The 55,819-nt window shown below is 72.2% G+C and carries 49 protein-coding genes and 4 pseudogenes (1 of these 53 only partly in view); 15 read left to right on the top strand and 38 right to left on the bottom strand.

Annotated features, from left to right (window positions below; genetic code table 11):
- Positions 1-91: 91 nt before the first annotated feature.
- Both ACFYZR_RS20870 and ACFYZR_RS20865 read right to left on the bottom strand, forming a co-directional pair.
- Complete coding sequence (locus tag ACFYZR_RS20870; RefSeq protein ID WP_391912319.1) at positions 92-451, bottom strand: nuclear transport factor 2 family protein; 360 nt, start codon at positions 449-451, stop codon at positions 92-94.
- Positions 452-476: 25 nt separating this feature from the next.
- Positions 477-1,262: an SDR family oxidoreductase gene (locus tag ACFYZR_RS20865; RefSeq protein ID WP_391912317.1), complete on the bottom strand. Its 786-nt coding sequence runs from the start codon at positions 1,260-1,262 to the stop codon at positions 477-479.
- A 99-nt stretch (positions 1,263-1,361) separates the two neighbouring features.
- Here ACFYZR_RS20865 and ACFYZR_RS20860 point away from each other — a divergent pair, with 99 nt between their 5' ends.
- Positions 1,362-1,940, top strand: a complete 579-nt coding sequence (locus tag ACFYZR_RS20860; protein WP_391912315.1) for a winged helix-turn-helix transcriptional regulator — start codon at positions 1,362-1,364, stop codon at positions 1,938-1,940.
- Between the two features lie 69 nt (positions 1,941-2,009).
- Here the strand turns inward: ACFYZR_RS20860 and ACFYZR_RS20855 are convergent, their stop codons facing one another.
- Together ACFYZR_RS20855 and ACFYZR_RS20850 are read right to left on the bottom strand one after the other, a co-directional pair.
- A complete protein-coding gene (locus tag ACFYZR_RS20855; RefSeq protein ID WP_391912313.1) occupies positions 2,010-2,843 on the bottom strand; it encodes an ABC transporter permease in 834 nt (277 codons plus the stop codon).
- Positions 2,840-3,534: pseudogene (locus ACFYZR_RS20850) on the bottom strand (ATP-binding cassette domain-containing protein). The gene ACFYZR_RS20855 and the pseudogene ACFYZR_RS20850 overlap by 4 nt, the downstream one beginning before the upstream one ends.
- On the opposite strand from ACFYZR_RS20850, the pseudogene ACFYZR_RS20845 reads away from it, so the two are divergent.
- Positions 3,535-4,473 (top strand): annotated as a pseudogene (locus ACFYZR_RS20845) (histidine kinase); the annotation flags it as partial. It lies immediately after the preceding pseudogene.
- Here ACFYZR_RS20845 and ACFYZR_RS20840 read toward each other — a convergent pair.
- Positions 4,376-4,759, bottom strand: coding sequence for a hypothetical protein (locus ACFYZR_RS20840; RefSeq protein ID WP_391912387.1), 384 nt, complete (start codon positions 4,757-4,759; stop codon positions 4,376-4,378). The pseudogene ACFYZR_RS20845 and the gene ACFYZR_RS20840 overlap by 98 nt on opposite strands.
- 714 nt (positions 4,760-5,473) lie before the next feature.
- On the opposite strand from ACFYZR_RS20840, the gene ACFYZR_RS20835 reads away from it, so the two are divergent.
- Positions 5,474-5,863 (top strand): hypothetical protein, encoded by a 390-nt coding sequence (locus tag ACFYZR_RS20835; protein WP_391912311.1) that lies wholly within the window; start codon positions 5,474-5,476, stop codon positions 5,861-5,863.
- A gap of 191 nt (positions 5,864-6,054) precedes the next feature.
- Here the strand turns inward: ACFYZR_RS20835 and ACFYZR_RS20830 are convergent, their stop codons facing one another.
- The 4 genes and pseudogenes from ACFYZR_RS20830 to ACFYZR_RS20815 form a co-directional block, all read right to left on the bottom strand.
- The gene (locus tag ACFYZR_RS20830) at positions 6,055-6,474 is read right to left on the bottom strand and encodes a transposase (RefSeq protein ID WP_391912309.1); all 420 of its coding nucleotides are present in this window, start codon (positions 6,472-6,474) and stop codon (positions 6,055-6,057) included.
- A gap of 226 nt (positions 6,475-6,700) precedes the next feature.
- On the bottom strand, positions 6,701-7,576 hold the full coding sequence (locus ACFYZR_RS20825) for a hypothetical protein (RefSeq protein ID WP_391912307.1): 876 nt from the start codon (positions 7,574-7,576) through the stop codon (positions 6,701-6,703).
- 101 nt (positions 7,577-7,677) lie between these two features.
- Positions 7,678-8,355 (bottom strand): N-6 DNA methylase, encoded by a 678-nt coding sequence (locus tag ACFYZR_RS20820; RefSeq protein ID WP_391912305.1) that lies wholly within the window; start codon positions 8,353-8,355, stop codon positions 7,678-7,680.
- Positions 8,318-8,725: pseudogene (locus tag ACFYZR_RS20815) on the bottom strand (class I SAM-dependent DNA methyltransferase). The gene ACFYZR_RS20820 and the pseudogene ACFYZR_RS20815 overlap by 38 nt, the downstream one beginning before the upstream one ends.
- A 526-nt stretch (positions 8,726-9,251) precedes the next feature.
- Here ACFYZR_RS20815 and ACFYZR_RS20810 point away from each other — a divergent pair.
- On the top strand, positions 9,252-10,961 hold the full coding sequence (locus tag ACFYZR_RS20810) for a mycolysin (RefSeq protein WP_391912303.1): 1,710 nt from the start codon (positions 9,252-9,254) through the stop codon (positions 10,959-10,961).
- 254 nt (positions 10,962-11,215) lie between these two features.
- Entirely contained in the window at positions 11,216-11,794 is a 579-nt protein-coding gene (locus ACFYZR_RS20805) for a hypothetical protein (RefSeq protein ID WP_391912301.1), read from the top strand.
- A gap of 238 nt (positions 11,795-12,032) precedes the next feature.
- Here the strand turns inward: ACFYZR_RS20805 and ACFYZR_RS20800 are convergent, their stop codons facing one another.
- Positions 12,033-13,370, bottom strand: coding sequence for a PLP-dependent aminotransferase family protein (locus ACFYZR_RS20800; RefSeq protein WP_391912299.1), 1,338 nt, complete (start codon positions 13,368-13,370; stop codon positions 12,033-12,035).
- Positions 13,371-13,464: 94 nt separating this feature from the next.
- On the opposite strand from ACFYZR_RS20800, the gene ACFYZR_RS20795 reads away from it, so the two are divergent.
- On the top strand, positions 13,465-14,088 hold the full coding sequence (locus ACFYZR_RS20795) for a DJ-1/PfpI family protein (protein ID WP_391912297.1): 624 nt from the start codon (positions 13,465-13,467) through the stop codon (positions 14,086-14,088).
- A 239-nt stretch (positions 14,089-14,327) separates the two neighbouring features.
- Here the strand turns inward: ACFYZR_RS20795 and ACFYZR_RS20790 are convergent, their stop codons facing one another.
- The gene (locus tag ACFYZR_RS20790; RefSeq protein WP_391912295.1) at positions 14,328-15,089 is read right to left on the bottom strand and encodes an SDR family NAD(P)-dependent oxidoreductase; all 762 of its coding nucleotides are present in this window, start codon (positions 15,087-15,089) and stop codon (positions 14,328-14,330) included.
- A 670-nt stretch (positions 15,090-15,759) separates the two neighbouring features.
- Entirely contained in the window at positions 15,760-16,245 is a 486-nt protein-coding gene (locus tag ACFYZR_RS20785; protein WP_391912293.1) for a MarR family winged helix-turn-helix transcriptional regulator, read from the bottom strand.
- 76 nt (positions 16,246-16,321) lie between these two features.
- Here ACFYZR_RS20785 and ACFYZR_RS20780 point away from each other — a divergent pair, with 76 nt between their 5' ends.
- Entirely contained in the window at positions 16,322-17,176 is an 855-nt protein-coding gene (locus tag ACFYZR_RS20780; RefSeq protein WP_391912291.1) for an alpha/beta fold hydrolase, read from the top strand.
- A 148-nt stretch (positions 17,177-17,324) separates the two neighbouring features.
- On the top strand, positions 17,325-17,699 hold the full coding sequence (locus tag ACFYZR_RS20775) for a hypothetical protein (protein WP_391912289.1): 375 nt from the start codon (positions 17,325-17,327) through the stop codon (positions 17,697-17,699).
- 345 nt (positions 17,700-18,044) lie between these two features.
- Here the strand turns inward: ACFYZR_RS20775 and ACFYZR_RS20770 are convergent.
- The 6 genes and pseudogenes from ACFYZR_RS20770 to ACFYZR_RS20745 all read right to left on the bottom strand — a co-directional run.
- A pseudogene (locus ACFYZR_RS20770) lies at positions 18,045-18,320 on the bottom strand (macro domain-containing protein); the annotation flags it as partial.
- 3 nt (positions 18,321-18,323) lie between these two features.
- Positions 18,324-20,186, bottom strand: coding sequence for a peroxidase family protein (locus ACFYZR_RS20765; RefSeq protein WP_391912287.1), 1,863 nt, complete (start codon positions 20,184-20,186; stop codon positions 18,324-18,326).
- Positions 20,183-22,096, bottom strand: a complete 1,914-nt coding sequence (locus tag ACFYZR_RS20760) for a GMC family oxidoreductase (protein ID WP_391912285.1) — start codon at positions 22,094-22,096, stop codon at positions 20,183-20,185. The genes ACFYZR_RS20765 and ACFYZR_RS20760 overlap by 4 nt, the downstream gene beginning before the upstream one ends.
- On the bottom strand, positions 22,093-22,506 hold the full coding sequence (locus tag ACFYZR_RS20755) for a hypothetical protein (RefSeq protein WP_387573685.1): 414 nt from the start codon (positions 22,504-22,506) through the stop codon (positions 22,093-22,095). Before ACFYZR_RS20755 ends, ACFYZR_RS20760 begins: the two co-directional genes overlap by 4 nt.
- A 38-nt stretch (positions 22,507-22,544) precedes the next feature.
- The gene (locus tag ACFYZR_RS20750; protein ID WP_391912282.1) at positions 22,545-25,004 is read right to left on the bottom strand and encodes a hypothetical protein; all 2,460 of its coding nucleotides are present in this window, start codon (positions 25,002-25,004) and stop codon (positions 22,545-22,547) included.
- 155 nt (positions 25,005-25,159) lie between these two features.
- Positions 25,160-25,669 carry an O-acetyl-ADP-ribose deacetylase gene (locus ACFYZR_RS20745; protein ID WP_391912280.1) on the bottom strand — a complete coding sequence of 170 codons (510 nt, stop codon included), beginning with the start codon at positions 25,667-25,669 and terminating at the stop codon, positions 25,160-25,162.
- Between the two features lie 279 nt (positions 25,670-25,948).
- Between ACFYZR_RS20745 and ACFYZR_RS20740 the strand changes: the two genes are divergently transcribed.
- Positions 25,949-27,283, top strand: a complete 1,335-nt coding sequence (locus ACFYZR_RS20740; protein ID WP_391912385.1) for an FtsW/RodA/SpoVE family cell cycle protein — start codon at positions 25,949-25,951, stop codon at positions 27,281-27,283.
- Positions 27,284-27,300: 17 nt separating this feature from the next.
- Here ACFYZR_RS20740 and ACFYZR_RS20735 read toward each other — a convergent pair whose 3' ends face one another.
- The 8 genes from ACFYZR_RS20735 to ACFYZR_RS20700 all read right to left on the bottom strand — a co-directional run bounded on the left by ACFYZR_RS20735 (position 27,301) and on the right by ACFYZR_RS20700 (position 36,093).
- Positions 27,301-27,978 carry a GntR family transcriptional regulator gene (locus tag ACFYZR_RS20735; RefSeq protein WP_391912278.1) on the bottom strand — a complete coding sequence of 226 codons (678 nt, stop codon included), beginning with the start codon at positions 27,976-27,978 and terminating at the stop codon, positions 27,301-27,303.
- Between the two features lie 62 nt (positions 27,979-28,040).
- Entirely contained in the window at positions 28,041-29,417 is a 1,377-nt protein-coding gene (locus ACFYZR_RS20730) for an aldehyde dehydrogenase family protein (protein WP_391912276.1), read from the bottom strand.
- Complete coding sequence (locus ACFYZR_RS20725; RefSeq protein ID WP_391912274.1) at positions 29,414-30,418, bottom strand: proline racemase family protein; 1,005 nt, start codon at positions 30,416-30,418, stop codon at positions 29,414-29,416. Before ACFYZR_RS20725 ends, ACFYZR_RS20730 begins: the two co-directional genes overlap by 4 nt.
- Before the next feature lie 58 nt (positions 30,419-30,476).
- The gene (locus ACFYZR_RS20720) at positions 30,477-31,385 is read right to left on the bottom strand and encodes a dihydrodipicolinate synthase family protein (RefSeq protein ID WP_391912271.1); all 909 of its coding nucleotides are present in this window, start codon (positions 31,383-31,385) and stop codon (positions 30,477-30,479) included.
- Positions 31,382-32,953, bottom strand: a complete 1,572-nt coding sequence (locus ACFYZR_RS20715; RefSeq protein WP_391912269.1) for an FAD-dependent oxidoreductase — start codon at positions 32,951-32,953, stop codon at positions 31,382-31,384. Before ACFYZR_RS20715 ends, ACFYZR_RS20720 begins: the two co-directional genes overlap by 4 nt.
- Complete coding sequence (locus tag ACFYZR_RS20710; RefSeq protein ID WP_391912267.1) at positions 32,934-33,248, bottom strand: (2Fe-2S)-binding protein; 315 nt, start codon at positions 33,246-33,248, stop codon at positions 32,934-32,936. Before ACFYZR_RS20710 ends, ACFYZR_RS20715 begins: the two co-directional genes overlap by 20 nt.
- A 242-nt stretch (positions 33,249-33,490) precedes the next feature.
- Positions 33,491-34,633 carry an NAD(P)/FAD-dependent oxidoreductase gene (locus ACFYZR_RS20705; protein ID WP_391912265.1) on the bottom strand — a complete coding sequence of 381 codons (1,143 nt, stop codon included), beginning with the start codon at positions 34,631-34,633 and terminating at the stop codon, positions 33,491-33,493.
- An 89-nt stretch (positions 34,634-34,722) separates the two neighbouring features.
- Positions 34,723-36,093, bottom strand: a complete 1,371-nt coding sequence (locus tag ACFYZR_RS20700) for an aminopeptidase P family protein (RefSeq protein WP_391912263.1) — start codon at positions 36,091-36,093, stop codon at positions 34,723-34,725.
- Positions 36,094-36,308: 215 nt separating this feature from the next.
- Between ACFYZR_RS20700 and ACFYZR_RS20695 the strand changes: the two genes are divergently transcribed.
- The 3 genes from ACFYZR_RS20695 (at position 36,309) to ACFYZR_RS20685 (ending at position 39,594) form a co-directional block, all read left to right on the top strand.
- Entirely contained in the window at positions 36,309-38,666 is a 2,358-nt protein-coding gene (locus tag ACFYZR_RS20695; RefSeq protein ID WP_391912261.1) for a collagenase, read from the top strand.
- Positions 38,667-38,834: 168 nt separating this feature from the next.
- A complete protein-coding gene (locus tag ACFYZR_RS20690; protein ID WP_391912259.1) occupies positions 38,835-39,281 on the top strand; it encodes a nitroreductase family deazaflavin-dependent oxidoreductase in 447 nt (148 codons plus the stop codon).
- A 97-nt stretch (positions 39,282-39,378) separates the two neighbouring features.
- The gene (locus ACFYZR_RS20685; RefSeq protein ID WP_391912257.1) at positions 39,379-39,594 is read left to right on the top strand and encodes a DUF5133 domain-containing protein; all 216 of its coding nucleotides are present in this window, start codon (positions 39,379-39,381) and stop codon (positions 39,592-39,594) included.
- A 28-nt stretch (positions 39,595-39,622) separates the two neighbouring features.
- On the opposite strand, the gene ACFYZR_RS20680 is transcribed toward ACFYZR_RS20685, so the two are convergent.
- The 7 genes from ACFYZR_RS20680 to ACFYZR_RS20650 form a co-directional block, all read right to left on the bottom strand.
- Positions 39,623-40,204 (bottom strand): hypothetical protein, encoded by a 582-nt coding sequence (locus tag ACFYZR_RS20680; protein ID WP_391912255.1) that lies wholly within the window; start codon positions 40,202-40,204, stop codon positions 39,623-39,625.
- A gap of 176 nt (positions 40,205-40,380) precedes the next feature.
- A complete protein-coding gene (locus ACFYZR_RS20675; RefSeq protein ID WP_391912253.1) occupies positions 40,381-41,304 on the bottom strand; it encodes an NAD-dependent epimerase/dehydratase family protein in 924 nt (307 codons plus the stop codon).
- On the bottom strand, positions 41,301-42,536 hold the full coding sequence (locus ACFYZR_RS20670; RefSeq protein ID WP_391912251.1) for a cytochrome P450: 1,236 nt from the start codon (positions 42,534-42,536) through the stop codon (positions 41,301-41,303). The genes ACFYZR_RS20675 and ACFYZR_RS20670 overlap by 4 nt, the downstream gene beginning before the upstream one ends.
- Before the next feature lie 217 nt (positions 42,537-42,753).
- Positions 42,754-44,289 carry an AMP-binding protein gene (locus ACFYZR_RS20665; protein ID WP_391912249.1) on the bottom strand — a complete coding sequence of 512 codons (1,536 nt, stop codon included), beginning with the start codon at positions 44,287-44,289 and terminating at the stop codon, positions 42,754-42,756.
- Positions 44,289-45,038 (bottom strand): glycosyltransferase family A protein, encoded by a 750-nt coding sequence (locus ACFYZR_RS20660; protein ID WP_391912246.1) that lies wholly within the window; start codon positions 45,036-45,038, stop codon positions 44,289-44,291. The genes ACFYZR_RS20665 and ACFYZR_RS20660 overlap by 1 nt, the downstream gene beginning before the upstream one ends.
- Entirely contained in the window at positions 45,035-46,078 is a 1,044-nt protein-coding gene (locus ACFYZR_RS20655; protein WP_391912244.1) for a 3-oxoacyl-ACP synthase III family protein, read from the bottom strand. The genes ACFYZR_RS20660 and ACFYZR_RS20655 overlap by 4 nt, the downstream gene beginning before the upstream one ends.
- 144 nt (positions 46,079-46,222) lie before the next feature.
- On the bottom strand, positions 46,223-47,044 hold the full coding sequence (locus ACFYZR_RS20650) for a hypothetical protein (protein ID WP_391912242.1): 822 nt from the start codon (positions 47,042-47,044) through the stop codon (positions 46,223-46,225).
- Between the two features lie 225 nt (positions 47,045-47,269).
- Here ACFYZR_RS20650 and ACFYZR_RS20645 point away from each other — a divergent pair, with 225 nt between their 5' ends.
- On the top strand, positions 47,270-48,412 hold the full coding sequence (locus ACFYZR_RS20645) for a ricin-type beta-trefoil lectin domain protein (protein WP_391912240.1): 1,143 nt from the start codon (positions 47,270-47,272) through the stop codon (positions 48,410-48,412).
- A 78-nt stretch (positions 48,413-48,490) separates the two neighbouring features.
- On the opposite strand, the gene ACFYZR_RS20640 is transcribed toward ACFYZR_RS20645, so the two are convergent.
- Both ACFYZR_RS20640 and ACFYZR_RS20635 read right to left on the bottom strand, forming a co-directional pair.
- Complete coding sequence (locus ACFYZR_RS20640; RefSeq protein ID WP_391912238.1) at positions 48,491-49,450, bottom strand: M48 family metalloprotease; 960 nt, start codon at positions 49,448-49,450, stop codon at positions 48,491-48,493.
- A complete protein-coding gene (locus tag ACFYZR_RS20635) occupies positions 49,447-49,830 on the bottom strand; it encodes a BlaI/MecI/CopY family transcriptional regulator (RefSeq protein ID WP_391912236.1) in 384 nt (127 codons plus the stop codon). Before ACFYZR_RS20635 ends, ACFYZR_RS20640 begins: the two co-directional genes overlap by 4 nt.
- 118 nt (positions 49,831-49,948) lie before the next feature.
- Between ACFYZR_RS20635 and ACFYZR_RS20630 the strand changes: the two genes are divergently transcribed.
- On the top strand, positions 49,949-50,617 hold the full coding sequence (locus ACFYZR_RS20630) for a phosphatase PAP2 family protein (protein WP_391912234.1): 669 nt from the start codon (positions 49,949-49,951) through the stop codon (positions 50,615-50,617).
- A gap of 72 nt (positions 50,618-50,689) precedes the next feature.
- Here the strand turns inward: ACFYZR_RS20630 and ACFYZR_RS20625 are convergent, their stop codons facing one another.
- Positions 50,690-51,919: a damage-control phosphatase ARMT1 family protein gene (locus ACFYZR_RS20625; RefSeq protein WP_391912232.1), complete on the bottom strand. Its 1,230-nt coding sequence runs from the start codon at positions 51,917-51,919 to the stop codon at positions 50,690-50,692.
- Positions 51,920-52,008: 89 nt separating this feature from the next.
- Positions 52,009-53,187, bottom strand: coding sequence for an Ig-like domain-containing protein (locus ACFYZR_RS20620; RefSeq protein WP_391912230.1), 1,179 nt, complete (start codon positions 53,185-53,187; stop codon positions 52,009-52,011).
- Between the two features lie 321 nt (positions 53,188-53,508).
- On the opposite strand from ACFYZR_RS20620, the gene ACFYZR_RS20615 reads away from it, so the two are divergent.
- Complete coding sequence (locus ACFYZR_RS20615) at positions 53,509-55,362, top strand: FAD-dependent oxidoreductase (RefSeq protein WP_391912228.1); 1,854 nt, start codon at positions 53,509-53,511, stop codon at positions 55,360-55,362.
- Between the two features lie 51 nt (positions 55,363-55,413).
- Here ACFYZR_RS20615 and ACFYZR_RS20610 read toward each other — a convergent pair whose 3' ends face one another.
- Positions 55,414-55,819, bottom strand: partial view of a PLP-dependent aminotransferase family protein gene (locus ACFYZR_RS20610; protein WP_391912226.1) — the 3' end only. Its footprint extends 698 nt past the window's final position; 406 of the gene's 1,104 nt are visible here — the last part of the coding sequence; the start codon falls outside the window, past its right edge; the stop codon is at positions 55,414-55,416.

The following is a 55,819-nucleotide window of genomic DNA, read 5'->3' as shown; positions in this document are numbered from 1 at the left end:
TCAGGTGATGGAAGGTGGTCAGGTGATGGAAGGCGGTCCGGGGTGGGTGGGGTCTCTCTCGTGGGCGGGAACAGGTGGTGTGGAGGCGGGCTCAGGGCTCGATGGCGAGGTGTTCGATGAGGTCGTCGCGCAGCGTGAACCGATAGCGGAGATCAATGGTGCCGCCGGGGAAGTCGCCTTCGAGGTGGTGTGTGGCGGTGTAGTGGGCCGTGTCGGTCTCCTGAGCGTTCGTGAGATGGATGGTGTAGGTGAATTCGGTGGCGGATCGGTCCAGCCACTGCTCGATCGCGGCTCTGCCCTGGTAGGTGTTGCCGTCGTCGATCACTATGGCGTCGTCGGTGAACGTCGTGACCGCGGTGGAGGTGTCGTGGGCGCGGTGCGCTGTGAGGTAGCGGGTGATCACCTTGGGCAGGTCGTCCGGGGTGATGGTTCGGGGCTGGTTGTCGTGCATGACGCTCCTGATGGTGGTGGCGGGTTCAGACGGTGGGGGTGGTGGCGCCGTCGATGACGTGTTCGGCGCCGACGATGGCCGAGGCGCGGTCGGAAACGAGGAAGGCGACGAGCTCGGCAACTTCCTCGGGCTGGTTGGGACGGCCGAGCGGGATGCCTCCGAGGGAGTCCATGAGCCGGCCCAGCGCCGCTTCCTGGGTGATACCGGCGTCGTGGGCGATCCGGGCGACGAGGTTGTCGGCGGCCGAGGTCTGGACGAAGCCGGGTGAGGCGGTGTTGACGCGGACACCGTGGGGGGCGACCTCGTTGGCCAGTCCTTTGCTGTAGGTCGTGAGGGCGGCTTTGGCAGCGGCGTAGGCCAGGGTGCCGTTCCACAGCGGCATGCGGCGCTGGATCGAGGTGACGTGCACGATCGCGCCCCTGCCTTTGGCGAGCATGTGCGGTAGGAGTGCGCGGTCCAGGCGGACGGCGGCCAGCAGGTTCGTGTTCAGCTCCTTTGCCCAGTCGTCCTCGCCGAGCGCGGCGAATCCTCCTGCCGGTGCCTCGGAGCCGCCGAGGGTGTTGACCAGGATGTCGACGCCTCCCACGCGGGCGTCCACCTCGGAGGCGACGTGGGCGGCGCCTCCGGCGGTGGACAGGTCGGCGGCGATGAAGGTCTTCTCCTCGACGTCGTCGGGGCGGCTGCGGGCGGTGACCAGCACGGTCGCACCGGCCTGGGCCAGGCGTCGGGCGATGGCGGCTCCGGTGCCCTTGGTGCCGCCTGTGACCAGAGCGCGTCGGCCTTCGAGGGATTCGCTGATGGATGTGGTCACGGTGTGCTCCGCTCCCGGGCGCGGAGATACGAGGCGCCGCTCCCGTCTCAACTGCTAAAGTAGAAGCCACTAACTTCGACTCTAGCAGTAACTGAGGGGATGGTCGCCGTGGCAAGCCGGATCAGGCTGGAGGACCGGGAGTGCCCGCTGTCCACGACGGTGGAACACGTCGGCGAGTGGTGGACACTGCTGATCCTCCACGACGCCTTCGACGGCTACACCCGCTTCGACCAGTTCCAGGAGAGCCTGGGCATCTCCTCCAGCATGCTCACCACCCGGCTGAAGACCCTGGTCGCGGACGGTCTGCTGGAGCGCCGGCCGTACCAGACCAGCCCCGTCAGGCACGAGTACGTCCTGACCGAACTCGGGCGCTCCCTGCGCCCGGTGATCGTCGCCCTGGCCGCGTGGGGCAACTCCCGCCTCACGCCGACGGAACGCAGCATGATCCTCGTCGACGCGCACAGCGGCGAGGAAGTCGAGCCCGTGGTCGTCGACGCCAAAACCGGCCGCCGACTCGACGACAGCGCCGCCTACGTCTTCACCGCGGGCCCCGCAGCAAGCGACGCGATGCGCAGCCGCTACGCGGCACGGCCGGCCATTCCCGCGGAAGAGGCGAAAGCAGGCCCGGAAGCTTCTCGTACAGCCTTGAGCAGGGCCGCGAGCACGGGCTGCGCCTGACCAGCCTCGCGGAACGGCTTGTCGCCGACGACGCGGGCGCCCAGTGCTCGCGCAGGTTCGGAGACACGTTCACACGTCGCGGTGCCGTACGACGACCACCGCGAGAGCGACCGCGACCAGCGGCCAGAGGGCGTACGCGATCCAGGAGCCGGGGAGCGTGGCGGTGTAGCCCAGGGATCCGGGATCCGGCTCCCAGGTCTGGACCAGGCGGGTCCAGGCGGCCGAGACCATCGTGTGCTTGATGTCCGCCGACCAGCGGTTGCTCGCCGAGAACATGGTGGGCAGCATCAGCAGGGTGAAGACGCTGGTGAGCATGGTCCCGACGGCATGCCGGAGCAGAACGCCAAAGCCCAGGCCGACCAGGGCACACACCGGGGCCAGCAGCGCGGATGCCACCAGCGGACGGACCACGTCGGCGTGGGTGATCGGAACGTCGGCGCCGTGCCCGTCCAGGATGGCCTGGGAGACCAGGAAGGATCCGATGGAGGCGGCCGTGCCGACTGCGGTCCACAGCACGGCGGTGACGACCGCCTTGGCCAGTACCACCGCACCACGGGAGGGGACGGCCACGGTGGTGGTGCGGATCAGCCCGCTGCTGTACTCGCTCACGACGGTGAGGGCGCCCATGCTGCCGGCGACGAGTATCAGCGTCAGGTAACCGGTCGACGGGTAGGCGTCGTAGACCAGGAACGCGCCGGGTTCGGAGCCTGCGGCTTTGTCCGCCAGTGCGGCCACGGCGCCGGACCCGATGACGAACAGGGTGATGAAGGCGAGGGCCCACGGGGTGGAGCGCAGGGACCGCGTCTTGATCCACTCGGAGGCGATCAGGTCGCGGAACCGGGCGGGCGGCTCGGTGAGAAACGCGGCCGACGTGGTCGCGGGGGCGGATGTCCGTGTGGTCATCGCGGCTGTCCTGCCTGGTATTCGACGCTGTCGGCGGTGAGTTCCGTGAAGGCCGCCTCCAGCGAGGCGGTTCGGGAGGTCAACTCGTTCAACAAGATCCCGTTCGCGAAGGCGAGCGCGGCGATCCGGTCCGTCGCCAGTCCGGTCACGACGAGCTTCTCGGCGCCCGCCGATCCCTCCGGCTCGACCGACGCGCCGGCGGCGGTCAGCACCCCCGTCAGCTCGGCGGCCTGCCGCGTGCCCACCACCACTCCAAGGCCGGCGCTGCGGGCCGCGAAGTCCCGTACCGACTCGGCGGCGATGAGCCGGCCCCGGCCGATGACGATGAGCTGGTCGGCGGTGTTCTCCATCTCCGACATGAGGTGGCTGGAGAGGAAGACCGTGCGGCCCTCGGCCGCGAGGCGCTGGAAGAGGCGGCGCATCCGGTGCGTCCGCCGTGCACCTGGCCCGCGTCCAGGAGGGCGCCGACGTGCCGCAGTCCCCGGGCGTGGCCGCGGAAGGGGGCTCCGCTGACGGTGGCGGTGCCGCCGGTGGGGGCTTCCAGGCCGAGGATCATCCGCAGGGTGGTGGACTTGCCGGCTCCGTTGGGGCCGAGGAAGCCCGTGACCTGGCCTGGCCGCACGGTGAAGGACAGCTGGTCGACGGCGGTCTTGGCGCCGTAGCGCTTGGTGAGTTCGTTGACTTCGATCACATGGACAACCCTGCCGGGATGGCTCCGTCCGGTCATGGGACCGTGGGCGGCAATCACCCCCCGCCGCCTTCGCCCGTGGGCGTAAGCCCACGGGCCGATGCCGCGGAGGCCAGCGGCTGGATAACCTCGCGGGATGATCGACATACCGACCACCCCGTTGCCCGCGCGTGTCGCAGGGCACGACCTTCCTCCTGCGCGGGCACTCCGCCTCCAGAGGGCGCGCCGCCGATGACGAGAACGAAGGTCATGGCATGGGCGGGGGGGGTGCTTTACGTCCTCGCGGTGGGTCTGCTCGTAGGAGGCGCGCCGCGGGCTTCGGGCACGGTCCACGGCATCGGGGCACTGCTGGCGGCGAGCCTCCTCGTCGGGGTCCTGCGACGCAGCCCGGTGCTGGCCCTGACCCTGACGCTCTTGGGGTCCACGGCCGTGGTGGTGGGCCCCCCGAGCTCCGCCGGTGTGGATCTGTCGGCTTCCTACCAGGGCCAGTTCCTGTCGTATCTGGCGGTGGACCTCGTCCTGGGCTTCCTCGTCGCCACCCGCGCGCGGCGGGCTTCGACCGTCGCCGCGGTCATCTCCCTCGTCGTCCAGGTCCTGCTCGTCGGCGGCTTCGCGCACGGCGACAGCCTGATCCTCAACCTCCTGATCGCCCTCCTGGCGATGGCCGCGTCCTGCACGATGGGTCTGCTGAGCCGCGAGCGACGCGAGCACGCGGTGGAGCTGCGCGCGCACGAGGTGGCCGAGGCCGTCGTTACCGAACGGCTGTGGATCGCACGGGAGTTGCACGACATGGTCGCGCACAGCATCGGCATCATCGCCATCCAGGCCGGGGTGGGGAGCCGGGTCATCGGGACACAGCCCGCGCAGGCCCAGGAGGCGCTGCGAGCCATCGAAGCCACCAGCAGAGAGACCTTGTCAGGGCTGCGGCGCACGCTGGTGGCACTGCGCGCAGCAGCCCGGCCGCCCCGGCCATGTCGCCCTCGGCCCGGGCCCGGCCGGCCGCCACGGTCCGTTCCTCCAGCACCTCGACATCCAGGCATCCCTCAGGCAGCTGCAGGACATAGCCGTTGTCCGCCATGGGCAAGACCCTCGGGCGCGCCCGGTCGGTCTCCAGGACGCGCCGCAGCCGCGAGGCATACGTGCGCAGCACCGTCACAGCGCGGGCCGGAGGATCCTCCCACAGGGCGCCGAGGAGCACGTCGATGGAGACGGTCCGGCGCGCGTGCATCGCCAGCATCGCCCACTGCTGAGGTGGCCCGAGATCCAGTTCCCTCTCCCCACTCCAGGCGCGCACAGGACCGAGAACACACAACCGTAGCCGCCTCGCGCCCTCGACGGCTGACGCGCCGAAAGAGCCATTCATACCGGCAATCATCATCCGCGATCATTACCTACCAGTAATCCATCGGACGCCGGACACCATGAAACCCCGCCCTCAACTCCCAGCGCGCCCGGCCCCTGCACCGGCCCGAGGGGACACGAGCGCCGACGAACAACGGCGGGCACCGGACGGGCCGCCTCGGACGCGCCATATCCCAGGCCCGCCACACCAGCTCCACAGCCGCCCCCACGCCGGCGTGAACTGCGTCGCCGCCGGATCCTGCCGGTGATCTCCCGCAAGGGATCTCCGAGCATCAAGAGCCTGGGCAAAGCTCCGATTCGTCGTCGAGCAGACCTTCGCACTACTCCACCGGTTCAAACGCCTCGCCGTCCGCTGGGAACGACGACTCGAACTCCACGACGCCTTCGTCCGTCTCGCTGGCCTGCAGCATGATCTGCTGGCGCCGGCTCAAGAGACAGGTAGCGTGATCACCTGAGGGTTGAGTGAAAATCCAGACCGGATGCGACGGCAAACGCCACCCCGGATCCGATGGACCATGGCGTCCGTCTGGGCGGCACCGGGCCCGACCACATCGGCGGACTATGAGGGAAGGACGCATCTGTGTCGCACGACATGGTGAAAGCGAGTGAGCTGCTGACCCAGGACGAGGTCGAACTGCTGACTCGTGCACTCCTGGAATGGGGCGGACCCGCGCACTGCAGCGATCAACTCGCGGTCGGCATGGGGTTCGGCGGCGCACAGGACCTACTCGACCAGGGCCGTAGGCTCCGGAACGCGCTCCGCGAAGACGCACCCCTCAACGCAGCGGACTGGGCGCGGACACTTCTGGCTACAGAGATCGTCTTCGTCAGCGACCTTGCTGGTTCGGGCGTCGAATGGTCAACGACCACGGGGCGCGATGACGAGGCGACGATCAGGATGCTGCGCGTAATCCAGCGGAAGCTGGCCCGGACGGTCAGCCGCTATTACGGAAAGCGACCGAGCGAGTAGTAGCCCAGAAGATCGCTTCGTCAGCTTGCACCATTCGAAGATCTCTCCCGACCGATTCACCCTGGGCCAACTTAGAAGATCCTTGCTACGAGCTCCAAGGGGGCGTTCACGAGCGACCCGAGCCCTGACGTTGCCCCTGGACGAGGCGGTAGACCTCCCGGGCCACATACCGCTTCAGGCAGCGGATAATCTCACGCCGGGTCTTCCCCTCCGTAACCCGCCTCTCGTAATACGCCGAGCGTCGCGCACGCACGAATGAGAGCTCGGCGATTCAAGCCGGTCAGCTCTTCCCGAAGCGCCGGATCGGCAGTGACCAGGACCGCTTTGAGCTGGTTAGTGGCCTGGGTACAGGATTTGACAGCCGAGTCCCTGGCCACGGTGTACATACGCACGATCCCGATCGGGCCGTTCCCCGACTTCGCCCGCGAGCACGCACGGCCGCTGAGCACGGCATGAGCGGCAGCTTCCGCATCACCCTGGTCGGTTTTACCCCGCCGACGACGAGCCGAACGCCCCGGCCCAGGGGCCTCGATGACGTCGATTCCTTGTGACAGCAGATACCGGGACAGGGCCGCCCCGTCCGGACCAGGTGCAGACCGGCTCAGCTTCACATGACGAGATCACTGCCCTGACAGGTGCCGCCGGTTCTGGCCTACGCCGTGGGCAGTGCCGCGGGCAGCTGGTGCCTTAGAGACTCTGCCAGCAGCGCCAGCAGCGTCTGGTTCTCCCGGTTCGCTGTGAGGGCCCGCGCATGGAGAGTTCCGGCAAGCTGGGCGAAGCGTTCGCGTACCCTGACGGGTGGCCAGGAGACGGTGGTGTGCAGAAAGGCCCGCGCGCTCACCTCACGCGCTGCGGTGCCCTGCGCCAATCCGGACGGCTCGGCGCTTCGGGAGCGGATCTCGTGCAGCAGCCACCATGCGTCGGTCGGTTCGGCGGGTCGTACTCCGAGCACCCCGCGGCCCACGATGACGGGGTCCGGTTGATAGCGGCCCGCACCTCACCCGGCTTGGATGCCACCAGCACCGCATTCGGCAGACAGATCTCACTGCCCTGGCCGGCAGTGTCTCCCCATCGTTCCGCGGTCCGGTCGAGGTACGGCAACGGGTTGCGCAGCACGTCGGCAGGCGCCACCCATGCGGTGCCGTCCCCTTCCGGAATGGACGCCGTGGGTTTGGGCGCGGCTCCCGTGTACGCCCGGACGACGTCCTTGAACGTATGGTGGGGCCATGTGTGGCGGTCGGCAGCCGCGACGGCGAAGTGCGCGTCCGCCAGCGCGACGGCGGTCGCTGCGATCCGCTCGTTGGCTGCCGCCTTGCCTTCAATGATCTCTACGGTGCGTACTACGCGGCCTCGCGTGTCGGGGGGCGGCAGCGCAATGGGCAGTCGCCGCAGCTTGGCCAGGCCGAGCGTGGCTTGCGCCGAGCCGGAGGCGTGGGCATTGCACCACGCCCGTACGGCTGGTGCCGTGAGCCAGACTCGGAGCCACTCCGCCATCGCCGGGTCGACGCAGCGCACAATCGCTACGGACCGTGCCGCGTTCCAGCCCTCGTGCTCACCGTGGATCGTCGCGGCTTCGCCGATCCGCCCGACGAGGACGACGACATCACCGCTCCGTAGTCGGGTTCGCGGGCTGTTGCTGTCCACCTCACGGCTGATCAGCATGGGCTCCGCGGCACGTATGCGGCCGTCGGCGATGTCACCGGCGCGCAGCATGGGCACCCCGTCGGGGTCCGGTCGCCCAGGTCGAGTGATCCCGTATCCCACGAGATCCACACCGCCGAGTGCACCGAACTCGACCCAAGTCCAGTCGCCAGTCACAGTTCCCCCAGAATGTTGCGGAGTTCGGCCTCCAGGCGCGCGGCGTCTGAGAAGTGCCCGTACAGCTCGCGGGTCAGCTCGGCCACCCGCTGTTCGGCGGGCTGAGGGGCAGAGCCCGTGGTCGAGGCACCGACGTAGCTACGCGTCTGGAGGTTGAACTCCCGGGCCGCGATCTCGTCGACAGTTACCGAACGGCACCAGCCCGCACGGTCCCGGTAGCCAACGCTGCACCAGGAGCGGTACGTGCCGGAGATGCGGTCAATATCCTCCTTGGCCAGGGTGTGCCGGCCCCGCCCTGTGGTGATTCCCAGCTCTGGAGCCTGGACGAAGAGGACCTGCCCTTTGCGCTCAGCGGCCTTCGCCTTGTCTAAGATCCACACGGAGGGACTAATACCCGTGTGCGCAAACACTCCAGGGGGTAGCGACACGACGGCGGAGAGGACATCGTGAAAGACCAGCCCTTCGCGGATGCCCTTAGCTGCTCCCCCCCCCACGAACGCCGCCCCCTCCGGTAGGAGCATCGCTGCCCGCCCTCGGTCCGTCAGCTTGCTCACCACATGCTGTGCCCAGGCGAAGTTCGCGTTACTTCTGGGTGGTACCCCATACCGCCAGCGTGGGTCGTACCGGCGTAGGTCATCACCCACGAGCTTGAGGTTGAACGGGGGGATTGGCATACACCACGTCGAAGGCGCTATTGGGGCTGTCATCGGCCCGGATACTGTCGACCGGCTGTGCGCCGAGGTCCGCAGAAAGCCCATGAGCGGTAAGGTTCATCCACGCAACCTGCCGGGCCAGCGGGCTGATGTCCCGGCCGGTCAGCCCGACGGCTGACTACGGACCCTGGTGCTCGCGTACGTAGCGTGCCGACTCGACCAGGAAGCCCCCCGAGCCACAAGCAGGGTCGAATACCTGCTCGCCCGACCGGGGGTCGAGCATCTCGACCAACAGCCGAACGAGATGGCGCGGAGTGAAGTAGTTCCCGCCTGATTTCGCGCGGGAGAGCCACTCCAGGCACTCCTCGAGGAGCTCGACGGGCCGTTCCACACGGTCGATCAGCCAGAGCACCTCCCGCAGGAGGGGCCCGGCCACGAGGTAGTCCGGGAAGTGCGTGGACGGCGGCCGCCCACCATGCGGGTAGGACGACGCCCATGCGTCCAGCGCTCTCTTGAGAGCCCAAGTCAGCTGATGTTCCCCCGCCTGGACCCCGTCGCCCAGCTCCCGCCTGAGCCAGACCCCGGTACCGGGGCCCCGAAGCTCACCCCATCGCCCCCATTCTCATGGCCGGTGGCTGAGCACGGCGCCTCCGGGCCCGGTGTGACCCGCCGGAGGCCAGGCCACTCGGCCCGTCACGGATGGGTGAGAGTGCGCGCCCTGGTTCGCGGCTTCTCCAGAGAGGCAGTGACATGTCCAAGCCATCGGTATAGGGTTTCGCCCATCGTTACCCACGGTCAACCCATGGCCAACGGTTGCTCGTTACTCGTTGCTGCACTCCTCGGCGAAGCACCCAACTCCCCTCACCCCTGCCGACGTGCCACGAACTCGGTTGTGCGCGTCGCAGAAAGGCATGTCCGTGTCCCGAATACGACTCCGGAGACCCACCGTTCTGGCCGCGCTGGCAGGTATCGGCACCTGTCTGGCGACGCTCGCCGCACCGTCCGCCTCCGCGAGCACGCCGCCGCAGGCCGGCACCTGCACGATCGCCCCTACGGGCAAGGCGTCCGAGGCACCGCCCAGTTGTCTTGGCGTCACCGCTTCTCTCGACCGCCTGCCCACCGTCGGCGAGCAGGCCACCCTCACCGTGGATGTCACAGCGCAGACCAGCGTCAAGCGCGCCGGCCTGTCGGTCCAGCTGCCGCCCGCGCTCCGGATGAGCGACAACGGCTCCGGCCTCACCGCGGCCACGACGGACACCTTCGGCCAGCGCGCCGGCCGGGTGCTCACCCTCACCCCCGGCACCCGTGCCATCAAGCTCAAGGTGAAGGCCGTCGCCACCGGACCGGCCCAGATCCAGGCGGACATCAGCGACATCGACCGACCCGACCCGCGCCGCGCGGGGCACGACTCGGTGGAGCTCACCATCGGCAGGGCCGGCGGTTCCTCCGCCAAGGGCATGTCGGTCACCAAGGCCGACACGGCCCCGGTCCAGGCCCCCGCGCCCGGCACCCACCCGCCGCGTCTCGCCTCCCCCAAGGCTCCCGCCCCGGGGCCGGCCGCCTCCGGTCCGGCTTCCCCGCGCGCCACCGCCCCTGCCGCTCCCTCCGCCCAGGTCTGCGTCAGCGGCACCTACCGCAACCGCTTCCAGTCCGCCGAGGGCGGCAGCTGGAACGGCAAGGCCAACCGGGACGAGCCCGTCAGCAACGCCAACATCACCCTGTGGGGCAAGCCGACCGCCAACAGCGGTACGCAGAAGCTCGCCACAGGGATGACCGGCAACGGCGACGGCAGGTTCAACCTCTGCTACACCCCGAGCACCTCCGTCACCTCCAAGCTCTGGGTGGAGTTCCAGACCCAGGCCGGCGGGATGTGGTCAGTGGTCGACGGCAACGGTCGCCTCTACTCCACCGCCACGTACTCGCAGGACAACGTCTCGCGCGGCATCAGCCTGGGTGATGTGTACGCCAACAGCGGCCAGAGCCGCGCCTGGCACGCGTTCGACACGCTCAACAAACTGTGGTGGAACCGCGGTTCCACGACCACCTGCTGGGCTGCCAGCCAGAGCGACGGCCGCTGCACCCCGATCACGGTGCAGTGGTACCCCGGCTCCACCGACGGCACGTACTGGACCACCAACGAGGACAAGATCCACCTCGCGGACAATGACCCCGACTCCGAGCACACCACCGTCCACGAGGCCGGCCACGCCCTCATGGGCAAGCTCTACAACGGCTGGTGGCCGAACGTGACCAACTGCTCGCCCCACTACGTCAACCGCGCTTCCTCCACCAGCTGCGGCTGGACCGAGGGCTTCGCCAACGCGGTGTCGTTCCACACCTTCAACGACACCACCTACTACTGGGGCAACGGCAGCTCCCTGAACCTCGCCAACGACCGCACCACCACCGGCATCGACCAGGGCGACACCTGCGAGGCCCGCGTCGCCACCGCGCTGCTCGACCTGTGGTCCCAGGTCGACGGCGGCTGGACCAGGAGCAACACCATGATGTCCAAGACCTGGCAGTCCAGCTTCCGCGAGTACTTCCTCACCGACCGGCCCGATTACGGCCTGGACACCGGCGCCAAGGCCCGGAACATCCTCTACAACCACACCATCCAGTACTGATCCACCGTCACCTGCCGCATGGCCCCGGGAGCCGCTCGGCAGGCGGGGCCACGCTTGTGCCGCACATCGGCGATGTGTGGGCCATGACCTGCCACGACGGCGTCGGCGAGGGATGTTGGAGGAGGTGACGCCACGGACCGACGACCTGCGCACGTAGGGCACGCACGGGCCGGTCCGCTCCTCCTTGTTCTCGTTTGAGCACGGGCGGCCCCCCGACTCGGGGGTGGTTCAGGGGAAGCCCCTAGGCTGGCGGGATGGGCAACACTTTCGGCAGCGGCGACACGGGTGACGACCTGTACCTGTCCAACGGCGGGACGGCCGTCTTCATCGACGTGCTGTGGCTGGCCGTATCGGACCTCGCCCGCCGGCCGTGGGACTTCCGGTTCGCCGCACTCCTGGCCCTGCAGGACCAGACCGTCATGGGACGCGGGGTCGTCGGATTCGACCTGGAAGACATCGACTGGGGCGGCACCCCGGCCGAGCGGGCGCGGAACAAGGACTTCGTGCTGCGGGTGATCGACCTCGCGCTGGAACGGCACCGCTGGGACGAGCTCAACTACGAACCGCCGTACGTATCCGGCTACCTCCAGCAGTACCGGGCCACGCTCGATGCCTTCACCCCACCGCCGCGCCCCGCCGACGAGGAGGTCTTCCCGGCCCCGGACATGGCCGTCACGGCCTCGTGCGTCCGCCACCGGGTCCTGGACGCCCTGCCCTACTGGGCAGGCTGCGTCTTCTGCACCGGGGACACGATGCGATCGCCCACCGACCAAGCGGGACAGGAGTCCACCGCCACGACGCAGCACCCCGGCGGCGACAGCCCCGCACGATAACCGGCCCCCACGACTCCGCAATCGGCGCACCCGCGACTCCGCGCGCGGAAGGCGCCCCCCGGAGACCGCTGACAGCCGGCGCGGGTATTCACGGATCTCGCGGATCTCGCGGATCTCGCGGGAGGAGCACACCCCGTCAGCGAGCGGCAACGACTCTCCGGGGCGCACAGCCCGCCACGCTGTTCGGCGTTCCGTCCATCTGGCCACTGAACCTCACCGTCGCCTTCTGTGCCCGAGTTCAGGCGTAGGAGTCCTCGACGGCGGCTCGGCGTACTGTGCGCAGCGCCGACCTGAGGCTGTCCAGATCGGTCGAGCCCAGGGCGAGGCGGATCGCCTGTGGTGTGTGCGGCGAGGTGGTGAACGGCTCCGCCGTGGTGACCGAGATGTGCCGGCGCACGAGGGTGGCGGTCAGACGGTCGGCGCGCGCGTCGTCGGGCAGTGGCAGCCAGGTGAAGTAGGACGAGGGGTGGCCGATGAGCGGGAGGCCCGCCAGCTCCTGCCTGACGACTGCCTGGCGCGTCTTGGCGTCGTCTCGTTTGCGCGCTTCCAGGTCGTTCACCGTGCCGTCGTCGAGCCAGCGGCAGGCGATGGCGGTGGTGAGGGCGGGGGTGTTCCAGGTGGTCGCCCGGATGGTGCGTTCGAGCGAGGGCACCGCGGGTGGCGGGGCGAGGACGAAGCCGACCCGCAGGCCGGTGGCGATGCTCTTGGAAAGCCCCGAGACGTAGACGGTGATGTCCGGCGCGGTTGCGGCCAGAGGCGGTGGAGGGTCCTCGACCAGGTAGGCGTACGAGGCGTCCTCGATGATGAGCGGACCGTGCTGTCGGGCGATCCTGATCAGGCGGGTGCGGTCGGTTGCCGGCATGACCCAGCCCAGAGGGTTGTGCAGGGTGGGCATGGTGTAGATCGCGCGCACCGGGCGGGTCGCGCACAGTTTCTCCAGAGCATCGAGATCCGGTCCGTCGGCGGTGGTGGGGATGGGTTCCAGGTCGAGATGGAAGGCGTGCGCGAGCACCTTGAAACCCGGGTAGGTGAGTGCGTCGACCGCGACGACGTCGCCGGCGTTCAGCGTGGCCATGATGGTGATGGCCAGGCCGTGCTGGGCGCCGTTGGTGATGAGGATCCGATCCGCGTCGGCGGTGATTCCCCGGCGTCCGAGGTGTCGTGCGATGGCGGCCCTGTCCTGTGGACGCCCTCGGTGCGGTTGGTAGCGCAGCAGCGAGTCGAGATCACCGGAGGTGGCCACCTCTCGCAGCGCCTGCCGCAGGAGATCGGCCTGGCCGGGCAGCGACGGGTAGTTGAAGTTGAGGTCGACCGTGTCCGGGGCGACGGCTTGCTGATCGATGCCGTGACCGGCGGGGATCGTGATGTCACGTACGAACGTCCCGCGGCCCTGTTCCCGGCTCACCAGGCCCATCGCGTCCAGCTCGGCGTACACCCGGGTCGCGGTCACCACGGCGATGCCCTCGCGGGCGGCGAGAGAGCGGTGGGTCGGCAGCCGCGCCCCCGGGGCGAGGCGCCCGGTCCGGATGTCGGATGCGAGCGCGTCGACCAGCTTCTTGTATCGCGAGGCTGCCACTCACCGGATTGTATCCATGACAATTCTTTGGCTGTCCTGCTCACGGGTCCTTACCGTCGAGTCCAGTCCCACTCATCCGGAAAGGACAGCCGTCGTGCACATCGCCATCCTCACCTTCGAGGGCTACAACGAGCTCGACTCCCTGATCGCGCTCGGTGTGCTCAACCGCATCAAGACCGATGACCGGCGCGTCACCATCGCGACCCCCAGCCCCAAGGTGACGTCGATGAACGGGGTGGTCATCGAGCAGATGTCCACTCTTGAGGAGGCCTGCGCCGCTGACGCCGTCATCGTCGGCAGCGGCGTCGCCACCCGCGAGGTCACCGAAGACCCGGCGATCATGCGCGTTCTGCGGGGCCTGGACCCCTCGCGCCAGCTCATCGCGGCGCAGTGCTCCGGCGCGCTCGTGCTGGCCGGGCTCGGCCTGCTCGACGGCATCCCCGCCTGCACCGACCTCACCACCAAGCCATGGGTCGTCGCCGCCGGCGTCGAGGTCCTCAACCAGCCCTTCTACGCAAAGGACAACATCGCCACCGCCGGTGGCTGCCTGGCCTCGCACTACCTCGCCGCCTGGATCATCGCCCGCCTTGAAGGGCACGACGCCGCCGAAGGCGCGCTGCACTATGTCGCCCCGGTCGGTGAGAAGGAGGAATACGTCGAACGCGCCTGGCGCAACATCGCCCCCTACCTGCCCGCTCCCGCCCCGGCGCTCGTCTGACCAACCAGTCGCAAGCGACGGCCGGCCAGGAAGCCGCGACCTTCGCGACGACATCCGGACGGCGCGGGCTCTCCGGGGCGACCGCAGCGGCGACGGTCCTCCCTCGACAACTCCGCGAGCGTCTGCTCGCACACGGTGAACCAGACCGGAGCCGGCCCGCCGGGGCGGGGGCGGGCGCACTTGCCAGTGGACTCACCAAGTGGCCGTGGAGCAGCGGCTCGACAGCCGCTGCTCCCCCATCACGGTGCGGTGTAGCCTCCGTCGATCAGGTGGTGGCTGCCCTGGATGAAGGAGGCGCGGTCGGAGAGGAGGAACGCGACGAGTTCGGCGACTTCCTGCGGCCGTCCCAGGCGTCCTTGCGGGTGGAGGGAGACCAGGCCGGAGCGGAGGGTGGCGTCGATGCCGGCGAGTAGCGGGGTGTCGACGAAGCCCGGTGCGACGGCGTTGACCCGGATGTTCCGGTTGGCGTATTCGAGGGCGGCGGTCCTGGTCAGGCCGATGACCCCGTGCTTGGCGGCGACATAGGCGGAGCCGCCCGGGAAGCCGGTCACAGCGAGTACGGACGCCATATTGACGATCGCGCCGCCGCCCGCGGCGAGCAGCGCGGGGATCTCGTACCGCAGGGAGTGGAAGACTCCGTGCAGGTTGGTGGCGACGACGTGGTGCCAGGCCCCGACGTCGTACGTACCGGTCTTCTGTGGGATGTCGGCGATGCCGGCGTTGTTCACGGCGAGATGCAGGCCTCCGTGTGTGTCGACGGTGTGCGCGACGGCGGCCTCCACCGAGGCCGGATCGGTGACGTCGACGGCGACGGCGTTCGCGTCACGTTCAGCGGCGCGCAGTGCGGCAGCAGCCTGTTCGGCGCCGGCGAGGTTGGAGTCGGCGAGGACGACGGTCGCCCCGCCCTCGGCGAGGCGGCGGGCGACGGCGAGCCCGATGCCGGAAGCGGCCCCGGTGACCAGGGCGACCCGGCTGGCGAACTCGACGGGAACGGTACTCATCGGCGGGGGGCTCCATTCGCTCGCTCGTGGGGCGAGGTACCGGCCGGCTCCGGTGCTCGCGCGGCTCTGGCCGGCGGCGGACCGACGGGGCTGCCGGGCCGTGTCTCGATGGGGTGAACGGGCGACGGTCACTTGGAAAGGCGTGTCGGCACATCGTGAACGGCTGTCAGCCTCCCCATTTCACAGCCCATCCCACACTTGCCGAACAAGGTGCGCGGGAGCCCCTGAGGGCTGGTCGAGGGAGTACGCGCCTGGGGCGTGCCCCGGGCGCTGCCGCGCGCATCCCGGGTGCCGCCAGTGTCCTTGGGCACCATCCGCCCGGCCCGTACCGGCAATCCGAGCGGGTGCGGTGCGCTTGCGGCGGTCTCACCGCCACCACTCCGAGCGAGCGCACCGCCCCGGGCAGTCGCGTGATACGGAGGACAGGGCAGTGACCGCCCGCTCGGGACGCAGCCGACTGCCGTGGACGCGACCCCGCGCGGCACGGCCAGTTCGACTGGACCGGCCCCGTCGCCTGGGGGGCTGCCGCTGGTTGCTCGGGTGCGGTCGCGGCTCTGGTCATGGAACCGGGACCACTGGGCCGTTGTACCGGCTGGGACGGTCAGGTCGACGCCGCCCAGGACGGAGAACGCGTCGACCTCGGCGAAGGCCCGGGCTCACCGGGTACGGGTCAGGAGCGGTCGGCGGCTGCGTTCGTGCGGGTGGCGACGGTGGCGGTGGCCATCGCGGTGAGGAAGCGCTCGGCGGTGTCGAGTTCGGCCGGGGTGAAGGCGTCCATCGCGGTGAGCAGCGTGTCGATGGCGGGGCCGAAGAACGACCAGCCGAGGTCGACTGCCTGTGGTTCGACGGTGAGCAGGACCCGCCGGCGGTCGGTGGTGTCGCGTTCGCGGCGGACCAGGCCGAGCCGCTCCAGCCGGTCGATGAGGGTGGTGGTGCCGGCGGAGTTGAGGCGGAGCCGTTCGCCGAGTCGGCCGGGGGTCACGGGGCGCTCGGCCCGGGCGGCGTCGAGAAGGGCGATCAGGGCCCGCAGGTCGGTGGGGTGCAGTCCATGGCGGGCGGCGAACTCCGCGGCAAGCAGGTCGAACTCCACGGTCACCGCGCGCAATTGGTGGACCAGTCGCAGCCGGGGATCCTGCTGGCTCTCCTCGGTACTCATTGACGTGCCATCCTCTCGCTCGCCTAGTATCTCGCTCAGCGAGAGAATATGTCATGCGATCTCCCGAGGAGCCGGTGTGTCCGAAACGTTCTTCGCTGCCTACGACGCGCTGTCGGCCCGCTGGCCGGCCGGCACTGCCACGCGGACCGTGCCCACGCCGTACGGCCCGACCCGGGTGCACACCTACGGCCCGCCGGACGCCCCGCCGCTGGTGCTGCTGCACGGCGGCGGGGCCACTGGCACGGCGTGGTTCGCCAACGCCCCGGCGCTGGGTACCCGGCACCGGGTGTACGCGGTCGACATCCTCGGCGACGTAGGCCGCAGCGAACGCACGGGCTTGCCGCTGCGCACGTCGCAGGACCTCATGACATGGCTGGACGCCGTGCTGGACGGGCTGGGGCTGCCGACAGCCGCCCTGTGCGGGCACTCGTACGGTGGCTGGGTGGCCGCCGCGTACGCGCTGCACGCGCCGCGGCGGGTGCGACACCTCGCGCTGCTCGACCCGACCCAGGTGTTCGGCGGGTACCGGCCTGGCTACCTGCTGCGCGCGCTGCCGATGCTGCTGCGGCCCACCGTGCGGCGAGTCGGCGCGTTCCTCGACTGGGAGGCCGCGGGGACCGGTGTGGACGAGGACTTCAAGCGCCTGTACGTGCTGGGCGCGGCCCTGCGGCGACGGCCGGTGGTGGGGCGGACGCTCGACCCGACACCACTCGCCATGCCGGTGCTGGTGCTGTTCGCCGGGCGCAGCCGGGTGCACGACGCCGAAGCGACGGCGGACCGGGCCCGTCGGCTGCTGCCGCGGGCCCGGGTCGAAGTGCTGCCGGGGCTGGGCCACCACGCGCTGCCCATCGCCGGCGCCGCGGCCGTGGACACGATCGTGCTGGAGTTCCTCGACACGCGCGGGGTGTCCGCCCCGGTGAACGACCCCTGACGGGAGCGGTGGGCGGCTGTCGCGGTCGCGGCGTCGAGGACGTCTTACTCAGGTGTCCGGAGTCGCCGGCGGGCTTCACGTCCACGGTCAGGACCCGGCCGGCCCGGGATCTCCGGTGCGCGAGGGCCCGCGGCGTTATCGTGGCCGTATGGACGAGAAGCGGGCGCTTCGCGTCGTGGACGCGTTGCGGCAGCGGGGCACGGATGCCCACCTCGCCCGCGAGGGCGTCTACCGGATCGGCGTGCGCGTGGTCCTGCGCGACGGCCGCGAGGCGGTCTGGGACACCGACGACACAGCCGGCCTGGAAGCACAGATCATGCGGGACGGGGTCCTCGTCGGCTTCGTGCCGTGCATCGAGGGCTCCGCGGACTTCGACATCGACCAGACCGTCGACGCCATCGCCCGGGCCGACTACGACCAGCCGATCGCCCGCGAGCGACCCACAGCCCCGCCACCGTCCGCCCCGCTCCCCCGGGAAGGCGGCGTCTTCCGCCGCTTCCTCGGCGGCTTCCGCGAGCGCTGAGCCGAGGACCAGCCACTTCGGTAGTCAGTGTGGAGTCCGCGCCCTCCTGCCAGAGGGACCGGACATGCCATAGGGCATGGTCCGCCTCAGCCGGGCCACCCCCTCGACGAAGCCGGCGCCATCTGGCGCCGGCCGCGATTGTCCGCGGCTCCGCCGAGACGCTGACCGCGGCGCGCCGCGCCGTGGTCGATGAGTCGACCGGTTCCCGGCGGAGTTCGCCGCGAACTTGGACGGAGAGAGCCCGGTGGACCGTCTCGTGGGAAACGTGCCTCTCCGGCCGCAGTGGGCGAGCGGCTCCGCAGGGGCTCGGGCCGGGCGGACGCTCTCCGTGAACAGGCGAGTCAGTCACCCCGCCCGCGCGGCGAACACCTCGTACGCCCGCTCGTCGAAGAGGACGAAGCGGACCTCCTCCACGCTCGTCTCCGTCCCCCGCACCGTCTCCACCGCGATGCGCGCCGCGTCCTCCATCGGCCAGCGGTAGACACCCATGGAGATCGCCGGGAACGCCACCGTCCTCGCGCCCAGCTCGTCCGCGACCCGCAGGGACTCCCGGCAGCAGGACGCCAGCAGAGATTCGTCACCACCGCCGGAAATCCGAAAAACCGGGCCCGCGGCGTGAAGGAATTACCCAGCGCTACGGCCCGAGCCCCCCGCGACGTGCCAGGGAGCGAATGCGTTCGTCAGCCCGGCGAGGGCGGTGCGCAGCTCCGGGTGGTGCCGCAGGAGAACCGTGAGCATGGTGTTGTCGTCGATCCAGGCCATGCCGGCCTTCGAGTACACCTCGGGGGTGTAGTACTCGGTGAAGAAGCGGTCACTGTTGAGCCGGCGCGAGGCCATCAGGATGAAGATGCGGAACGCCGTGTCGCTGAAGGCGAATCCGGCCGGGAGCTTCTCCGCGTACATCCCGACCGTCAGGTCGACCTTCTCGATGTCGCCGTCGTAGAGCCGCTCGATCTCCTTGGCCCATACCCGATTGTCCGTCATTTCCTCGAAACTCCCGGCGGGCTTCAGCCGCAGCAGCCGCCGGAATTCGTTGTAGCGGGGAACTCCCATTTCCCGGCTGCGCAGGATGTCGGTGGCGGCGAGGTCCTGCAGATGGCCGTCCGGGCGCTCGTACTCCTGCAGGAACCTGGGGAAGTTGTGCAGGGTCACCAGACCCGGAGGGAGCGTTCCGAAGCTGTAGAGCAGGTCTGCCGCGTCCGTGCTCTGCAGGACCCGCAGCGCCGCGGGGCCGGCGATGTCCCGGAAGGTGCACTGGCGCAGCGTGGCGTTGTCGGCGGCAGAGCGCAGGTGCCATTCGTCGCGGATGAGCGGGTGCATGCGGTAGACGGCGGCGAATTCCTCGGTGAGGGCGTACGGGATGCCGTAGTGGTCGGTCTCGCCGCCGGGGATGCCGCTGATGACCTCGCTGTCACTGATCCGGCCGAAGAGGTTGTGGACGCGCTCTCCGGCAACGCCCCACCAGTTGGCGCGCAGCGCCTTGACGGTGGTGGGGTGGCTGATCACCGCCGGCGTCCACTCCGTGGTGTGGATCTTGGCGAGGAGGGCCGCGTTGACGAGCCGGGCGCGCTGGAACAGTTCTTCGTCGCTCCAGTCCGGGTACGCGGCGTGCAGGTGGTCGCAGATCGCGTTGTGTTCCCGGGTGAACAGGTCGTGCATCATGGCCAGGCCCAGCCAGAAGCCGGGGACGGAGGTGGGGTCGGGAACGGCGCCCGAAGCCGGTGGGACGCGTTCGTCGTCCCACAGGTGGAGTTTGCCCAGCGCTCCGGTGCGCTTCCAGCGCTGTTCCTCCTCGTTCGCCCCGTAGATCTGGGAGGCGTCCCACCAGTGGGAGAAGACGTTGACGCGGGTGTCGGGCGTTCCCGCCGGGGCCTTCGGGTCCCTGGTCGGGTCATCCGGCGTCCGCATGATCCGCATGGGCTGCTCTGGCCAGGTGTCGTCGTCCATGAGCGGCACTTCCCAGGGCCGGTCCGTGGGGCTGGTGCCGTGACTGAACCAGTCGCGGATCATGAACTGCAGCCAGGCCGCGACCAGGGAGTTGACCGATTCGGCCGCGATGAGCTCGCGGCGGGTGAGCACGGCGCGGCTGACCTCGCGCGGATTGGGCCGGGACAGCACGTCCTCGGCCGTGGTGGGGGCGATCGCGTCGAGCGGAATGTTGCGGCCGAAACGGGTGCCCGCCATGCCCATGCGCGGCTCGTCGAGGTCGTTGTAGCTGCCGTCGGCGGACCGGTTGACCTTGTGGTCCCCGGACGGCGGCCCGGGGTCGGGCAGGTTGACCGAGGGCAGTCGGTTGGTGTCGTGGAGGTTCTTCTGACGGAGCCTGACCCGTAGACCGAAGAGGACCAGCAGGCCGGGGGTGACGGCGAGTTTGTCCCAGCCGACGCGCCGGTCGACGTAGGCGGCGATGCCGGTGACGATCCTCCAGGGGAGGGTGGAGCGGTATCCGGAACCGGACCGGCGGGGGGTGCGTCGTCGCGTGCTCATGGCGGTACTCCTTGGGCGTCGGCGAGTATCACGTCGCTCGCCTTCTCACTGATCATGTAGACCGGAGTGACGATGAAGAATCCGGGGATGCGGGGGAAGACCGAGGCGTCCACGATCCTCAGGCCGCCCACGCCGCGCACCCGGAAACGGCTGTCCACGACGGCCTCCGGGGCGTCGGCCCGGCCCATCCTGCAGGTGCACGACGCGTGGTGGCCCCACGCCTCGTCCTGGACGAAACGGCGGATCTGTTCGTGGTCGCGGATCTCCTCGCCGGGCCACAGCTCCTGGAGGATCACGGACCCGGCCTTGCGGTTCATGCGGCGCACGAAGCACACGGCCTCCACCACCGCCTCGAGGTCCAGGCCGTCCTTGTCCGTACCTTCGGTGAAGTAGTGGAAGTTCACCAGCGGAGTGTCGAGGGGGTCGGTGGACCGCAGCCGCACCCGGCCCCCCGTGTTGCGCGTGCGGCTCTTGAGGACTGCCCAGGTGAACCGGTCCCTGTGGCGTGTCAGGTCGCGCGAGTAGCCGGGGAAGTAGCCGCGGAAGTCGAAGGGCCCACCGAAGATGAACAGGTCGGGCGCGTCCAGCTCCGGGCGGGACTTACGGGTGATACCGACGACGGCACCATTGGTCGTGTACAGGCCTTCGCCGCGCTGCCAGGCGCGGTAGCAGCGGTCCGGCTCGGTTCCGGGCGCGGGTGCGTGGAAGTCGCAGTCCTTGAGGACCGGGAACTCCCGGTCCATCCGGCTGACCACACCGACCTCGTAGCGGTCCTGCAGGTTGGCGCCCACGCCCTCCAGATCGACGCGCACGGGAATGCCGTGCCGCTCCAGTTCCTCGCGCGGACCGATGCCGGAGAGCATCAGCAGCTGAGGGGTGTTGAAGGCCCCGGCCGCCAGGACGACCTCGCGGGAGGCCAGCACCCTGCACCGGGCCGGCTGCCCGGTGCCGTGCGGGCTGAGCGGGTCGGCGCGATAGGCGTGCGGCAGGTCCAGGCAGTCGACGCCGACGGCCCTTCCGCCGTCGTCCAGCACGATGCGCTCGGCCAGGGTGTGCGTACGGATGACGAGGTGGCCGGGGTGGCCGCGCTGTACGGCCAGGACGCGCTCGCGCGCGGCGCTGCGGCGCCCGCCGGCCGTGGAGAGGGGAATCTGCCAGAGCCCTTGCAGGGCATCCGTCTGCACCGACCAGTCATTGGGGTCGACGAGGTGTTCCAGCCCTTCCTCCGGACGTAGCGGTCGGTGGAGGAAATCCGCGAGCGTCTCTTCCGCTGCCGAGAGGATGACCTTCAGCAGCTGCTTGTCCTGGACGATCAGCTCCGGGTTCGCGAGAGCGGTCGTCAACCAGCCGTCGAATCCGTGCCGCGAATAGTTGCGGTACTTGTCGGCGATAAAGGGCAGTCGCTTCACGAGCTCGGCCAGTAGGGGGTTCGCGGGCGGCTTCCTGGGCCTGTCCCGGTACTCGCAGCGCTCCAGCCGCTCGAAGTAGCCGCGCATGGCGGTGCTGTTCCACGAGGCGTCGCCGGTCTCCTCGGCTATCGCGTCCCAGTCCTGGTTGTACGGATAAACGGTGATCAGCGCGTGGTGCGCGGTGCAGCCGCCGAGCGTCCCGGCACGCGGGTAGAGGATGCCCCGGTCCGGCACGATCTTGCTGTCGCGCCGGTGCTGCTGTTCGTCGGCGTAGTGCCGTACGAAGTAGTCCCAGCGCTGGACGGGATCCTCGGAGGCGTCGGCGTGGAAGGCGGGCACCGCGTAGTTGTCGTTCTCGTCGGCGCCGCCCGCGTCGAGCAGCAGGACGCGCATCCCCGCGGCGGCGAGGTTGGCCGCCAGCGGTCCACCCCCCGCGCCCGCGCCGACGACGATGTAGTCGAAGCCGGTCTCGACGGCGGAAGCGTGAGGCTCCGCGGTCACTTCCGCTTCCTCTTCCCGCAGTCGTCGGTGACGGAGGCGGTCGCGCTGATGGCCAGGACCGTGTTGGTGGCCGAGATGAGGGTGGTCAGTGCCGCCGTGCGGGGTGCGAGTTGGCCGCGGATGCCGAGTCCGGCCGCCGTCGCGGTGTCGCTGCCGTGGATCAGAATGCCCTCGCGCAGGTCCTCCCGGAGCCGCTCGCCGTGGTTGGTGAGCAGATCGAGGCCGAGGAGGATCGTACGGATCCCGAAGAGCCGGAAGGCATAGACGGCCGCCGGGCTGAGCTCACGGTCGGGGTCGAGGCGGTGGATGAGCACGGAGGGCATCAGCAGGCCGGTGACCCCGTTGAGGAGCCGGACCCCGGCGAGTGCGTACACCGTGACGGGGCGGCGGGTGGCACTGTTCTTGGCCATGATGTCTCCCTGAAGACGCAGGGTCACTGATTTCCACGCTATGGGTGCGGCAGGTCGGACGCACCTTGGGGGATCGTCCCCTCTCGGAATGCCTGCACTGTCTCGTCGAAGGCGGGGTCTGCGAAGTAGTGCGAATGACCCAAGGTCGCCGGGTAGCAAGGGTTCCCTTTCCGTCGCCCGAAATGCGAGGGGTCGAGGAGCCGCTGGTCGATCGGGAGCTTCCCTCCGGGGTCCTTCGGGGGTGGTTCGAGCACCCAGCCACCGATCGGATCGCTCAGCCGGTAGAGATTGCGCCAGCACCAGCGGTGTGGATCGGCGGGCGGTCCTTCGGGGGTGAGCAGTCCACCGAGCCTTTCGAGGCTTTCGCCATCGAAGTACGCAGGGAAGAAGCGGACGAAGAGGGTGGTCAGCGGGCAGCCGTAGGTGAGCAGACGGATCCGCGTGCCGGCTTTGGCCGCGCTCTGCAGGACCAGGGCGGCCCCGACGACCGTTCCCTGGGAGTGACAGGAAACGATCACAAAGCCCCGGTCGGCCGGAGGCGCCTCCTTGGGGCCGGTCAGGAAGTCGAGCCTCACGAGCAGGTCGGGGACGGTGCGTTCGGCGTAACAGGGCGGCGCCAAGGGATGCGTCGCACGCGGCCAGAACGTACCGATGTCCCAGACGATGCCCACGGTCCGACGGAATAGAGGATTGCGGTAGGCCTGTCTCCCCGCCCACAGGAGCCCCAGGAAGCCGGCGCTGAGGGCGAGGTTGGACACCAGGGTCAGCGTGGGATGGCCGGTGACGAGGCGCGGGCCCGGCCTCCAGAACAGGAAGACACCCGCCACCGTCACAACGGCGGCCAGGGAGAGGAAGACTCCGAGCGCCCTCTGGCCGGCCCCCTCGACCGACTGTGCGCGTGCCCAGCTCCGGGCGATCTGCCGGAGACGCCGGGGGTCGCTGCGGGTTTCCTCGCCACCGCATTCCTTGCTGCCGGATTCCTCGCCACCGTATTCCTCGTGGACCATCTCCATGAAGCCCCGGCAGGCGCGGCAGATTCTCCGCCAGGAGCACAGCAGCAGCACGCCGGCGAAGACGATGAGGAGGGTAAAACCCGCACCTCCCCAGAAGTACGCGTCCGGCACCAGCATCGAGATCTGCTCCCCGGTCTGCTGCGTCCTCCTGCTCGACGGAGCCACCGGGGTGCCCAGGATTTCCGCCGTGCGCAGCATGAGCCCCGCTGCCAGGGATTGCGCCATCCCCCAGCCGAGAAACGCGGCACCGGTCAGGGCGAGGCCGTGCCATGCAGGCCGGGGCAGCTCGGGGAGGGGCGAGGACGCCCGGGCGTCCCTGTGCCTACGGATCTGCGAGAACAGAAGGAACGCGAGGAGGACCAGCTGGACGACGAGCAGCCAATGGATCCATGCCACTTCCCACGGCAACTGGCCCGCAGGCGAATCAACGTTCCCACTCGTCCATGACGCGGCCACGCCACCGCCGAGGACAAGGCCGGCCCCGGCCCACGGCAGGAGCCGATAGGCGTCACGCTCGCGCCGGCCGGCCGGGTCGTCCGTCCTGGGTCTCGGGCGTTCCGCAGTTCTGGAGCGTAGGACCATGACCACGACGAATGCCACCGTGGCCAGCGCCAGCACCAGGGGCAGAGTGCGGAAGAAGTGCACCCCCCAGGTCCAGTTCGCACTGTCGGTCAGCGCCCCTGGTCCCCGCTCCGGGCCCTTGAGCAGCGGGGCGAGCAGGAACACCGCCGTCAGCGCAAAGGCACCCGCGACGTGGAGCGCGCGCAGGCGCCGGACGGGCTCCCGCCCGTTCCACAGCTTTCGGTCTTCCAGCGGTGTTTCGTTCCGGGGATCGCCGGAGCTCTGCGGCACGCGCTGCACCTCGGCGACTTCCCACGTTTTGTTGCCCAGGTACCACAGCAATGCGATCAGGGCGACCGGCACCAGGGCCGCCACGGTGAGGTGGCGCCCGGTGGCATTGAGCCAGCTGTACTGCAGCCATTGCAACCAGCCCGTGCCCCCCATGCATTGCTTGCCCGTAGAGTGCGGTACGGCGGCGTTGCCGCATTGCCAGCCGATCAGGTCCACGGAGGCCGACACCGCCGCGAGGACGTAGGTCGCGGTGAGCGAGAAGGCGAGCACTCGCTGGACCCATCCCCGGAACCCCACAGTCCAGTCCGGTTTCCTCATTTCCTGCACGGTGTGGCCGGGATCCGTGTAATAGGCCATGTTGACAAACATGAACGGCAGCAAGAGAAGCCACAGCGCCCGCTGGCCGTCGCCCGACGTCAATCCTCCCCATGAATAGGCCTCACGCCGGAATTCTTTGGTGTCATGCGCCGTGGTCTCGTTCTCCCACTGGCGCCGGTAGAAGCCGGCCTCTTTGTCACCCGCTACGCATTCCACCAGAGGGTGCTCCAGCGACGATTCCGGCGGGGTTCCCGACACCCCGTGGACCCGCAATTCCGTCCATCCCTTGGTGTCGGAGTCGACGTAAAGGTCCATAACCGCCTCCCGACGCATGAGACCTCTCTTCTCAGGCTCACCCCCGCACCACGCGCATGCCAACCGGGGCGAAGCGGACTTCCGCCACCAAGGTCAGCGTCTGCCGGACAGCCTCAACCGCGATGCGGGCCGTACCCTCCAGCCGGAGAAGCAGGTCACCTCACCTGTACAGAGAACGCCTCGTACGCCCGCTCGTCGAAGAGGACGAAGCGGACCTCCTCCACGTTCGTTTCCGCTGCCCGCACCGTCTCGACCGCGATGCGGGCCGCGTCCTCCATGGGCCAGCGGAAGATGCCCGTCGAAATCGCCGGGAACGCCACCGTGCGGGCACCCAGTTCGTCCGCCACGCGCAGGGACTCGCGGTGGCAGGACGCCAGCAGCTCCGAGCGGTCCTCCTCCTGGGAGTACACCGGGCCCACCGTGTGGATGACCCACCGCGCGGGCAGCCGGCCCGCCGGGGTGGCCACCGCCCGGCCCGTGGGGAGGCCCTTGCCGTAGTGGGAGGCGCGCAGGGCGCGGCAGGCGGCGAGGATTTCGGGGCCGCCCGCGCGGTGGATGGCGCCGTCGACGCCGCCGCCTCCGAGGAGGGAGGAGTTCGCCGCGTTGACGATGGCGTCGACGTGCTGCCCGGTGATGTCGCCCTGGACACAGATGATGGTGGTCATGGCACCGTATTCAGCCACATTCCACCGGTAAGGGGTACTCCGGCCTGCGGTTTTCCCGTGAGATCGCCGAGATCCGCCCGTTCGGGAAGCGGAAACCGGGCAACCTGTCAGCGGGCCTGTGCCTCCTTCTGTTGTGTGCGGCCGCGCCGCCACGCACGAGGCGTGGGCCTCATTGACTTCATCGCGTACGGCACGCGGGAAAACGAGGGATACATGGGCGTGGGAGGAAGGGCCGCACTCCGGGCGGGGGCGGGGCGGGGGCGTGGGGCCGAGCTGATGATGCTGGGCTTCGCGGTGCTGCTCACCGTGCTCGGTTACGCCTCCGTGGGGGTGGCCGTCGACGGCCGTGTGCCCGAGGCGCTGCCGGGATACGCTCTGGGGCTTTCGGCGGCCGCCGCGGTCGCGCACGCCGTGGTGCGGGTGTTCGCGCCGTACGCGGACCCGCTGATCCTGCCGATCGCGATCGGGCTGAGCGGGCTGGGGCTGGTGCTGATCCACCGGCTGGACATCTCGTACGCGCTCCGCTGGCACTCCGAGCCGTTCGAGCGGAACCAGCTGATGTGGAGCGGCATCGGGCTCGCCGTCTGTCTGGGCATCGTGGCGCTGCTGAAGGACCACCGGCTGCTCCAGCGGTACACCTACATCATGGTGTTCGCGGCGCTGGTGCTGCTGATGGCCCCGGCGTTCTTCGGCGCGGACGCCTACGGCGCCAAGCGGTGGATCAAGCTGGGCGCGCTGTCGTTCCAGCCGGGCGAGTTCGTCAAGATCGCCATCGCGGTGTTCTTCGCGGGGTACCTGACCGTGCACAAGGACGCGCTGGCGCTGGCCGGGCGGCGGGTGATGGGGTTCCAGCTGCCGCGCGGGCGGCAGTTCGGGCCGATCGCCGGGGTGTGGGTGCTGAGCCTGCTGGTCCTGATCTTCGAGCGGGACCTGGGGACGTCGCTCATCTTCTTCGGGCTCTTTGTGATCATGCTCTATGTGGCCACCGAACGCACCAGCTGGGTGCTGACGGGGCTGCTGATGTTCGCTGTCGGAGCGGTCGTGGTGGCGTCCTTCGAGCCGCATGTCCACGGCCGTGTCGCCGCCTGGCTCCACCCGATGGACTACTACAAGGTGCCCCGGCCGCCCGGGATCGTCTCGGACCAGGCCGCGCAGGCCCTGTTCAGCTTCGGCAGCGGCGGCGTCCTGGGCACCGGCCTGGGGCGGGGGCACTCCGACCTCATCAAGTTCGCCGGGCGCAGCGACTTCATCCTCACCACGGTCGGCGAGGAGCTCGGGCTCGTCGGCATGATGGCCCTGTTCCTGCTGTTCGCGCTGCTGATCGAGCGGGGGCTGCGGACCGCGCTCGACGCCCGTGACCCGTTCGGGAAGCTGCTGGCCACGGGGCTGTCGGGGGCGCTGGCCCTTCAGGTGTTCGTGGTCTCCGGAGGCGTCATGGGCCTCATTCCGCTGACCGGCAAGGCGCTTCCCTTCCTCGCCTCCGGCGGTTCCTCGCAGGTGGCCACGTGGATACTCATCGCACTGCTGCTCAAGATCAGCGATTCCGCGCGCAGGCCCGCCCCCGGACCGGCGGCCGGGGCGGACGACCAGGCCACCCAGTTGATCCGGCGCTAGCCGGCATCGAGCCCGGGTCAGGCCTGCTCGCCGGCGTCCTTCGCCCACAGGGAACGGACGTGGCCGAGGTGGCGCGTCATGCACGCCTCGGCGGCCTCGGCGTCCCCCGTCAGCATCACGTCGAGGAGCTCCAGGTGCTCCTCGGCCGAGTGGATCAGCTCGCCGCGCTCGTCCAGTGCGTCCAGGCCGTACAGGCGCGAGCGCTTGCGGAGGTCGCCGACGGTCTCGACGAGGCGTTCGTTGCCGGACAGGGCCAGCAGCGCGAGGTGGAACTGCCGGTCGGCCTCCAGATAGCCGATGAGGTCGTGGTCGCGCGCGGCGCGCACGATCTCCTCGGCGACCGGGCGGAGCGCCTCCAGCTCCTCGCGGGCGGCGGTGCGTGTGATCCGGCCGACCGTGGGAACCTCGATCAGCGTGCGGATCTCGGTGTACTGGTCCAGGTCCCGCTCGTTGACCTCGGTCACCCGGAAGCCCTTGTTGCGGACCGGCTCGACGAGGCCCTCGCGGGCCAGGTCGAGCATGGCCTCCCGCACGGGCGTGGCGGAGACGCCGAAGTCCTCCGCGAGCCCGGGCGCCGAGTAGACCTGGCCGGGGCGGAGTTCGCCGGAGATCAGCGCGGCCCGCAGGGCGTGGGCCACCTGGTCGCGCAGCCGCTCGGTGGCGGTGATGAGGTTGCGCTGCTTCAGGTGTCCCATGGTGTCCCGACTCCCTTTTCGTGCTCCGGTCCGGACCATCCAGCGTACAATGTCACATTGCGTTACGGAGTCAGGGTGTAGGTCCTGCTCGACGTGTAGAACTCCAGGGCCGCGCGGCCCTGTTCGCGTGGACCGTGCCCGGACGCCTTCGCGCCGCCGAAGGGCAGGTGGAAGTCGACTCCGGTGGACGGGGCGTTGACGCGGATCATGCCCGTGTCCAGGCGGTCCAGGGCGTCGAGCGTCATGGCGAGGTCCCCGGTGTGGACCGAGGTGACCAGTCCGTGGGGGACGGAGTTGGCGATCCGTACCGCCTCCGCCACGTCGTCCGCCGGCAGGAGGGCGGCGATCGGGCCGAAGACCTCCTCGCTCAGCAGCCGGTGACCCTCCGGCACCTTCTCGGCCAGGGTGGGGGCCACGTACCAGCCAGGGCCCTCAGGGGCGCGCCCCTCGGCGAGCGTGTGAAGGCCCTCCCGGGCCCGCTCGAAGCGGTCGCGCGCCCGCTCGGAGACGAGCGGCCCGCACACGGTGGCCGGGTCCGCCGGATCGCCCACCGGCAGTGTGCGCAGCGCTTCGGCCAGGGCCTCGCGCAGCGGCTCCCGGGCAGCGCCCACCGCGATCACCCTGCTGGTGGCGGTGCACTTCTGGCCCGCGTACCCGGCGATCGCGGCGGCGATGTGGGCGGCGGCCCGTTCGATGTCGGCGTCGGGCAGGACGATCGCCGCGTTGAGACCGCCCATCTCGGCCTGCACCGGGATGCCTCGGGCGGTGGCCGCGCGGACGACCGCGTTGCCGACGGCCGTGGAGCCGGTGAAGGAGACGACGTCGGCGGTGGCGACGAGGGCCTCGCCCTCCTCGGCGCCGCCGGGGACGAGGGTGAACACCCCGTCCGGCAGCGCCTCCTGGACGATGCCGGCCAGGCGCCGGGCGCACGCCGTGGCCTCGGGGGCGGGCTTGAGGACGACGGCGTTGCCCGTGGCCAGCGCCGGGGCGGCCTTCCAGGACGGAATGGCGAGGGGGAAGTTCCAGGGGGTGATCAGGCCGGCGACGCCGTGCGGGCGGCGTCGGGTGAGCAGCAGCCCGGGGCCGGCGGCCGGCTCGTGGACGGTTCCCGTGGGCTCGTAGGGGGCCTGGGCGTAGTACCGCCAGATCGCGGCGGTGCGGGCCACCTCGGCCCGCGCCTCGGCGAACGGCTTGCCCACCTCCCGTACGGCGAGCCCGGCCAGTTCCCCGGCGGTCGCCTCGATGGCGGTCGCGACGGCGGTGAGCGCCGAGGAGCGGGCGGCCGCGCCGCCGGACAGCCATTGCGGCTGGGCGGCGCGCGCCCGTTCGACGGCCGCCGCGACGCCGGGCGCTCCGGCCGCCGGGAACTCGGCGACGACGTCGGAGGGGGCGGCCGGGTTGCGGGAGACGAGGGACGTCGTGGAGACAGGGGACGTCATAGCAGGAAGCCTCCGGGGAAGGGGTCGTCCGGGTCGAGGAAGTACTGGGCCGTGCCGGTGATCCAGGCCCGGCCGGTGATGGTGGGGACGACCGCGGGCACCCCGCCCACCTCGGTCTCCCCCACCAGACGGCCGGTGAAGCGCGTGCCGATGAAGGACTCGTTGACGAAGTCGCGGCCGAGCGGCAGCAGCCCCCGGGCGTGCAGCTGCGCCATCCGGGCGGAGGTTCCGGTGCCGCAGGGGGAACGGTCGAACCACCCCGGGTGGATGGCCATCGCGTGCCGCGAGTGGTGGGCGTCCGAGCCGGGCGCGGCGAGGTAGACGTGTTTGAGGCCGCTGATGCCGGGGTCCTCGGGGTGGACGGGCCGGTCCGGCGAGGCGTTGACGGCGGCCATGACCGCGAGTCCGGCGGCGAGCAGGTCGTCCTTGCGGGACCGGTCGAAGGGCAGGCCCAGCGCGTCCAGTTCGACGAACGCGTAGAAGTTGCCGCCGAAGGCGAGGTCGTACGTCACCGTGCCGTATCCGGGCACGTCCACCTTGCGGTCGAGACCGAGGCAGAAGGCGGGCACGTTGGTGATCGTGGCGGACCGCGCGGCGCCGTCCTCCACCCGTACGTCGACGGTGACCGGGCCGGCCGGGGCGTCGAGGCGCACGGTGGTGACGGGCTCGGTGACGGGCACCATGCCGGTCTCGACGAGGACGGTGGCGACGCCGATGGTGCCGTGCCCGCACATGGGCAGCACGCCGGACACCTCGATGAACAGGACGCCGTAGTCGGCGTCGGGGCGGGTGGGGGGCTGGAGGATCGCGCCGCTCATGGAGGCGTGGCCGCGCGGCTCGGTCATCAGGAGCGTCCGGAGGTGGTCCAGGTGCTCGATGAAGTGGAGCCGGCGTTCGGCCATGGTGGCACCGGGGATCACCCCGACGCCGCCGGTGATGACGCGGGTGGGCATGCCCTCGGTGTGCGAGTCGACGGCGTGGAAGACATGACGGGTGCGCACGGACGTCCTTTCGGGAGACGGAAGGGACGGAAGGGATGGTGGGGTCGATAGGGGCTGCTCAGCGGTGTCCGTCGGCGAGGGCCTTCTCGGTGGCGGCGCGCACCGCCGCCTCGGCCGCGCCGGTCAGCGGCAGACGGGGGTGGCGGGTGGGGCCGCCGCGGCGTCCGGCAATGTCCATGGACAGCTTGATCGCCTGGACGAACTCGGTCTTCGAGTCCCAGCGCAGCAGCGGGTGGAGGGCCCGGTACAGCGGCAGGGCCTTGGTCAGGTCCCCGGCGACGGCGGCGTGGTAGAGCTCGGCGCAGGCGGCGGGGAGGGCGTTGGGGTAGCCGGCGACCCAGCCGACGGCCCCGGCGACGGCGAGTTCGAGGAGGACGTCGTCGGCGCCGATGAGCAGGTCGAGCCCGGGGGCCAGCTCGGCGAGCTCGTAGGCGCGCCGGACGTCGCCGGAGAACTCCTTGACGGCCACGATGTGGCCGTCGGCGTGCAGCCGGGCGAGCAGGGCGGGAGTGAGGTCGACCTTGGTGTCGAGGGGGTTGTTGTAGGCGACGACGGGTATGCCGGCCCGGGCGACCTCGGCGTAGTGGGCGCGTACGGCGGCCTCGTCGGCCCGGTAGGCGTTCGGGGGCAGCAGCAGGACGGACCCGCAGCCCGCCTCGGCGGCCTGCTCGGCCCAGCGGCGGGCCTCGGCGGCGCCGTACGCGGCGACGCCGGGCATCACCCGGGCGCCGTCGCCGGCCGCCTCGACGGCGGTGCGGACGACGCGGGCGCGCTCGTCGGGGGTGAGGGTCTGGTACTCGCCGAGGGAGCCGTTGGGCACGACGCCGTCGCAGCCGTTGTCGAGGAGCCAGCGCACGTGCTCGGCGTAGGCGTCGTGGTCGACGGACAGGTCGTCGCGCAGCGGCAGCGCGGTGGCGACCATGATGCCGCGCCAGGGGTGGGTGGGGGTCCAGGAGTTGACGGTCATGGTGCGGTGGGCCTCTCTGTCTCGGGTTCTGTCTCGTGTTCTGTGCCGGGCTGTCCTGCGGGCTCGGAGCCGAGGGCCCCGAGCGGTACGGGTACGGCCAGTGGTCTGCGCTCGGCGGACGGCGGCACGGTCCCCTCCGCCGTGCCGCCGTCCGTCGTGCCTTCCGCCGCCAGGCAGGCGACGGCCGCCCCGCACATCCGCCCCTGGCACCAGCCCATGCCGGCGCGGGTGAGGAGCTTGACGGTGCGGGCGTCGTGGGCGCCGAGGTCGCGCACCGCCTCGCGGACGCGGCCGGCGGTGACCTCCTCGCAGCGGCAGACGTCGGTGTCGTCGGTGAGCCACCCCGTCCAGCCCCGGCCGGGGGCGTGGGCGGCGGCCATGGCCCCGGCGAAGGCGCGCAGCCGGGCCCGCTCGCGGCGCAGCCGCCGCAGCCGGGTGCCGCCGGTGAGCGGGGGGCGGCCGCCGAGGCGGGCGGCTATGGCGAGGCCGGCCAGCTCGCCCTCGGCGCGGGCCAGTTCCCAGCCGCCGACGCCGCCGGGCTCGCCCGCGGCCCACAGGCCGGGGACGGAGGTGCGCTGGAAGCCGTCCAGGACGAGCGCGGTGGTGCCGTCGGGGGTGCGGCGGGTGGCGCAGCCGAGGGTGGTGGCCAGTTCGATCCGGGGTACGAGCCCGTGGCCGACGGCCAGCGCGTCGCAGGCGACGCGGCGGCCGGTGCCGGGCAGCGGCCGCCAGTGCCGGTCGAGGCGGGCGATGGTGACGGCCTCCACCCGGTCGGTGCCGTGCACCTGGGTGACGGCGCCGCGGGTGTGCACGGGGACGCGATGGCGCAGCAGCGCCGTACCGTGGGTGGCCGCTTCAAGGAGCTTGTGGGGGTTGGTGGCGAGGGCGCGGGGGTGGCGGGCGTAGCCGGTGTAGCCGGAGGCGTCGACGACGGCGGGGACGTCCGCCCCGGCGGCGGCGAGCGAGGAGGCGACGGCGAGGAGCAGCGGCCCGCTGCCGGCGACGACGACGCGTCCGCCGGGCAGGACGAGCCCGGACTTCAGCATGGCCTGGGCTCCGCCGGCGCCCACGACGCCGGGCAGGGTCCAGCCGGGGAAGGGGAGTTGCCGTTCGTAGGCGCCGGTGGCGAGCAGGACGGCGCGTGCCCGTACGGTCACCGGTTCGTCGGCCTCGCCGTCGGCGCCGGTGAGGGCGTGCACGGTCCAGCGGTTCTCGGCCTCGCGGGTGACGGTCCACACGTGGTGTCCGGCGAGGTGGGTGACGCCGCCGGCGGCGAGGCGGTCGCGGAGCCGGGCGAAGGCGGGCCAGTGGTGGTGGAGGGACTGCGGCCGGGCCGCGCCGAGGGCGGGGTCGGGGTGGCGGAAGTACTGGCCGCCGGTGTGCGCGGCGGAGTCCAGCAGGGCGACGGTCAGGCCCGCTTCGTCGGCGGCGACGGCTCCGGCGAGGCCGGCGGGGCCGGCGCCGATGACGGCGAGGTCGTACGCCTCGGACGACGCGGGCCGCCCGGACGGCACGCCCTTCCCGGGCGGCGAGGCGGGCGAGGTCGGCTCAGACGGCGAGGTCGGCATGCCCGTGACCCTCCTGGGTGGTGACGCGGTCGCCGGGGCGGGCGGGCACGAGACAGGCGCGGCGGTTGGGGCGGCCGTTGACGGTGGCGAGGCAGTCGTAGCACTGCCCGATGCCGCAGAACGCGCCGCGCGGGCGCCCGCCGTCGCGGGTGGTGCGCCAGGCGAGGATGCCCGCCGCCCAGAGCGCGGCGGCGATCGTCTGGCCGGGCAGGGCGGGCACGGCGCGGCCGTCGAAGGTGATGGCGAACGGCGGTCCGGGGTCCGCCCCGACCAGGTCGGCGGGGGTACGGGCCACTGCGGGCCTCCTCTCGGGGATGGGGTGGGGTGGGCGGCGGGGCCGGGCCCTGGACGGACAGGTGACGTACGACGGACGGGCTTCGGAGAGCGGAGGACGACGGACGTCGGGCGGGCGGACTTGGGACGGCTTCGGGCAGCGGACGGACGGGCTTCGGACGGCGGGCGGTGACGGCAGGCGGCAGGCGGTGCCGTCGGGCGGCAGACGGCGCAGGCCAGGCGGCGAGGGCCGGGCAGCGGGCGTCAGGCAGCCGGAGCGAAACGGCCGGGCCGGAACGGTCCGGTGTCGAGCGGGGGTTCGGCGCCCGTCAGGAGCCGGGCGACGATCAGGCCGGTGGCCGGGGCGAGGCCGATGCCGGCGCCTTCGTGGCCGCAGGCGTGCAGCAGCCCGGGGACGCGCGGGTCGGCCCCGATGGCGGGCAGGTGGTCGGGCAGGTACGGGCGGAACCCCGCGTACGTCCGCATCGCCCGCACCCCGGCCAGGACCGGGAACAGGGCCGTGGCCCGGGCGGCGAGGAGGCGCAGCGCCTCGACGGACGGGGTGCGGTCGAAGCCGACCCGTTCGCGGCTGGCGCCGATGAGGACCGGGCCCGCCGGGGTGCCCTCGACGACCGCCGAGGTCTGGAGCGCCGCCGAGTCGCTGGCGACGTCGGCGACGTAGTCCGCCGCGTACACCTTGTGCCGCACCAGGCGCGGCAGCGGTTCGGTGACGAGCACGAAGCCCCGGCGGGGCAGGACGGGCAGGTGGGTGCCGGCGAGGCGGGCGAGGTCGCCGCCCCACGCTCCGGCCGCGTTCACGACGAGCGGGGCACGCACGGTGCCGGCCGGAGTACGGACGCCGCGCACCCCGCCGTCCGGGCCGGTGAGGATCGCGGTGACCTCCTCGCCGATGCGCACCCGGGCGCCCGAGGCGCGCAGCAGGTGGGCGGCGGCGAGGGCGGGCTGGACCTGGGCGTCCTGGGGGTAGTGGAAGCCGCCGGCGAGGCCGGGGGCCAGGTGGGGCTCCAGGTCGGGCAGGCGGTCCGCGGGTATCTCGTGGGCGGTGACGCCCGCCGTCGTCTGCGCCGCGGCGAAGTCCCGCAGCGCCTTCATGCCGGCGTCGGCGGAGGCGACGACCAGGCCGCCCTTGGGCTCGTACTCGACGCGGTCCGGGAGCCGCCCGGACAGGTCGTGCCACAATCGGGCGGACAGCAGGGCGAGTTCGAGTTCGGGGCCGGGTTCCTTGTCGGAGACCAGCAGATTGCCCTCGCCCGCCCCCGTGGTCCCGCCCGCGACGGGACCACGGTCGAGCACGGTGACGGAGAGGCCGTCGCGGGCGGCGTAGTAGGCACAGGCCGCGCCGACCACGCCCGCTCCGACGACGATGACGTCCGGGGAGTCGCTCATGAACACGGCAGTAATATTTCACATTGCACTGCTGCTGCCAAGGCCCTGACAACGCCTCACCAAGGCACTTTCCCGGGATCAGCCCTGGGTCAACACCCCATCAACTCCCCCATCCACCCCTCGATTCCGTCCGGCGTGCGCGGCAGCGCCCCCGACATCAGCCGCGCCCCCTCGGCCGTGATCACCAGGTCGTCCTCGATCCGCACCCCGATGCCGCGCAGTTCGGGCGGCAGCGTCTCGTCGTCGGGCTGGAGGTAGAGCCCGGGTTCGACGGTGAGCACCTGCCCCTCCTCCAGGACGCCGTCGAGATAGGCGTCCGCCCGGGCCTGGGCGCAGTCGTGGACGTCCAGGCCGAGCATGTGGCCGCTGCTGCAGAGGGTGTAACGGCGGTGGAAGTCGCCTTCCGCGCTCTTGAGGACGCCCCACTCCACGAGGCCTTCCGCGATGACCCGCATGGCGGCCCGGTGGAAGTCACGGAAGCTCGCGCCCGGTTCGAGGGCGGCGATGCCCGCCTCCTGCGCGGCGAGGACCAGCTCGTACACCTGGCGCTGGACGGGCGAGAAGCGGCCGGAGAGCGGCAGGGTGCGGGTGATGTCGGCGGTGTAGAGGGTGTCCGTCTCCACCCCGGCGTCCAGCAGGAGCAGTTCACGGGGGTCGAGGGGCCCGTCGTTGCGTATCCAGTGCAGCACGCACGCGTGCGCTCCGGAGGCGGCGATGGTCTCGTAGCCGGTGCCGTTGCCCTCGGCGCGGGCGCGCAGGCCGAAGACGCCCTCGATCCACCGCTCGCCGCGCGGGTGGGCCAGCGCGCGCGGCAGCGCCCGGACGACGTCCTCGAATCCGGCGGTGGTGTGGTCCACGGCCAGCTGGAGCTGTTCGACCTCCCAGGCGTCCTTGACCAGCCGCAGCTCACTGAGGGCGGAGGCGAGTTCGGCGTCGGTGGACGCGGCGCGGCCGGGAGGCAGCCGACCGGGGTCGTCGAGGGGGACGCAGCGGATGCCGGTCATACGCTCGGCCTCGGCCAGGTCGGGGCGCCGGCCGACCCAGAACTCGCCGTAGCGGCGGTCCCGGTAGAACTCCTCGCCCGTGCGCGGCGAGCGGGGCCGCACATGGAGGACGGCTTCATGGCCGTGCGGGCCATCGGGCTCCATGACCAGCACGTGGCCCGCCTGTTCCTCACCCGTCAGCCCGGTGAGCCAGGCGTACGCGCTGTGCGGCCGGAAGCGGTGGTCGCAGTCGTTGGACCGGACCTTCAGCCACCCGGCGGGGACGATCAGCCGCTCGCCGGGGAAGCGCGCGGACAGCCGGGCGCGGCGGGCGGCGGCGAGGTCCGCGACGGGCAGCCGGACGCCGCCGGGGAGCGGGGTGGCCGCCCAGCCGCCCGCCATGAAGCGCTCCAGCTCAGGCGATACGGGGAGGTCGTGACTGACGGTCCGGAGCGCGGTGGACGCGGGTTCGCGCATGAACTCCTCCTCGGACACGGATACATAACGGAGTAGCTGACATCTTGTCAGTGCAATTTCACATTACTACGTTACACATCACATGGCGCCTCACCGGTCCCCCACGTACCGCCTGTCACAGGGTGGTTGATGCCCGGTGGGCCGTCGGCCTCCGGCGTGCGCGCCTTCTTCCACCGCGCGCCGCCGCTCCACACCTCCCACACAGGAGTTCATCGGTGTTCCACTCCGCCACCGTGCGCAGATCCCTGCTCACCACCGCGATAGCGCTGACCCTCTCGGCCACGGCCGTCCAGACCGGCTACGCGCTCTCCTCCCCCACCCCCGCGAGACCCGCCGCCCCCACCACGGCCGTACGGTCCGACGCCCTCACGCCCAACCCCTTCGACGAGGTCACCCGCCTGGCCAAGGCCCCCGAGCCGGAGACGGGCAAGACCAGCGCGCCCGGCGGGCTGACCGACGGGCGCGTGCCCGGCCCGCAGCCGGGCAAGAAGGGCAAGGACGGCAAGAATCCGGCGCCGTCCGTCGCCCCGCGCGTCACCCTCGGCGGCTCGAGCGTTCCCTGCACGGTCGACGGCGTCAGCAGGCTCTCCCCCGAGCAGTTCGCCGACTTCCTCATGGACCCGGCCGTCACCGCCGACGGCTGCCTGCGCGACATCCTGTGGACCTGGGACCAGCGACTGGTCACGGTCTTCTCGAAGGAGAACGTCCGAGCCGTCGCCCAGCGCGCCGAGCGCTACGGCTACTGGCACGACGGGAAGAACACCTCCCACACGCTGGAGATGTTCACCTACCTCCACGCGGCGGCCTACCACGACTTCTCGCACGACGAGATCGACCTCTCCGACGCCACGACCGTCGAGGCCGTCCGCCGGGCGGTGTACTACTTCGGCATCGCACAGCACACGTTCGACGCCACCCGCGTCAACGGCGAGACCCTGCGCGAGGCCCTGTACGCCGCGAGCTCCCCCGGGCTGCGTCAGTCCCAGCTCCCGCTGATGAAGCGGATCCTGGGCATGTTCGACGCCTCCCACCCCGACACCGCCAAGGACGCGGGCTGGGGCGGTGCCGCGCTGGGCGCGCTGTCCGTGAGCTACCTGGGCGTCTACAACAACGACACCGCCTTCCGCTCGGCCGTCGCCGCCGACCCGGCCTACCGCGCCGCCCTCAAGGCGTTCGCCGGTTACTCCCACCTCAAGGGCACGGACAACGCCTGGGTGGCCCGCGACGCGGTCAACGAGTACGGCCGCCTCGGCCAGATCGACGCGCTCAAGGGCGAGGTCACCTCCGCGCTGGGCGGGCTGCTGGACACGGTCGTCCGCGCCTTCGGCCAGGGCAGCGAGCCCTGGGGCAAGACCGTCGCCTGGCTCAACGAGTACGGCGCCTGCAAGCAGTACGGGGTGTGCAAGGCGGACATCGACCGGCGCCTGTTCCCGTACACGTACACCTACGACAACGGCGGCATCAAGGTCCGTACCGCGCTCGACCGGGCCACCGTCGACCGGCTGTACTACGCGAGCAAGCAGGTCAAGGCGCAGTACCACCGGGTGCTCGGCACCGACCAGCCGCTGGCGGGCGACACCAACTCCACGCTGAACATCGTCCTGTACGCCTCCCGCTCGGACTACGAGATCTACCACCCGCTGCTGACCGGCATGGGCACCAACAACGGCGGCATCTACATCGAGAACGGCGCCACCTTCTACACCTACGAGCGCCGCGTGCCCCAGGACTCCACGCTCACCCTCGAAGAGCTCTTCCGCCACGAGTACACCCACTACCTCAATGGCCGCTGGGCGGTGCCCGGCAGCTTCGGCGAGGGCCCGTGGTACCAGAACGACCGCACCACGGCGATGGACGAGGGCACCGCCGAGTTCTTCGACGGATCGACGCGCGGCGACGGCATACGGGTGCGCAAGTCGCTGGTGCAGGGCATCATCAACGACACGGCGGGCGGCAAGCCGCGCATGACCGTCGACCAGCTGCTGCACGCCGAGTACGACCGCGACGGCTTCCGGTTCTACAACTACGCCGGCACGTTCTTCGAGTACCTGTGGAGCGAGCGGCCGTCGCTGCTGCGGGAGATGTACGGCTATCTGCGCGCGAACGACGTGGCGGGCTTCGACGCCTGGCGCAGCCGCATGGGCCGCGACTGGTATGTGCAGCGCGATTACGACGCGTTCCTCGACAAGCAGATCGGCAAGGTCAAGGACCTCTACGTGCCGGCCACCGCGTTCACCCCGGTGAACCAGCTGCGGGACGCCTCGGCCTCCGCCGTCCGCTCGTCCTTCACCGCGGCGACCGGCCAGTCGCCCGACTGCCGGGCCGCGGGCTCCTCCGACCGCCCGCGCTTCGTCTGCACCGGCCGGATCACCGCGAACCTCAGCAGCCCGGGCGACGCCGACCTGGTCTTCAAGGACATGTCCAAGACGGTCGACTACTTCATCCTCGACCGCGCCAAGGCGGGCGCCAACAACCTCGCCGACATGAACTGCTCCTTCGGCAAGGTCGACCTGTGGTCCGGCCGTCCCGTAGGCACGGCGGACTACAGCTGTGAGGGGCCGCTGCGCGGCTGACCCGTCCGGGTGAGGTCGCCCCCGCCGGGCCGGGGGCGGCCTCCGGACATCTTCCTGCGGAACGGGAATAGCCGGGCGGCTTTCGGTATTTCATGGGACGGCACGCGCGATACGGACGGATCCGCGCGCGGGTTCCCGGACGAAGAGACGATGAAAGGGACGGATGACATGCCGCTGCAGGGTGAGTACGAGCCGAGCCCGGCCAAGTGGGTGCGGGACCAGGTCGAGCTGATCGAGAGCTCCGGGGGCGCCGAGGGGACCACCCTGCGGGGCGTGCCGGTCATCCTCCTGACGACCCGGGGCGCGAAGAGCGGCAAGCTCCGCAAGACGCCGCTCATGCGGGTGGAGCACGAGGGCGCGTACGCCGCCGTCGCCTCGAAGGGCGGCGCCCCCAAGCACCCGGTCTGGTACCACAACCTCCTCGCCGACCCCCGGGTGGAGCTGCGGGACGGCACGCTGCTCCAGGACATGACGGCCCGTCAGGTATCCGGCGAGGAGCGGGCCGCGTGGTGGGCGCGGGCCGTCGAGGTGTGGCCGGACTACGCCGAGTACCGGGAGAAGACCTCCCGGGAGATCCCCGTCTTCGTCCTGGAGCCGTCCCGCACCGCGCACTGACGTCTCTCGGCCGCGCCGGGACACGGGTGGCATGGGACCGGGGTGTCCGGGCAGACGCACGACGAACTGTCGTCCCGGCTCACCCGGAGGAGATTCCATGCTGCTCGCCCACCCTGCCGTGCTCGACGAGCTCGTCCGGCGGTACACAGCGCTCGAGCGCGCACTGGCATCGGGTGACGGGGACCCCGCGACCCGGCGGCGGCTGGACGACGTCGTCTACACCCTGTGCGTGTCGACGGGCACCCGTGACATCGACGCGGCCCTGGCCGCCGCGCGACGCCGGGTGCCCGGAGCGGGCCGGGCGGCGGACTGACCTCCGCCGCCTTCGGCCGCTGCTGGTGCTAGCAGGCCTGGACGTACCAGACCGGGCCCCAGTTGCCGTTGACCGGGCCGTAGGGGGCCGGCGGAGTGGTGTAGATCCAGTCCCGGTTCTTGTTGTACATGAAGGCCTGGGTGCCCCTGGACTGGTTGTTCTGCCAGGAACCACCGCTGTTCCAGCCGTCCGGGATCTCCTGAAGGACATCGCACTTGGAGATGTTCCACTGGTCGCCCGAGCGGTTGGAACCCTTCCAGCCGCAGAAGTACAGGTACGGACAGGAAGCGGCCAGGGCGTTCGTGGGGGCGGAGCGGGCCGGCGGGCCGTTCAGCTCCCGCGCGTACGTCTCGCCGGGCACCGTGACCAGGATGGTGCCGCCCTTCAGGGCGATCTTGTTGAGCGCGATCCGCCGGCCGTCCGTCGCGTCGACATACGCGTCGACGCGCTGCCGCAGCCCGGCCACCTGGTCGGCTGTCAGGCCCGCGCGGACGGCCTGGTCCGCGAAGGCGGTCCGCGTGTCGGCGGCGCTGTTCGTCGGCATGATGGCGGCGGACAGTCCGGCGAAGGCCACGGCCGCGGCGAGGGCGGCTCTGTGGGATGTGCGCATGGGTCCTCCATCCGAGGAAAGGGGATGTGCGCGTACGGGCGGTTGCCCCCCTGCTGCCTATCGCAGGGGCAGGCACGTCGCCAGGGCGAGGACCGGCCGGGGCGGGCAAACACGCCAGGCGCCCACCAGGGTTCATGCGGCGCACCCCGGATGACGACGGCGACAAGTCGGCCGGATTACCGACCGGCCACGTCCGCCAGGTAGTCGTCCAGGGTCCGGCGCGGCAGCCAGCCCTGGGCACGCGCCTTGCCGGTGTCCAGGACGACCGGGTGGGCGAGCTGGTCCACGGCGTAGCGCGAGAGCGCGGCCCCGGCCTCCGGGCGCAGCCGCGCCGCCGCCTCGGCGGCGCGGGCGGCGGACCGGGCCAGGCCGAGCGGCAGATGACGGATCCGGGCCCGGACGCCATGGGCCCGCAGCACCCGGCGCAGGGCCGCGTCACGGCCGTGGGCGACGGCGTCGGCGATGTTGTAGGCGCCCGGCGGCCAGCCGGGCGCGGCGAGCGCGGCGTCGGCGAGGTTCTCCACGGCCGTCAGGCTCAGCGGTACGTCCGGGCCGGGCAGCAGGAGCGTGCCGGCGCGGACGCGGGAGCGCAGCCGGGGCAACAGGTGGGGGTCGCCCGGGCCGTAGACGGCCCGGGGGCGCAGGACGACCGCGCCGGCGTCCAGGGCCAGGCGCTCGCCGGCGGCCTTGGTGCGGCCGTAGGCGTTGAGCTGGCCGGAGACCGGGTGGTCCTCGCGGACCAGGGAGCGGTCGGCGCGGGGGTCGTAGACGCTGGCGCTGCCGATCCAGACGACGGGGCGCCCGGCGGCGGCGTCCATCAGACGGGCGGTTCCCTCGACGTTGACGGCGCGCATCAGGGCCTCGGCGCGGGAGCCGGGGGCGGGGTCGCCGACGGCGGCCGCGCAGTGGACGACCACATCGGCGCCCGCGAGGCCGGGCGCCTCGCGCGCGGCGTCCCAGGGGACGTGCCGGCCCACGGGGCCGGGGCGGCGCCCCACGCACACCACGTCCGCGAACCGGGCCGCGGCGAGGGCGATGTGGGAGCCGCAGAAGCCGCTCGCCCCGGTGACGGCGATACGGAGCTGCGCCGCCGGGCTCATGCCGCCTCCCGTGCCGGGTGCCCGCCGGGCGCGACGACCAGCGAGCGCCAGCCGGGCAGCGCGGCCCGGCGGTCGGCGCGGGCGCGGACGACGACGGGGCGGTGGGGGGCGAGGGCGTACAGGAAGTCCTCCAGCTGGGCGGTGACGAGCCGGGCCCCGGGGCAGGCGTGCGGTCCGGCGCCGAAGACGAGCCGGGACAGGGCGGGTTCGGCCGGGTGGTGGCAGTCGGGGTCGTCGGTGTGCGCGCGGACGGCGTGGCGGGCGACGAGCAGCAGCCGGTCGCCCGCCCGTACGGGGCGGCCGCCCAGCGTGCCCGGTCCGGCGGCGACGCGGGGCAGCAGCGGGGACGGCGCGGTGACGCGCAGCAGCTCCCGGGCCAGGGCGGGGCGCAGCGTGTCGTCGGCGGCCCGGTCCCACCAGCCGGCGTCCGCGCACCAGGCGGCGGCGCGGGGCAGTGCGGCGACGACGGTGGTGACGGAGGCGACGGCGAGCATCGCCCGTGCGGCGGCGTCGGTCGCGGCCGTGTCGCGGCCGGGCCCGTCGAGCGCGTCCAGCAGCCGTCGTACGGCGTCGTCGGCGTCGGCACCGGCCCGGGACCAGGATCGGGGCCAAGGCCGGGGCGGGGAGGGCAGGTGTTCCCGCACGGCCGCCGCGGCGGCATCGGCGGCGGCGTCGGCGAGCCGCACCGGGTCGGCGTCCACCCCCAGCAGGGCGCACGCCGTAACTCCGGCCGTCTTCCGGGCCAGGGCCACGAGGTCGACGTCCCGCCCCTCGGCCAGCGGGGCGAGGCCGCGCGCGAGCGTGTCCTGCCACAGCGGCCGGAGGCGGGCCACGCCCCCGGCGGACAACCCGTCGGCGAGCCCCCGCCGCGCGGCGCGGTGTGCCGCGCCCTGCTGGTCGAACAGGACGCCGCCAGCGGCGTCGCCGGGGCCGGTGCCGGCTCCCAGCGCGGACCGGGCGGCCCCGCCGGTCGTCCCGGCGGCCACCCGGTCCAGCGGCAGGCGGGTCAGGGCGTGCCGCAGGGCGTCGGCGTCGTTGACGATCAGGGTGCGGCCGATGCGGAGGACGGGCTTGTGGCGCGCGGCGGCGAGCAGGGTGAAGAGGACGGGGTGCGCGGCTGTGTAAACCTGCCGGTCCCGCCGACGTGCGGCGGCGGTGCCGACCGAGCGCGTCGGCGAGGCCGAACGGGCGGGCGAGGGCGGGGGGAAGGGCACCGTGGGGCCTGCGGGCACGCCAAGGACCGTGGGCCCGCCGAGTGCCACGGGCGCGGCGGCAGCCGTGGCCTCACCGGGATCCCCTGCCGGTGAGGCCATCGTCGCGGACGGGCTTATGGCAGCGCCGGTGACCCCGGCAAGCCCCGCCGTCACCGTTGCGGCGAAGGGGCAGCTCTTCAACAGCGTCCGTCGCGGGTCATCGGCCGCATGGGTCGTGATTCGCTCTGTCGTCATGTCATGTCTCTCTTCCGGCTGATGAGGCACGCCGCGATTCGCGCGGGCACCCGGCGGGGGCGCGGCTCCGCCCCGCGAGCAACGCCGCCGCCTTCCGTGCGGCGGCCGCGCGGTCCGGTTTGCGGGAGCGACCCGCGAGGGGGATGTCCGTGAAGAGGACGGCGTCGGGGCGGGCCGTGCCCATGCGGGCGAAGGGGGCCGCGAGTGCGGCGCGCAGGGCGCGTGGGTCCGCACCAGCGGCGGGCTGGACGAGGGCGGCGAGTCGTTCGTCGCCGTCGGGCGCGGGGACGCCGACGAGCAGGGCGAGTTCGACGCCGGGGACGTGCAGGGCCGGTTCGTAAAGGCCGGGGTAGATGTTCTCGGCGCCGCGCAGCACCATGTCCTTGCAGCGGCCCTCGAGGACGATCCGGCCGTCCGCGTCCAGGCGGGCCCGGTCGCCGGTGCGGACCCAGGGGTCGGGGTCCTCGCCGAGGTAGCGGTGGCGGGCGGCGGCCCCGGACAGGAGCAGTTCGCCGTCGGTGTCGCGGCGGGCCCCGACGCCGGGCAGCGGGGTGCCCACGAGGTCGCCGTCGCCCGTGAACGCGGCCTTCTCGGCCTGTTCCACGGCGGCGGCCGGGAAGAGTTCCGTCAGGGCGTAGACGCCCCACGCCTCGGTGGCCCCGGCGCGTTTGACGCGCGCGAGCAGTTCGGCGCTCGCGGGTGCCGAGCCCGTCCAGACGCCGCCCGTGAAGGGGGCGCCGGCGCCGAGCGCCGCCCGGAGCCGCGGGGGCGTCAGATACGTGGCCTGGGGGCGGAGCCGGGCCAGTTGACGGGCGAGGACGCGGGGCCGGCGGGCGGGGAGCGCGACCGGGGCGCCTTGGGCCAGGGACGGTACGAGGACGAAGAAGGTGCCGCCGAGCACGGGCCGGCCGGGGCGGGGCGCGACGAGTCCGGTGACGGCGCTCATGCCCGCCGCGAGGGAGGAGCGGGTGTGCACCACGGCGCGGGGGCGCGCGGTCGTCCCGGAGGTGAAGACGACGGCCGCGTCGCCGTCGTCGTCCGGCCGGGCGGGCAGGGCGGTGCGCGGCGCCGTGAGGTCCAGGGGCGCGGCGCAGCCGGGGAGTCGGGGGCCGAGGGTGGCGACGGGGCCGAGCTCGCCCAGGTCGGGCAGGGCGAGCCGGGCGCGGCGGGCCAGGGGCCGGGCCCAGCCGGCGGCGGCCTGGGCGGTGGCGTCGGCGAGGACGAGGGCGGGCCGGGCCAGGGCGAGGCGGGCGCGCAGCACGTCGGGGCCCGCGCCGGGGTCGAGGACGGCGGCGCGCAGGCCCAGCCGGTCGGCGGCGAGCAGGACGGCGAGGGCACGGGGGCCGGGGCGTACGGCGACGCCGAGGGTGTCGCCGGCGGCGAGGCCCCGGGCGTGGAGGGCGGCGGCGTAGGCGTCGGCGAGTTCGGCGAGGTCGCCCCGGGTGGCGCGGACGCGGACCGCCCCGGTGCGGGTGGTGGTGAGGACGGCGGGGTGGTGGGGGCGGCGGCGCAGGGCGTGGTCGAGGCGGTCGAGCATCAGCGCGGGTCCTCCCCGAGCGGGCCGCAGCCTTTGTCCAGGTACCAGCGGGCGGTGCCGGCGAGGCCGTAGGCGCGCAGGCGGCGGGTGGAGTTCTCCACGACCATGTCCTTGGCGTGGGTGATGGCCGTGGTGTGGCGGCGGACGCGGTTGAGGAAGGCCCGGTCGGTGGGCGAGGGGCGCCGTGGCATGCCGCCGACGGTCAGATAGAGCCCGGCGGTGATGGCCATGTTGTTGCCGGCGTGCATCCGGTAGGGGGCGAGGTAGCCGTGCCGGCGGGCGTGGGCGGGGCGCAGCCGGCCGAAGGCGGCGGCGAGCGCGACGGCGGTGCGGAAGGCGGCGCGGCCGAGGGGTCCGTGTTCGTCGCGGCGGGCGTCGATCCGGCCGCACACCAGTCGTGGGCCGGGCCGCCGGGTGAGCGCGGCGCGGGCGGCGGCGGTCCAGCCGGGCCGGGGCAGGCAGTCGGCGTCGGTGCGGGCGAGGTAGCCGGCGCCGTGGTCGATGGCGTGGCGGAAGGCGGTGTCGACGGCGCAGCCCACGCCCTTCTCGGGCTCCTCCAGGACGTGGACGGGGAAGGGGGCGCGGGCGGCGAATTCCCGGGCGATGCGGCCGGTGCCGTCGGTGGAGGCGTTGTCGACGACGACGAGTGTGAAGTCGCGGTCGTGCTGGGCGGCGAGGGCGCGCAGGGTGTCGCCGATGCGGGCCTCTTCCTGGTGGGCGGGGACGACGACCCACAGTTCGGTGGTCACGCGGCCGCCTCCGACTTCTCCCAGACCATGGTCATGACGCTGATGCCGCCGCCGAGGCCGACGAACAGGACGCGGTCGCCGGGGGCCAGTTCGCCGTGGATCCGGTCGAGCTGGACGCCGAGGGTGGCACTGGCGATGTTGCCGAGTTCGGGCACGGTGAGGACGAGCTTGTCCCGGGGGACGCCGCTGAGCTCGACGAAGCGTTCCAGGTAGGGCAGGGTCACCTGGTGGACGAGGACGTGGCGGTAGTCGTCCCAGTCCAGGCCGGTGCGCCTGTGTACGCGGTCGAGGACGGCGGTGCCGCTCTTCTCGAACACCTCGCGCAGTTCGCGGCCGTCGCCGTGGAAGTAGGTGTGCTCCTCCGAGCGCGGGTGGCGGGAGCCGCCGCCGGGGATGCCGCCGACGGACCAGTGCTCGGAGTGGGTCTCGGTGCCGATGTCGAGGATGCCGCCCCGGTCGACCGGCTCGACCACGACGGCGGCGCCGGCGTCCCCGAAGGTGTAGCCGGCGAAGCCGTCGCGGAACTGCCCGGGGCCGGCGGGGGCGCGGCGGATCGCGCGGCTGGGGGTCTCCCCGGTGACGACCAGGGCGCGCCGGGCGCGGCCGGCCAGGATCATGGCGCGGGCGGTGTCGATGCCGTTGAGGAAGCTGTTGCAGGCGTTGCTGACGTCGAGGGCGTGCGCGGTGGAGCCCAGGGCGGCCTGGACGATGTGCGCGGTGGCCGGTTCGGCGACGTCGCGCGTCGCGGAGGCGTATATCAGCAGGTCGATGTCGAGCGGGTGGAGACCGGCGGAGCGCAGGGCGCGGCGGGCCGCGCCGAGGGCGAGCGTCGAGGCGTACTCGCCGTCGGCCGCGACGCGGCGGGTGACGATGCCGGTGGTGCGCCGGAAGAGCCCCCGGGGCAGCGGGAGCCCGGCGGCGCGGGCCACCTCCTCCTGCAACCGCTCGGAGGTCAGGGTCCGTTCGGGCAGGTACGACCCGGTGGCGGTGATGCCGGCCCCGCCCCGGGGCCGGCACACGGTCTTGCTGTTCTCGCACATGCCGTCAAGCTTCCGGCCGCTTCCGGGTGACGGCGTGAGTACGCGTACTCAAGTGCGGCTGAGGAGATCAGGCAGAACGGTGGGCTCCGCTCTGAGCCGCGGATACAGGGCGTGCGGACGTACAGACTTACGGACGTGCGACGGTCAGTCGCAGCGGGACGTGGCGCACAGCCGCCACTGGGCGGGCCAGTCGGGGGCTCCGCCGCCGGGCGCGTTCTCGGTGATCTGCCAGTAGCGGTCGCGGTTCCACTCGCGGGCGGTCACCTTGAGCCGCTTGTCGGGCAGTTCGGTGACGGTGCTCGGCTGGCTGAGGCCGACGCCGGTCTCGGGGACCTTGCCCATGGGGGCCGGCGGCTGCCAGACGCCGTCGTCGGGCGTCTGGGCGCGCGACTCCATGCCGCCCTGCGCGGAGCGGGAGGAGGCCATGGCGACGAGCGTGCCGTCGGAGCGGGTGAAGAGCACGAGGAAGCCGTGGTACGGGGCCGGGGACAGACCGAAGTTCTCGGGGGCGGACCAGGCGCCGCCGTCCGGGCCCTGGACGGCGTGGCAGAAGCCGCCGTGGTCGAGCCAGAACAGCTCCAGGCCGCCCGCGGCGTTCTCGGTGGCGGTGAGGAAGGAGGCCTTGGGGCCCACGGTGCCGGCGCTGACGCGCTCCCAGGCTCCGTAGGCGCCGCCGGGCCCGCTCTGCGCGCGGTGCCAGACGAAGGGCAGGCCCTGGGTGGCCGTGCTGTCGTAGAACGCCTGGAACTGGTCGACGCGGCCGTCGGACCGGGGCACGGAGACCGGGTCGCCCGCCGCGCCCGTGGCCACGCCGCGCGCTCCGTCGTCCATGGCGCAGCCGCTCGCGGCGGTGGCCCGTGGGCCGGGCTGCGCCGCGGGAGCCGGCGGCGCGACCGCCAGGGCTCCGGCGCAGGCGAGGGCCAGGGCGGCGACGGCACGTAAGGAACCTCTCAGTGATCTCCCCATGGCCAACTCCTACCCCACGAGGGCCACTTCACACACCAGTTCGCGCTGGGCGGTGCGGGCCGCCGCCGGACCGCCCAGCGGAATTTCCAATTCCATCGTAATTCGCTATTTTGACCGCGGATCAGGAATTCCGGAGGGCCGGCCGCCTTTCTTCTTCCGCATGCCCGTGCATTTTTAACACGTTTTTATCGAAGCGTTCTAGTAAAGCGTTTAAGGAAGACATATATGTCTGGCAGAAGTTCACGCTCGGTGTGGTCGGCCGGTCTCGTCACCGCCACGATGGCCGCGGGGCTGTTCGCCGCCGCGCCCGCGGGTGCGGTCACGGGCCCCGAGGCCAAGGACGGCGCCTATGCCTACACCGCCAAGCTCGACATCGGCGGGGGCAAGCGGTCCTGTACGGCCGCGCTGGTCGACGCGCAGTGGGTCGTGACCGCGGCGAGCTGCTTCACCGACACCGCCCAGCAGGCCACCTCCCTGGCGCACGGCAAGCCGTCCCTCAAGACGACCGCCACCGTCGGCCGCGCCGACCTCGGCACCGACGCCGGTATCGTCACCGAGGTCGTGGAGCTGGTGCCCCAGGCCGGCCGTGACCTGGTCCTGGCCCGGCTGGCCCAGCCGGCCACCGGCGTCTCCCCCGTGGCCCTGGCCGCCGCCGCGCCCGCCAAGGGCGAGGTCCTCAAGGCCGTCGGATTCGGCCGGACGAAGACCGAGTGGGTGCCCAACAAGGCGCACACCGCCACGGCCACCGTGGACGGCCTCGCCGCCACCACCGTGAACATCACCGGCAAGAGCCTCGACGACTCTCTGTGCAAGGGCGACATGGGCGCCCCGCTGCTGCGCGAGAAGGACGGCAAGACCGAGCTGGTCGGCGTCAACACCGGCTCCTGGCAGGGCGGTTGCCTGGGCGCCGCTGCGGGCGAGACCCGCACCGGCGCGGTCGCCACCCGCACCGACGACCTGGGCGACTGGATCCGCACCACCGTCAAGAACACCACCAGCCTGGTGGGCGTCGGCTCGGGCCGCTGCATGGACATGTCCAGCGACAAGGGCACCACCACGCCGTGGCTGTGGAACTGCTGGGGCGGCAACAACCAGAAGTGGACCTACACCGCCGACAAGGAGCTGCGCGTCTTCGGTGACATGTGCCTCGACGCGGCCGGCGGCGGCACGACCGGCGGCACCCCGCTGATCATCTGGTCCTGCAACGGCGGCGCCAACCAGAAGTGGAACCTCAACGCCGACGGCAGCATCACCGGCGTCCCCTCCGGCCTCTGCGTGGACGTCTCGCACGAGGCGACCGAGAACGACTCCCCGATCGGCCTGTGGTACTGCAACGGCGGCAACCACCAGAAGTGGAACCGCGTCTGACGCGGACCGCGCCACACACCTGTGCCCCCTGTCCGTCCGGTGACCGCCGGACGGACAGGGGGCACACGCCTGTGCGGACTACGACCCGGCGGGCGCGGGGCTCCCGGCGGCCTGGGCCGTCTCGATGTCCTCGTGGAAATCGGTGGTCGCCTCGGCGGCGGCCGCCCCGGAGACCAGCAGGCACGCCAGCAGCGCGGCAGCCACGCTCCGCGCCCGGACGAAGGAGCCCCGCGTGACCGGCGGCGCGGACAGCAGCGCCGCCACCCTGCGGGGCACCGGCCCCGCGGCCGCCGGCAGCGCGCCCACCGGCCGTGCCCGGCCGGTGGGCGCGGCCGAGGCGGCCAGCGCCGCGCGCGCCACGGCCCGGGCCGCCAGCCTGCGGTCGCCGACCGCGGCGGCGGCCGCCTCGTCGGCCCATCGCTCCGCCTGGAAGGCCAGCGGTTCGCGCAGGCCGCGCAGCGCGGGGTGCGCGCAGGCGGCCAGCCGTGCGAGCAGCAGCAAAAGGTGGTGCCGGCCCGCCAGATGGGCCCGCTCGTGGGCCAGCAGCACCGCGCGTTCGTCCGCGTCGAGGCCGCGCAGCATGCCGGCGGTGACGACCACGCCGCCCGGCCGGCCGGGCAGGGCATAGGCGTCGGCCCCCGCCACGGGCAGCACCGTGAGGTCGCCCGCGCGGGAGTGCCCGGCGAGCTCCCGGGCGGCCTGGGCCCGCGCGGCACGGTGGCCGTGCAGCACCCGGACGACGGCGGCGGCCACCGCCCCGGCGGCCAGGGCCGCCACGACGCCGACGGGCACGGCCGCGGGCGCGATGCGCTCCAGCAGCGGCACGGACAGATGACCGAGCGACGCCACCACGGGCAGCCGCAGCACCGCCGCGCCCGCCAGCAGCGCCAGGGCGGTCCCGGACAGGCAGGCGAGGGTGACAGCGGTGGCGACGAGGAGCAGCGCCGCCGGGCGCGGCGGCAGGGCGGCGGCCAGCCGGCGGGCGGCCGGCACGGCGAGGAAGGGGATGATCAGCGGCGCCCAGACGGCCCAGGTCACGGCCGGTTCCCCGGCTCGGCGGCCTGCTCCAGCAGCTCCCTGAGCACCACCTCGTCGGCGGAGGAGAGCCGGGAGACGAAGCGGGCGAGCACGCCCTGCCGGTCGTCGCCCTTGTCCAGCTCGGTGTGCATGCGCTGGGCGGCGAGGGCGGCCCGGTCCTCCACGGCCGGGCTGTAGGCGTACGCGCGCCCGGCCCGGACCCGGTCGAGGGTGCCCTTGGCGTGGAGCCGGGCCAGGGTGGTGGCGACCGTGGTGCGCGCGAGGGGCTCGGTGAGCGCGGCCTGGACCTCCGGCGGGGTGAGCGGGCGGTCGGCCGCCCAGAGGACGACCAGTACGGCGGCTTCCAGCTCACCGGCCTGTCGGCGTATGTCCTCGGTCACCGGAACCGTCCTCTCATCACGATCGTCTACTGTCATGTAGACCGTCTATCGGAATGTAGACGATGGCGTGCCGGTCGGCACACCCGTCCGCCCTCGATTATGGGAGGCCCCGCGCCCCATGCTCGCACCACCCTCCGCCCTTCCGGCCACCCCCGTACCGGCCGCGTCCGCGCCGTCGGGTCCCTCGCTCGCCTTCGACGGCTCGACGATCGACGGCGGCTGGTACACGGACGTCACCCAGCTGGCGCGGCACTCCGCCCGCCTGCTCAACGACGTCATGTCCGCGTGGTCCTCCTACGGGCTCGCCCTGTTCGCGCTGCTGATGCTGGTGGTGTGGTGGCGGGCACGGCGCGCGGACGCCGCGACGATGGCCCGCGCCCTGGCCGTGCCCGTCGTGGTCGTCCTCGTCTACGGCGTGGACATGGTGCTGAAGTCGGTGGTGCGCGAGGTGCGGCCCTGCCGGTCGATCCCGCACAGCTTCACGCTGGAGTCCTGCCCCGCGCCGTCCGACTGGGCCTTCCCCAGCAATCACACGGTCATCGCCTTCTCCGCCGCCACCGCGCTGTGGCTGCTGGACCGGAAGCTGGGGGCGCTCGCCTTCCTGGCGGCCGTGGCGATGGGCTTCTCCCGGATCTGGGTCGGCGCCCACTATCCGCACGACGTCGCCGCCGGAGCGCTGGTGGGTGTGCTGGTCGCACTGCCCCTGGCGGCGGCCTCCGAACGGGCGGCGCCCTGGGTGGAGCGCGCCCGGAACGGCAGGCTCCGCCCGCTGCTGGCCGCCGACTGAGCGCGAGCCGGGCAACGGGCGCTCCCCCGGCACGACGCCGGGGCGAGCGCCCGTCGCATGCGGCGACGCCAGTCAGCGCCCCCGGCCGCCCCGGGCGTCGGCCCGGCCCCGGATGCCGGCCTGTCCCCGGGCGTCGGCCTGGACGAGGGCGTGGGTGCCGCTGGTCCGCCAGGGCGCCCCGCCGCTCTCCAGCGCGGTCACCGTCGCCTCGTCCAGGCCCGTGATCACATCGGATTTGAGGGTGCGCAGCGCGACGACCGGCCCCGGGAAGTGGGCGGTCCGCTCGGTGAAGGGCGTCGTGGCCGGCCAGTGCCGGTCGCCGACGAGCCGGCGGTAGTTCAGATCGCCCTTCATGACGGTCACCGTCGCCGCCGCGAACTCGTCGCGCAGCTCCCCGGGCATCTCGTCGTACGGCAGCGGGGCACAGAAGAACGCGTGGGCGCGCACCTCCAGTTCCCCGGCGGCCATCGCCCGCCACAGCCGCCCGCCCGCCGCCGCGGCGCCCCTCCCCGGTGCCCGGCGGAGCCGGCGCAGGGCGTCGGCCACGTCGGCCATGGTGGCGTCGGAGACGTAGTACGGGTACGGCTTGACGTGGAGGACGGCACGGCGGGCCCGGCCGCTCCGCAGGAGGTGGTCGAGGAGAAGCAGGTCGGGGATGAGCTCCGGCCCGGCGTTGTCCGCGACGAGGTGGACCTCGGCCGGGCGGCCCTCCGGCAGCAGGGCCCAGAACAGGGCGCTGTCGTCCGCGACGAGAGCCGGGCCCGCGCCGGTGGCGGCCATGTCGCCGGCGGTGATACGGAAGCCCAGGTCGGCGCGGTTGCCCCAGAGCGCGGCCCGCAGCAGGGCCGCGTCATGCGCGGCGGGGTCCGCCTCCTCCAGCTCGTCGAGGACGGCCAGCGCGTCGTCGACCGCCGGGCCGGCGAGCTCCGCGTGCTTGAACGGGGCGAAGGGATCCACGCCCTGCCAGGGGCCGGGCGCGAAGTAGCCGACGGCGTCGAGGAGCCTGCGGTAGAAGTAGCTCTCGGCCCACAGGAACGGCGCGGCGAACCACGAGGTGCCGAGGTGACCCCGGTCCCAGGCCCGCCACCGCTCTTGGTCGTGGGCGCCGGCGGGCAGCGGCTCGATGACGCCCTCGGCGGTCTCGGCCAAGAGCGCGTCGAGGGCCCGGTGCTGCTCCGGCCCGTAGGGGGAGGCGTCGCGCAGCCGCTGGACGAGCGCGGGGTGACGCTTGGCCCACACCTCCCACGCGAACGAGCCGGGCTCGTCGCTCCGGATCACGGGGGCGTCGACGGGTGCGGGCATGGCCTTCACTTCTCCTCCACGGTGCGGCTGCTCCGCACCGTACCCGGCGGCGGGTCCGCCGGGCCCGGCGCGTCAGGCCCTACCGGGCGTCACTTGAGGGCGCTGCGCTTCTTCCACTGGTCCCAGTTCTCCTGCCAGACCTCCAGGCCGTTGCCGACGTCCGTGATTTTGGTGCTGTCGGTGTTCTTGACCTCGACGGTCGAGCCGATCAGCAGGAAGTCGTAGATCTTCTTGGCGTCGCTGGTGGTCATGCCGAAGCAGCCGTGGCTGTTGTTCTCCACGCCGATGGAGTTGTTCCAGGGCGCGGAGTGGAGGAAGGTACCGGAGGCGGTGAGGTGGGTGACCCACTTGGATTCCAGCATCCACTCGTTGCCGTGGCCGATGGTGGAGGAGTCCATGGTCTCGTCCGCGTTCTTGCTGCGCACGGTGTGGATGCCGCCCCGGGTGGGGTCCGTCGGGGAGCCGGCGGAGCCCATGATGTGGCCGACCTCCTTGCCGTCCTCGTACATCGTCAGCTTGTGGGCGGGGACGTCGATGACGGCCTTGCGGTCGGCGCCTATGGTGAAGCCGAAGTCGTAGTTCCGCGCGAACCAGCCGCCCTCGCCGGAGTCGACGCCGGAGAGGTTGCCCTTCACGGAGACCTTGGTGCCGGTGGGCCAGTAGTCCTTGGGCCGCCAGTCGATGCGGTCCTGGCCCGACCAGTCCTTGACCCAGCCCCAGGCGCCCTCCACCTTCGGCTGGGTGGTGACGGTCAGGGACTTCTCTATCTCCGCGCGCTTCTCCTTGTCGACGGGGTGGTCGAAAAGGATGGAGACCGGCATGCCCGTGCCGACGGTCGCGCCGTTGCCAGGGGTGTTGGTGAGCTTGTTGACCTTGTCGGCCTGCTCGGTGGTGAAGGTCGCGGAGGCGGTGGACTCCTTGCCCTTGCCGCTCTTGCCGCCCTTGGCCTTGGTGTGCACGGTGTAGGTGGCGCCGGGCCCGGCGTTGCCGTCCGAGGTCCAGGAGGCGCCGTCACCGGAGAGCTTCCCCTCGACCTTGTTGCCCTTGCCGTCCTTCACCTCCACCTCGGTGAGCCGCCCGCCGTCGGCCTTCACCGAGATCGGCGAGCCGAGTTTGACGGCCGTCCCGCTCCCGGGAGTGATGGTCACCTTGGCCTCCGCCCCGGCGTCGGCCCCGGAACCGGAGCCGCCCGAGCAGGCGGTGAGGACGAGGGAGCCCATGAGGGCGGAGGCCCACAGGGTGGAGCGACGGCCCGTTCCGACGTGCACGTGAATCAACCTTTCTCGCACTTTCTCGCAGTGACAGACACCTCTACAGATGATCTGCACGCTTGTACGGTTGCACGGAGAAACGAAACATTTGCGCGATACAGCCAGTAGGGCGCCGGACGCCCTGTTCGTACGTCACCTCACGGGACGTCACGACCCCCGGGCGCCCCGGAATCCCCGCGCCGAAACCTCCGCCCGGCGTCGACAACCCGATCGACGGATCCCGCGCCGGATCCTTCCCCCGGCCCCGAAGCGGGCGCGTACCGTCCGGTCGTGAACGGTGTGTGGAGGACGCCCGGGCGCGCCGAGGGGGACGGGGACATGACCACTCAACACCAGGGGACCACCGGAGCCGGGCCGGGCGACGGGCGGCCGCCCCGCCGTGCCGTCCTGCGGTACGGGGCGGCGGGCGCGGCCGGGGCCGGCGCCGCCGGTCTCGCCGGGCCCGCCGGCGCGTTCGCCGCCCCGCGCGGCGGCGGGAGCGGACGACGTGGGGGCGGGAGCGGACGACGCGGGGGACGCCGGGTGGCCGTGCTGGGCGCGGGAGTCGGCGGGCTGACCGTCGCGCACGAGCTCGCCGAGCGCGGCTTCGAGGTGACCGTGGTCGAGCGCCGCGCCGTCGCCGGCGGCAAGGCCCGCTCCCTGTACGTTCCGCACAGCGGCACCGGAGGCCGCCGCGACCTGCCCGGCGAGCACGGCCACCGAGGGGTCTTCGGCTTCTACCACAACCTCCCCGACACCCTCCGGCGGATCCCGCTGCCCGGCGGCGGCACCGTCTTCGGCCGGCTGACACCGGTGACCTGGATCGAGCTCGCCCGCACCGGCAACCGCCCGGACATCCCCCTCCCCGTCAGGCCCGGCTCGCTCTCCCTGTCCGGCGCACCGCTGCTGGTCGCCACGCTCGGCGGGCTGCTCGCGGAGGGCCTGCGGCTGCCGCCGTGGGAGGCGGCCCACTTCGCCCGGCTGGCCGTGACGCTGTTCACCAGCTGCGACGAGCGCCGGTTCGGCCAGTGGGAACACCTGGGCTGGTGGGACTACATCGAGGCGGACCGTATGTCCGAGGACTATCAAAAGCTGCTCGGCGGCGGGGTGCAGCTGCTCCAGGCCCTGCGGCCCCCGACCGCCAGCGCCCGCACCTGCGGCCAGGGCCTGGAGGCCATCTTCTACGACGTGCTCGGGCTCGGCAGCGACGGGCCCGCCGACCGGGTCTTCGCCGGCCCCACCAGCGAGGAGTGGATCGACCCGTGGGTCGCCCAGCTGCGCTCCCTCGGCGTCCGGTTCGCCTTCGGCCGGACAGTGGACCGGCTGCAGTGCCGCGCCGGGCGCGTCGTCTCCGCGACCGCCCGCGACCACCGGGGTGCGACGGAACGCATCGACGCCGACTGGTTCGTCGCGGCCGTCCCCGCCGACCGGGCCGTACGGCTGTGGGACGCCGCCTTGCGCGCCGCCGACCCCCGGCTCGCGGCCATGGACGGGCTGCGGCACACCTGGTGCAACGGCATCCAGTACTTCCTCCGCCGGCCGGCGCCGGTCATCGCCGGGCACATCGTGCACGTCGACTCCCCGTGGAAGCTGGTGTCGATCAGCCAGTCGAAGCTCTGGCGCGCGCCCTACGCGCGGACGTGGGGCGACGGCCAGGTGCGGGAGTCGCTGTCCGTGGACGTCTCCGACTGGGAGACACCGGGCATCCTCTATGGCAGACCCGCCCGGCACTGCACCCGCGAGGAGGTCGCCCGGGAGGTGTGGGCGCAGATGCGCGCCCACCTCGGCCGGGCCGGCCGGTCCGTCCTGGACGACTCCCTGCTGCACTCGTGGTACCTGGACGAGGCGATCACCGAGGGCCCGGACGGGCTGCGCGAGGACGACCCGTACTTCCTCAACAGCACCGGCTCCTGGGAGCTGCGCCCGGACGCCGTGACCGCCGTGGGGAATCTGTTCCTCGCCGCGGACTACGTCCGGGCGTACGCCAATGTCGACTTCGCCTCGATGGAGACGGCCAACGAGGCGGGCCGGCGGGCGGCCGCCGGGGTGCTGGCCGCCGCCGGGGCCTCGGAGGCGCCCGAGGTGCGGACGTTCCGGGGGTACGAGGCGCCGGAGTTCGCCGTGCTCAAGCGCGAGGACCGGGAGCGCTGGCGGCGCGGGCTGCCGCACGTCCTGGACACCGGGCGGCGGTGACGGCCGGGCCGTGCTCCCCGGCGGCGGCCCGGGCGGGGAGCACGGGCGGTGTCAGCCGAGGCGCGCGGTGACGGCGGCCAGCTTCTCGACGCCGGCGGCGAACTCCTCGGGGGTCAGGGCCTGGAAGGGCAGGCGGAGGAAGACCGTGCCGGCGGGCGGGGTGGCGGACCCCGGGTAGAACGCCGAGCCCCGGGTCAGGAGCACGCCGTCCGTCTTCGCGGCAGCCAGGAACGTCGTCTCGTCCGTGGGAACGGGCAGGTGCACGCTGACGTAGTAGCCGCCCTCGGGGACGGTGATCAGCGCGTCGTCCCCGAGGTGCCGGCGGACGGCGGCCACGGCCGCGTCATGACGGGGCTTCAGGAAGCGACGGGCCCGCTCGATGTTGCTCGTGGCCAGCCCGGCGGCCAGGCTCCGGGCGGCGACGGCCTGGAGGAGGGGCGCGGGAGAGAGGTAGGTG

It is taken from the genome of Streptomyces sp. NPDC001678 (assembly GCF_042892945.1).
GTDB lineage: Bacteria > Actinomycetota > Actinomycetes > Streptomycetales > Streptomycetaceae > Streptomyces.
The sequence above is the reverse complement of the archived record's forward strand: the minus strand, read 5'-3'. Positions and strand labels throughout refer to the sequence as shown.

Excerpts from the sequence above, each read along its gene's own strand:
- ACFYZR_RS20870 (WP_391912319.1), bottom strand. The coding sequence starts at position 451 with ATGCACGACAACCAGCCCCGAACCATCACCCCGGACGACCTGCCCAAG.
- ACFYZR_RS20860 (WP_391912315.1), top strand. The coding sequence starts at position 1,362 with ATGGTCGCCGTGGCAAGCCGGATCAGGCTGGAGGACCGGGAGTGCCCG.
- ACFYZR_RS20855 (WP_391912313.1), bottom strand. The coding sequence starts at position 2,843 with ATGACCACACGGACATCCGCCCCCGCGACCACGTCGGCCGCGTTTCTC.
- ACFYZR_RS20840 (WP_391912387.1), bottom strand. The coding sequence starts at position 4,759 with ATGCACGCGCGCCGGACCGTCTCCATCGACGTGCTCCTCGGCGCCCTG.
- ACFYZR_RS20825 (WP_391912307.1), bottom strand. The coding sequence starts at position 7,576 with ATGCTGCGCGCCGGTGACATCGCCGACGGCCGCATACGTGCCGCGGAG.
- ACFYZR_RS20820 (WP_391912305.1), bottom strand. The coding sequence starts at position 8,355 with ATGCCAATCCCCCCGTTCAACCTCAAGCTCGTGGGTGATGACCTACGC.
- ACFYZR_RS20805 (WP_391912301.1), top strand. The coding sequence starts at position 11,216 with ATGGGCAACACTTTCGGCAGCGGCGACACGGGTGACGACCTGTACCTG.
- ACFYZR_RS20790 (WP_391912295.1), bottom strand. The coding sequence starts at position 15,089 with ATGAGTACCGTTCCCGTCGAGTTCGCCAGCCGGGTCGCCCTGGTCACC.
- ACFYZR_RS20785 (WP_391912293.1), bottom strand. The coding sequence starts at position 16,245 with ATGAGTACCGAGGAGAGCCAGCAGGATCCCCGGCTGCGACTGGTCCAC.
- ACFYZR_RS20775 (WP_391912289.1), top strand. The coding sequence starts at position 17,325 with ATGGACGAGAAGCGGGCGCTTCGCGTCGTGGACGCGTTGCGGCAGCGG.
- ACFYZR_RS20765 (WP_391912287.1), bottom strand. The coding sequence starts at position 20,186 with ATGAGCACGCGACGACGCACCCCCCGCCGGTCCGGTTCCGGATACCGC.
- ACFYZR_RS20755 (WP_387573685.1), bottom strand. The coding sequence starts at position 22,506 with ATGGCCAAGAACAGTGCCACCCGCCGCCCCGTCACGGTGTACGCACTC.
- ACFYZR_RS20750 (WP_391912282.1), bottom strand. The coding sequence starts at position 25,004 with ATGGACCTTTACGTCGACTCCGACACCAAGGGATGGACGGAATTGCGG.
- ACFYZR_RS20745 (WP_391912280.1), bottom strand. The coding sequence starts at position 25,669 with ATGACCACCATCATCTGTGTCCAGGGCGACATCACCGGGCAGCACGTC.
- ACFYZR_RS20740 (WP_391912385.1), top strand. The coding sequence starts at position 25,949 with ATGCTGGGCTTCGCGGTGCTGCTCACCGTGCTCGGTTACGCCTCCGTG.
- ACFYZR_RS20735 (WP_391912278.1), bottom strand. The coding sequence starts at position 27,978 with ATGGGACACCTGAAGCAGCGCAACCTCATCACCGCCACCGAGCGGCTG.
- ACFYZR_RS20730 (WP_391912276.1), bottom strand. The coding sequence starts at position 29,417 with ATGACGTCCCCTGTCTCCACGACGTCCCTCGTCTCCCGCAACCCGGCC.
- ACFYZR_RS20720 (WP_391912271.1), bottom strand. The coding sequence starts at position 31,385 with ATGACCGTCAACTCCTGGACCCCCACCCACCCCTGGCGCGGCATCATG.
- ACFYZR_RS20715 (WP_391912269.1), bottom strand. The coding sequence starts at position 32,953 with ATGCCGACCTCGCCGTCTGAGCCGACCTCGCCCGCCTCGCCGCCCGGG.
- ACFYZR_RS20705 (WP_391912265.1), bottom strand. The coding sequence starts at position 34,633 with ATGAGCGACTCCCCGGACGTCATCGTCGTCGGAGCGGGCGTGGTCGGC.
- ACFYZR_RS20700 (WP_391912263.1), bottom strand. The coding sequence starts at position 36,093 with ATGCGCGAACCCGCGTCCACCGCGCTCCGGACCGTCAGTCACGACCTC.
- ACFYZR_RS20690 (WP_391912259.1), top strand. The coding sequence starts at position 38,835 with ATGCCGCTGCAGGGTGAGTACGAGCCGAGCCCGGCCAAGTGGGTGCGG.
- ACFYZR_RS20685 (WP_391912257.1), top strand. The coding sequence starts at position 39,379 with ATGCTGCTCGCCCACCCTGCCGTGCTCGACGAGCTCGTCCGGCGGTAC.
- ACFYZR_RS20680 (WP_391912255.1), bottom strand. The coding sequence starts at position 40,204 with ATGCGCACATCCCACAGAGCCGCCCTCGCCGCGGCCGTGGCCTTCGCC.
- ACFYZR_RS20675 (WP_391912253.1), bottom strand. The coding sequence starts at position 41,304 with ATGAGCCCGGCGGCGCAGCTCCGTATCGCCGTCACCGGGGCGAGCGGC.
- ACFYZR_RS20665 (WP_391912249.1), bottom strand. The coding sequence starts at position 44,289 with ATGCTCGACCGCCTCGACCACGCCCTGCGCCGCCGCCCCCACCACCCC.
- ACFYZR_RS20655 (WP_391912244.1), bottom strand. The coding sequence starts at position 46,078 with ATGTGCGAGAACAGCAAGACCGTGTGCCGGCCCCGGGGCGGGGCCGGC.
- ACFYZR_RS20650 (WP_391912242.1), bottom strand. The coding sequence starts at position 47,044 with ATGGGGAGATCACTGAGAGGTTCCTTACGTGCCGTCGCCGCCCTGGCC.
- ACFYZR_RS20645 (WP_391912240.1), top strand. The coding sequence starts at position 47,270 with ATGTCTGGCAGAAGTTCACGCTCGGTGTGGTCGGCCGGTCTCGTCACC.
- ACFYZR_RS20630 (WP_391912234.1), top strand. The coding sequence starts at position 49,949 with ATGCTCGCACCACCCTCCGCCCTTCCGGCCACCCCCGTACCGGCCGCG.
- ACFYZR_RS20625 (WP_391912232.1), bottom strand. The coding sequence starts at position 51,919 with ATGCCCGCACCCGTCGACGCCCCCGTGATCCGGAGCGACGAGCCCGGC.
- ACFYZR_RS20615 (WP_391912228.1), top strand. The coding sequence starts at position 53,509 with ATGACCACTCAACACCAGGGGACCACCGGAGCCGGGCCGGGCGACGGG.